This window comes from Alloacidobacterium sp. (assembly GCF_035631355.1).
Lineage (GTDB): Bacteria > Acidobacteriota > Terriglobia > Terriglobales > Acidobacteriaceae > Alloacidobacterium.
Genome location: NZ_DASQIX010000090.1, coordinates 1 through 57,671, shown reverse-complemented (window position 1 = coordinate 57,671; position 57,671 = coordinate 1). Strand labels below are relative to the sequence as shown.

Genomic DNA, 57,671 nt, shown 5'->3' with positions numbered 1-57,671 from the left:
CCAGCGGTCTTTCCTGAATAGCGAGTACGGACTCAAGAGCTGGCTGCTAACGCTCGACCATAAGCGCATCGCCATTCTCTATCTGTTCAGCACAGTCTTCTTTTTCACCATCGGCGGCACAGCGGCGGCGCTGATCCGGCTCAATCTGCTGACACCCGGCGGCGAGCTGGTGGCGGCGGACACTTACAACAAGCTGTTCTCCATCCACGGCATCATCATGGTGTTCTTCTTCCTGGTGCCGATTGCCCCGGCGGTGCTGGGAAACTTCCTCATCCCGCTCATGATCGGCGCAAAGGACGTCGCTTTTCCCAGACTCAATCTTCTTAGCTGGTACCTCTTCATCACCGGCGGCTGCATTGAGCTTTACGCCATCATCTGGGGCGGGATGGACACCGGCTGGACCTTCACCACGCCCCTCAGTACGCACTATGTAAATACCCATGTGATTGGCGCTGCCATGGGCATATTCGTGGCCGGGTTTTCGTCCATCCTCACCGGCCTGAATTTCATTGTGACCATCCATCGACTGCGCACGCCGGGCATGACCTGGTTCCGGCTGCCGCTGTTCATCTGGTCGTACTACGCCACCTCGATCATCTTTGTGCTCGCCACTCCGGTCATCGCCATCGCGCTGGCGCTCATCGTGCTCGAGCGCACCATCGGCATCGGCGTCTTTGACCCGGCCAAGGGCGGCGACCCGCTGCTTTTCCAGCACCTCTTCTGGTTCTATTCGCATCCCGCTGTCTACGTCATGATTCTGCCCGGAATGGGCGTGATCTCCGAGGTTGTCGCCTGTTTCAGCCGCAAGCGAGTCTTCGGCTACACCGCAGTCGCATTCTCCTCGGTGGCCATCGCCGTCTTCAGCTTCTTTGTCTGGGCGCACCACATGTTCATCATGGGCATCTCGAACTACTCCGCGCTTGTCTTTTCCCTGATGACCATGCTGGTGGCGGTGCCTTCGGCAATCAAGATCTTCAACTGGTCAGCGACCATGTACAAAGGGGCGGTCAGCTTTGACACGCCCATGCTCTATACCTTCAGTTTCATCGGCCTCTTCACCATCGGCGGACTGACCGGGGTCATGCTGGCCTCGCTGGGCATGGACATCCACCTAACGGAGACCTACTTCATTGTCGCCCACTTCCACTATGTCATGGTGGGCGGCATGGTCAGCGCGTTCATGGCTGGCCTGCACTTCTGGTGGCCCAAGATTAGCGGGCGCATGTATCCGGAAGCCATGGGGAGGCTGGCAGCGTCGGTGCTCTTCATCGGCTTCAACCTCACCTTCTTCCCGCAATTCATTGTGGGCTACCTGGGCATGCCGCGGCGCTATCACTCGTATCCGCCGGAGTTCCAGGTACTCAACGTGCTTTCTACCGCGGGCGCGTCGATTCTGGCTATCGGATACCTCCTGCCGATGGTCTATCTGACGTGGTCGCTCAAATTCGGCAAAATTGCTGGAGCCAATCCGTGGCGCGCGCCCGGCCTGGAGTGGCAGGTACAGTCGCCTCCATTGACCGAGAACTTCCCTGAAATGCCGGTCGTCGACTTCGAAGCCTACGACTTCGAATGGGTCGATAACCATTTTGAGAACGAGGTACAGACCGTTGGATAGCCAGGCGATCGCAATTCCCGCAACCCACAGCGAGCACGAACATTCGCCGCACCTGCATCATCATTTCGCGACGGAGGACCAGCAGCGCGAAGCCTCGAACTTCGGCATGTGGCTCTTCCTGCTCACCGAAATCATGTTCTTCGGCGGAATGTTCACCGCCTATCTCATCTACCGCAACTGGTATTACCCGGCTTTCGTTGCAGGCAGCCACTGGATGATCATCTGGGCGGGCACGCTCAACACCACCGTGCTGATCTGCTCCAGCTTCACAATGGCCATGGGCGTGCACTCAGCGGAAACGCGCAATCGCAAGGCGCTGCTGCGCTATCTTGGGGCCACGCTGTTCCTCGGGGTCGTCTTTCTAGGCATCAAGGCCTACGAATGGCATGATGAATGGGAGCATCATCACGTTCCCGGCTTGAATTTCAGCATCAACGAGTTTACGCACGTCGATCCGCGCTATCCCCAGGACAAACCGCTTGCCGTCGATATGGCTGAGAAGACCCAGTCGTACTTCTCGCTCTACTTCCTGCTGACTGGCGTGCACGCGCTGCACATGCTCATCGGCTGCTCGATTCTGATTTTCATCATCTTCCATGCGTCGCGGGGCGCCTACACCACCGGCCACATGAATTTTGTCGAGAACTTTGGGCTTTACTGGCACTTCGTCGATATTGTGTGGATATTCCTATTCCCATTGCTATACCTGATCAGTCGCCATCAGTGAGGATTTGAACCCTATGATCGAACCGTCACATCAAGAAGTACTCGATACCGAGCCGACGAAGCACGAAGTGCACATCGTAAGCCCGAAGCTCTACGCCATCATTTTCGGGACGCTGCTGTGCTTTACCGCGCTGACCGTCGCCGCTTCCTATCTGGAACTCGGCGTCTTCAATGCCGTCGTCGCTCTCGCTATCGCCTGCATCAAGGCAGTGTTGGTGATTTTGTTCTTCATGCACGTCAAGTACAGTTCGCGGCTGACGAAACTCACCGTCGCCGCCGGTTTCTTCACCTTCCTCGTCCTCATTACCATGTCGCTGACCGATTACGTCAGCCGTGCCTGGGGCCTCTGGTAGATTTCAATTCTCGCTGACAGAGAACGGCGGCCCAAGGCCGCCGTTTTGCTTGCAATGGCGTGAAACACAATCCTGATACAAGCCTTAACGACAGCATACCGGCATCTACTATCAGCAGAAGCATGAATCATATAGATAATCTGCCTTCTTTGTTGCGGCCATACGCTGACAATCCGCGCATCACCATCCGCCGCGCTGGTGAGCCGTTCAAAGACAGCAAATGCGTCGTCTACTGGATGCAGCGTGCGCAGCGCGGCATCGACAATCCGGCGCTTGATCTCGCCATAGCTCTGGGCAATGAGCTTGGATTACCGGTCGTCACCTTTTTCTCCATCATCGCAACCTACCCGCACGCTAATCTCCGCCACTATGCCTTCCTTAACCAGGGTTTGCCGGACATTGAAGAAGACCTCGCTGAACGCAACGTCTCGTTTATCGTGAGGCGTCCGCCAAACAATCAACTCGAGAAGTTCCTGCAAGAAGTTAGCGCGGCGCTCCTTGTCGGCGACGAAAATCCCTGCCGCGAGCCGGAGCGTTGGCGTCGGGTCCTGTCAAGACGAATGCACCTGCCGTTTCTCACCGTCGATGCAGACGTAGTCATTCCGTCAAAGCTCTTTCCCAAGCACCAATACGCGCTTCACATTTTGAAGCCGAAGCTCTACGCCGAGCTGCCAAAATACCTCGTGCTCCAGCCGAAGACTAAAGCAGACCATGAGTGGAAGCGCCCAGCGCGTTTTGAATCTATTGACCTCCGAACAGATGTAACGAAAGGCTGGAAAGACTTCGACCGCAGTGTCAGCCCAGTTGATACCTTCACCGGAGGCACTCATGCCGCGCTGAAACGCCTGAAGGATTTTGCCGACGACCGCCTGCATGCGTTTGCCACCAAACGTAATCACCCGGAATCCAATGGCACCAGCCGACTATCGCCTTATCTTCATTTCGGACAGATCAGCCCCATCACTATTGCACTTGCCGCGCAGAGAGCTGTCGCAGAAGGCAAAGCCTCTCCTGCCGCATACGAGGCCTACATCAACGAACTGATCGGCTGGCGGGAAATCTCCGTGAACTTTGTAAAGCATGTCCCTGATTACGACACGCTTGAGTGTGCGCCGGAATGGGCGCAGAAAACGCTGCGCGAGCACGCGCGGGATAAGCGCAATCCCGAATACTCCCTCGAAGAATTGGAGCAGGCAAAAACCTACGACGAGTTATGGAATGCCGCTCAGATGCAGATGGTGAAATACGGCTGGATGCACAATTATCTGCGCATGTATTGGGCCAAGAAGATTCTCGAATGGACTCCGTATCCGGCGCGTGCCTTTGAATACGCCGTCATCCTCAACGATAAATATGAACTCGACGGCCGCGATCCCAACGGCTATGCGGGAATTGCCTGGGCTATTGCCGGCGTACACGACCGTCCGTGGTTTGAGCGCCCTATCTTCGGTACGGTTCGCTATATGTCCGGAGCGTCCACCGGAAAGAAATTCAATTCCCGGCGCTACATCGAGAATGTCGCAGCAGGAAACTGGGCGGGCGATTAGCACGGCCTCTACAGAACCAAAGTAACTTTGCGTTGCGCGGGATTTCACGCATAATGAAGCCACTTTCCGCAACCACGCTACACCACTGGAACGCTTCTGCGTCCCGCGTCTATGGCGCAGAAGCGCTTTTTCTGTGTGTGCGCGGCTTAGGGATACATGGCAACGATTCGCTGGTGGAAGCTGGCCCTCTGGGCATCTATCGTCGCACCTGGTTGCGGATTTCTGGCTGCGCAGCAGTCGGTGCTTACGCCTGCGTGGCGCATTGCACCGCCCCAAACGCAGCGGTCTCGACACTTTCTTTCGCAGCGCGGGCTGAATCGCTCGCGGGAAAAAGTGTCCAACCCGGCCGGTCTTATGCTGGATGCGCGTACACAGCATGAGACGCTAAAAGCCATACCGAACAGCAGCGGCACAACACCTCTTACTGCTCCGTGGACGCCAGTTGGCCCATCCGCAGTCGAAACCGCCAGCTACGGCCTTATCACCGGGCGCGTCACAAGCATCGCCGTCGATCCGTCGGATGCTGGCGGCAACACTGTCTACGTCGGCAGCAGCGGCGGTGGCGTCTGGAAATCCACCAACGCAGCCGGTCCCGCAGGCTCTGTCAGCTTCACTCCCCTGACGGATATGCTGCCCATCTCCAGCGGCTGCAGCACATCGCCGGCACTCTCCTCGCTCAGCATCGGAGCGCTAAGCGTCCAGCCGGATAAAACAGGCATCGTTCTCGCCGGCACCGGCGATCCTAACGACTCGCTCGACTCCTACTACGGCAGTGGCATTCTCCGTTCGGCGGACGGAGGCAATACCTGGTGCCTTATCCCATACTCGGTCGATGAGTTTTACGGCGGGCTGCGCGGATACTCATTTATCGGTCTGGGCTTTGCCGGATTTGCCTGGAGCACGGTGAATCCGCAACTCGTGGTTGCAGCCGTGGCGCAGTCTGCGGAGGGAGCCGCTGTCGGCGCCACTACTGCCAACAGTTTTGCTGGGCTGTACTATTCGAGTGACGCGGGCCAAACCTGGCGGCTGGCAACCATCGAAGACAGTCCAACGCAGGTCATTCAATCCGCGCAAGTCACCTCGACCATCGACCCTGGAAACTCCGCGACCTCGGTCACATGGAATCCCGTCAGGCAGCGGTTCTATGCGGCAGTTCGCTACCACGGTTACTATGAATCATCCGACGGCGTCACCTGGACACGGCTTGCGAACCAGCCGGGCGTCAATCTCATCCCGGCACAGTGCCCGACAAATCCAAACTACATCGGATCCAGCGCCTGCCCCATCTTCCGCGGAACCATTACGTCGCAATCCGTCAGCGGCGATCTCTTTGCCGTCACTGTCGACAGTAACAACAACGATCAGGGCCTATGGCAGGATGTGTGTTCAGCCAATTCCAGCGGATGTGTATCCACCACGGTTACATTTGCAAATCAGATCGCCGACAGTGCCGTTGACACGGGTGGAGGCGCAAATATCCCGCAGGGCGATTATGATTTATCGCTTGCCGCCGTTCCTTCGCAGCAGGACACGCTGCTCTTTGTCGGCGCTCGCGACATCTTCCGCTGCAGCCTGGCCAATAGCTGCGCCTGGCGCAATACAACCAATGTGGATAATTGCGCCGCCGCGCAGGTTGCGCCCTCGCAACACGCCTTCGACGCGACCTTTGGCGCAAATGGCCTCATCTATTTCGGCAACGATGGCGGCTTGTGGCGCACTACGGACGATGTAAGCCAGCAGCAGTCTACCTGCTCCGTCGACGACGCTTCGCATTTCCAGAACCTGAACGGCGGCATTGGCTCGCTCGCGGAAGTCGGAGCTTTTTCGCAGGACCCACAGAATCAGAATGTCCTGATGGCGGCAATGGGCGCGTTCGGCACTGCGGCGCCACAAACCGGCTCAAGCGTATGGACCCAGGTCCTCGATGGTGAAGGCGACACGAACGCCATCGATCCCGAAAATCCGCAGAACTGGTACGCCACGTCCGCGTTTCCGCTGTCCATTAACCTGTGTACGCTGGGGGCCTCTTGCGACAAGGCCGCGTTCGGGCTTCCAGTCATTGGCAGCGCGCAGGTGGGTAATGACAGCTATGGTCTTTTCGGGATCGTGCCCTGGATTCTCGACCCGCAGAACACAGCGAACATGATTGTCGGCACCTGTCGCCTATGGCGCGGACCGGCGGCCAATGGAGCCGCATGGGGCGCAAGCAATGCCATCAGCCCCATGCTCGACAACGTCCAGACCCCATTCTGCGATGGCAATGCGCAGTTGCGCTCGCTTGCCGCATCAGGCAGCCCGAGTGACGCTTCTGGCACTCCCGAACAGATCTATGCCGGAATGTCAGGCAGTCTCGACGGCGGCGCAACGGTGGCGGGTCACGTTTACAGCGCTCCCGTAAGCGACGCAGCGGGAGTCATGCCGGCCTGGACAGACCTGTCTGTCTCCCCGGTCAGCAACAGTCCACTGTCCACATTCAACGCTGCAGGCTTCGACATTTCGAGCATTTATGTCGATCCTCATGACATCACGGGCAACACAGTCTATGTCACGGTGCAGGGCTTCATTGGCAGCGGCATAAATAGCTTTCTGGTGTACTGCTCGACCGATGGGGGAGCTCACTGGTACCAGATAGCGGCCAACTTGCCCGACACCCCAGCCAACAGCATCCTTGTCGATCCGAATGACGCGAACACCGTCTATGTGGCGCTCGATACGGGCGTCTACGTCACTCGTAATATCAATCAATGCATAGACAGCTCACAGGAGTGCTGGAGCGTGCTTGGGACAGGGCTCCCCAACGCTCCGGTTACCGAGTTGCAGGCGCTTAATTACGGCAGTACATCATTGCTCCGCGCCTCCACTTATGGACGGGGTATTTGGGAAATTCCACTGCTGACCGCTGGCAGCACGCCGACCACGGCAACTCTAGCTCCCTCTACGCTCACATTCGCAAGCCAGGCCGTAAACACAACCGGAGCCTCGCAGAACGTCACGCTCACCAATACCGGCACGTTTACGCTAACCATCACTAGTATCACCGTCAGCACGAACTTCACCGAGCAGGACAACTGCATGCAGCCGCTCGCTCCCAACGGCACATGCACGATTCAAATCAGCTTTGCTCCAACCGCTACAGGGCCGCTTAATGAAGATTTGACTGTATTCGGCAATCTTCCCGCGGGTCAGATCACAGCTTCTCTTTCAGGAACGGGCCTAGCAGCGGACAACATCGTGTTGTCGCCCACCAGCATGAATTTTGGCAGTTCGTTAATCGGCACAGCCACTGCGGCGCAGAACATCACGATTTCGAATACCGGCGGCGTGGCAGTCAACCTGAAATCGCCCTCTGTCACAGGCGATTTTCAAATAAGCGCAAACACCTGCGGACCATCGCTCCCGCCGAATTTCGGCTGTACCGTCTCCATCATCTTCAACCCGACAGTAGCGGGCGGGCGCGTTGGCGTATTTTCCATCACCGACGATGCGGACACACAGACCGTGCAGCTCTCCGGCAATGGTCAGGCGGCGGCCACAGCCGTGCTTTCCGGCAATAACCTGAATTTCTCCCAGCCCCAGACGGTCGGAACGAAAAGCAGTCCGCAGCAGGTCCTGCTCACCAACAACGGCGATGTTTCACTTGCCAACATCTCCGTTGCCGTAAGCGGCGACTTTGCCGCCCAAAACGATTGCGGCTCTTTCCTTGTTGGACATGCAAGCTGCGCCATCTCAGTTGTCTTCGTGCCAACGGCGGTTGGCCCCGAGATGGGATCGCTCACTATAAACACTCAGCTTGGCGCCCGGGCTGTCACCCTCTCCGGCACCGGCCTCGCTCCGCCCGGCGTCTCCGCACTGCCCGCCATGCTGAACTTCACGGGGCAGGGCGTTGGCACAACCAGCAATCCGCAAAGAGTTGTGCTGACCAACAATGGCGGCTCGGCGCTTACCGGCCTCACTCTTTCAGTCGGCGGCGACTACGCAATCACCGCCACAAACTGCTCAACTACCCAAACGCTGACTTCGGAAAGCGCTTGTTTTATCGATGTAACCTTTACTCCGACACAAACCGGAACGCGCAGAGGCCACGTTACCGTCAATGCCGCAAATCTCGCTTCTCCTCTGAATGTGGCTCTCTCGGGCGTGGGTGAAGACTTTCAGCTCACAGTCATGGGCCAGTCCTCTGCCGTGATCGTGAGCGGACAGATCGCAACCTACTCCATTCAGGTTGTTCCCGTTAGTGGATCGGCAGGTACATTAACGTTGGGATGCACCGGCGTTCCACCGAGCGCGACTTGTACTCTGAATCCGGCCACTCTGGTTCTCGCCGGCGGCGTCACCGGAAGTGCAACCGTCACTATTCAAACTGGCATAGCAAATACAAGCCCCGCAATCAGGTCTTATTGGCAGAGAGCAGGCATCGCGCTAGCTGCGCTCCTGCCGGGCGCCCTTCTGGGATTCAGGAAGCGCCGTGCGCGGATGCCTGCGTACTTCACCGTTCTAATTGCAACTTCGCTTGGACTTGTTCTGCTCCTACCAAGCGCCTGTGGCGCCCAAGCTAGCGGAGGAGGAACGACAACCACGCCTACTTCACCCACGCAGGGGGTCACAACACCGTCCGGTGTCTATACGCTGAACATCACCGCCTCCGTTCCCGGGTTGCAACGAAATGTCCCCCTAACCTTGACTGTCCAGTAGCTACAGCGTGGGTTAGGATGAAAGTACAACGTTCGCGCTTGAAAAAAGAGACTCGCCAATGGCATGAATCTGTTGTGGATGTGGGTTGATAAAGCGACAATACTTCCCCGTAACCCTCTAGGTGCCACATATTTCATCCCATGTCGGAAAGCTCTACACTGCAAATGGCGCTATGCCAAAGCGTGCTGGTAAATCTTTGACTGATTAAGGAGTAGACACGCGGTCGAGAGACTGTATGCATTATGCGTAAGCGACTGGCTCTTTCACTTTTCTTCTCTCTGCTGGCTGCCGTGCCGCATGCGCATTCCCAGATCACGTCCGGCGAACCGACTCAGGACCAGGGTGAAAGCGCTACCGATTGTTCCGATCCGGTAAATGCGATGTCCGCAGCTTGCAGTTCAAATCTGGGCCAGCAGGGCCAGTATGGGCTGGGCAACTACGGACAGCCAGGCTACGGGCAGACAGGAGAAAGAAACGTCCCCGCCGGCGCCCCCCTAAATACAAGGACATACACCGACTTAGGAAACGCCACAAGCGCATATGCAAATGCCAACCGCTACGTGCTGCCAACGACTGTCCCCGGTCCTCCGGAACCTCTGACCGAATTCCAGAAGTTCGTTGCTGGTACTACAGGTGAAGTGCTGCCCATTTTCGGCGCGAGCCTCTTTCGCAACGTACCCTCGACTTTTGCACCGGTTGAGCAGATTCCGGTAACGCCTGACTACATCATCGGGCCCGATGACGAACTGCGTATACGCGTCTGGGGACAGGTAAATTTCAACGCCGATGTGCGCGTCGATCGCTCTGGCTCGGTCTATCTGCCGCAGATTGGCGCGATTCACGTTGCCGGGCTGCCTTTCTCCGCGCTCGGACAGCATCTCCGCTCCGAGATTGGCCGCGTATTTCGCAATTTCGATCTCACTGTCGATGCCGGTCAGCTTCGCTCGATTCAGGTATTTGTGGTGGGTCAGGCGCGTCGACCAGGATCTTATACTGTCAGCTCGCTTAGCAGCCTGGTCAATGCGCTATTCGCCTCCGGCGGCCCATCAACGCAAGGATCGCTCCGTCACATTCTGCTCAAACGCCAGGGCAAGACCATCACCGATTTCGATCTTTATGATCTGCTGATCAACGGCGACAAGTCGAAGGATGCCCAGCTGTTGCCCGGCGACGTTATCTTCATCCCACCGGCCGGCCCACAGGTTGCCCTGACCGGCAGCGTCCGCCATCCTGCCATTTACGAATTGCATGACGATAGCACCACGCTGCAGCAGTTACTTGCCGACGCCGGTGGCGCCTCAACTACAGCATCCGATTCGCGCATTTCGATCGAGCGCATTCAGAATCACAGTGCTCGCGAAGCCATGGAGGTTTCCTTCGATGCGACAGGTCTGGCGACAACATTGCGCGATGGAGATGTGCTGCGAGTGCTTTCTATCGTGCCACGTTACCAAAAGACAGTGACCCTTCGCGGCAATACGGCCAACCCCGGCCACTTCGCCTGGCATGAGGGCATGAAACTCAGCGATTTAATCCCAGACCGAGACTCGCTGGTGACGCGAGACTACTATTGGCGTCGCGCGCAACTGGGCCTGCCCACGCCGGAATTTCAGCCCTACGTTTCCGGCCCTGTAGAGTATCAACCTTCGAGTTCGATTGATCTCCAATCGCGGCAGGCATATCAGCAGTGGCAGTTACAGAATCGAATGCAACGCCTGCCAAACGGCCAGTATGTTTTTGTAAATCCGCAGGGAACTCAAGGACAGCCCGGCCAGACGGTACCCAATCAGCAAAATTCTCCCGTGAACCAGTACCCGTATGCGCAGGGAAATGTCTATTTGCAAGGGGAACCGCAGTACAGCATTCTTCTGCCATCGACTGGTCAACAACAAGCGACAGACTTGGGTGGAACATCAGCGTCTGGAACAACTGCGCAGCAGCCGCAGCAGCAACAACAACAATCCCCCGGCCAGGTTCCCTCTGGTCCTGCCATACTCAATCCTTCACAGATGGCCAGCAGTGGCAGCTTGGCCGGACGACAGACTCAGATCATTACCCAAAATACGGAATCGGCGTTTCGAAAGAATGATGTGAAGTTGTCGGCGCCCGAGATCGACTGGAATTATGCTGTCATAGACCGCACCGACCCAGTTACTCTCAAGACTTCATTGATTCCGTTTAATTTAGGGAAACTGGTCCTAGAGCACGATCCCTCGCAGAATCTCACTCTTGATCCTGGCGACGTGGTGACGATATTTTCCCAAGCCGATATTCGTGTTCCCGTTGCGCAGCAGACAAAATTCGTGCGCCTGGAAGGCGAGTTCGTCAACTCAGGGATTTACAGCGTGCTTCCGGGCGAGACTCTGCGCCAGCTCATCGTGCGCGCTGGCGGCCTGACTCCAGGCGCATATCTTTACGGATCCGAATTCAACCGCGAATCAACGCGCGTGCTGCAGCAGCAGCGCATCGACGAATACGTGCAGAATCTGGAATTGGAGATCCAGCGAGGGGCGATCGCAGGTGTCGCTTCTTCAGTCAACGCTCAGGACGTTGCGGCCGCCAATGCAGCTGCGACGGGTTCGCGTGAACTGCTAAACAGGCTGCATCAGTTGCGGGCTACCGGACGCATCGTGCTGCACCTCAATCCGGACAGCGTCGGCGTGGACAGCCTGCCAGATTTATCTCTCGAAGATGGCGATGTCTTTATGGTGCCCCCTGCCCCCGCCACGGTGAACGTGGTCGGGGCAGTCTATGACCAGAATTCCTTCATGTATCTACCCAACCATCGTGTGGGTGACTACCTCAAAACCGCTGGCGGGCCGGGACGAGATGCCGATAAAAAGCATATGTTCATTATTCGTGCTGATGGCTCTGTGATCAGCAAGACGACAGCGAATGGATTATGGGGAAATACTTTTGAAGCAGCGCGCATGAATCCTGGTGACACTGTCGTAGTACCGGAGAAGACGTTCAGGCCGACGGCACTTCGTGGCCTGCTTGACTGGTCACAACTCTTCTCTCAACTGGCTCTTGGAGTCGCGGCAGTCAGTGTAATCTGATGAAATTTGAGTAGCTTCGCTCGATGGCGACATATGTTCTTCGGGGGTGGGAAGGCAACTTTTGGAAAGAGGAAATGGTCCAAGTCAGAAGGCGACGTTCGGGTAGCCACTCCTTTTAGACAACTGTCAATTATTCCAGTTTTCCCATCGGCCATGGGACTGTACCTTTGCTATATGGTTGTTGCGATATCTCTTTTGATGGGCGTTTGGCGCCCGGCATTTTACGGCTAAATTGAACGGCCAGGTAGATTTGTTCCCCAATGAGTTCAGTAACCTAACAACCCAATGAAGTTATTGGCGGATTGCTTCAAAATGGCTTGAATCGGCGCAAGACTTGTATACACTGTACCTTGCTGTACCAGGACCGACCAAATGAACCCATCCTCCGTTCCTTTGCACTCTCGCCCTGCAAGCAGCATAGAGGGGCGTTCCGATGCCTCGATCGACGCAACAAAGTTGCATGCCTTTTCAGGGACGGTTTATAGTCGTGCCTCTGCCTATCAACCGCTGGAAGCCCAGGCATGGAGCCTCTCGGACGGCAAGCGGCTCTTTGATCTAGTCTGTGCCAGCGTCGGCTTCGTCGTCTTTTTCCCTTTCATGGTAGTCATTGGCTTGGTGGTTGCCGCCACCTCACCCGGCCCCGTTTTCTTCCGACAGAAAAGAACGGGTCGGCTGGGTTCGCTGTTCACGATCTATAAATTCAGAACCATGATCGCTGAGGCCGAAAATGGCCCCTGTATTACCGTGCAGGGCGACTGCCGGATCACTCCTGTAGGTGTCCTTCTGCGCAAATTCAAGCTTGATGAGCTCCCACAATTCGTCAACGTAATCAAAGGAGACATGAGCTTCATCGGGCCGAGACCAAAGCTTCCACACCATGAAAGTCTGCACATGCCATTCCGCCCTGGCATTACAGGCGCGGCCACGCTTGCCTTCCGCTGCGAAGAAGAACTCCTGCGCCATGTCCCGACGCAGGACCTTGATCTGTATTATGCTCGCACGATTAAGCCCCTCAAGGCGAAGCTGGACTGGGAATACATGCAGCGCGCTACCTGGTGGTCTGATCTTGGCCTGCTCTGGTGCACGCTGACGGCGTGCCTCTCCTCCCGCAGCGTGCCTTCGCCGGTGATTGAGTTTCCCGGGCAGGTATAACTCCAGACGCAAAACAGGACCGGCCTTTGCCACTATACTTTAAGTAAGGCGAAGCAATTCCCTTGCATGAGGAAGCGCATTGGTATGAGTGATTCCCCAACTGTATCTGTCGAAGATGTCCGGCGAGTAGCCGGGCTGGCCAATCTTGAGTTGACTGCTGACGAGGAAGTCCGCATGTTACGCGATCTGAACGCGATCCTTGGGCACGTGTCTCAGTTGAACGAGCTCGATACCGCGGAGGTGCTACCCATGGCACAGGTCAGCGAGGTAATAGGGAACAGCCAATTGCAGGAGGTGCTTCGCTCCGATGAAACGCGGCCCTCACTCGACCGCGACCGCGTCATGGCCGGCGCACCCGAAACAAACGGTGCATTCTTCAAGGTTCCTAAAGTTATCGAGCGCTAATGACAGTCGAAACAGCAGCAACCAAGCCGCTTTCCATCAGCAACATTCGCGATTCAATTGCGTCGGGCGCACGCAGCTCAAGCTCCTTCGCCGAAGCATGCTTTTGTCAAATCGACGCTCGCGATGCGCAGATTCACGCCTATCTTTCAATCAACCGCGAGCGAGCGCTTGAACAGGCCATGAGTATGGATGGACTTGCTAAGAAAGGCGAAGTGCTGCCTGTGCTTGCAGGCGTGCCCATAGGCATTAAAGACGTCCTGATGGTCGAGGGCCTGCAGGCCACCGCCGGCTCTAGAATCCTCGAAGGCTACCGGGCGCCCTACACAGCAACGGCAGTGAAAAAACTTGAAGCAGCCGGAGCAATCATTCTGGGCAAACTCAACTGCGACGAGTTCGCGATGGGATCCTCAAATGAAAACTCGGCATATGGCCCTGTGCGCAACCCCCATGCGCTGGACAGGGTTCCTGGTGGATCCAGCGGAGGCTCCGCCGCAGCCGTGGCCGCAGGCATGGCCGTCGCTACCCTGGGCACCGATACTGGAGGCTCCATCCGCCAGCCCGCGTCCTTCTGCGGCGTCGTCGGCATTCTGCCTACCTACGGGCGCGTCTCCCGTTACGGCCTGATTGCTTTTGCCTCATCGCTCGACCGGATCGGCCCATTCACAGCAAATGTGCGCGACGCTGCCACCGTTCTCGGCGTCATCGCCGGTCATGACCCGCTCGACGCAACTTCATCGTCTCAGCTTGTGCCTGACTACACCGCCGAAATGGACAAAGGCGTTGCCGGACTGCGCCTCGGTGTTCCCTCTGAATACTTCGCCGAGGGTCTCGACCCGAAAGTTCGCGCCGCAGTGGAACGCAGCATCGATCAACTTCGTGCCGCCGGCGCTGTCATCAAGCCAATCTCGCTGCCACATACGCACTATGCTATTCCGACGTATTACATCATTGCCACTGCCGAAGCTAGCGCCAACCTCGCTCGTTTTGACGGTGTGCGCTACGGTTTCCGCGCAAAGGATTCCGACACACTGTCGGCCATGTATCGCCGCTCGCGCGATGGCGGATTCGGCCCAGAAGTCAAGCGCCGCATCATGCTCGGCACCTACGCGCTGAGCGCGGGGTATTATGATGCGTATTACAAGAAGGCTCAGCAGGTACGACGTCTCCTCGCCGAAGACTTCCTGAAAGCATTCGCCGAAGTCGATGCCATCCTCACGCCGACTGCACCGACACCGGCATTCAGGCTCGGCGAAAAAGCCGATGATCCGGTCTCGATGTATCTTGCCGATATCTACACCGTCACCGCTAGCCTCGCCGGAATATGCGGCCTCTCAGTTCCGTGCGGAAAGTCGCGGGAGGGCCTGCCCATTGGCCTGCAGATTCTAGGCAAGCACTTTGACGAAGCCATGGTCCTTCGCGTAGCGCAGGCAGTTGAGACGCTGCAACAATAGCGTTTTCCTTCTCTGTGGTGAACGTCTAAACCGCCTCTTCGCCCAGCGTGAACCGCAGTTCCCGCGACTCGCTCCATGCCATGCGCAGGCCGTCGGCCACAGGCCTGCTGCCCATCAGACGCACCGCTTTGATGGCGAGAGCCAGGTATGAAGGCGCTTCCTGGCTGGGCCACAATTCCCGCAGCGGTCGAACCACCCCGTTATGATCCGGGTGGAAGACGCGCTCGTCCCAGTAGCGAGAACCCTGCGGAAACTCCGGGTAATCACGGATGGCGTCGAGCGTCGATTCCAGAATGCGGTGCTTCCACGGCCCCGCGTACTGCGGCATGAATAGGACATGGCTGCGGCCCTCGTAACGAATCTCGTGCACAAATTCCGTAAACGTGGCTGCGTTCGACAGGTTCACATTCGCGTTCGGCTCGATCCCATGGCGGTCGCCGCCCGAGATGAGCAGCTTTCCCCATTGCTTCGCCAGTCTTTTCACCGCGCGATTTTCCTCCCAGTGGCGCAGCCCGTTCAACTCCAGCGCATGGATGAATCTGTGATTGGCCTCCATAAAGTTCTGTACCCGCTGCTGGTGTTTGGCATCGCCGATCAGGTAGAGGTCCCACATCGGGTGGTTGAAGACGATCAGCACGTTCGGCAACGCGTGCAGCGCAGCCAGAATCTCAGTCAGGCTTTCATCATTGGGATTGGCCGTATATTCCTCAAAAGCCTTCATCCATGCCGCGCCACTTTCGCTGGGCAGGTTGTGGATGCCGAGATGAAAGGCCTGATCCCCTCCGAAAGGTGCGCTCCACTCAACGGATACCGGTATGTGCCGCGCTGAAGCCACGGTCCTCAGCAGCATCGGTGCGTTGATGTTGTCGTGGTCGGTAATCGAAACCAGTGGCCGCAGCCCAAGTTTGCTCAGGATTTGCCCGCTCTCAAGATCGAATGCCAGACGCGGCGTCAAAGGCGGCGTCCAATATGCGGCTGCATAGTTAACGGGAATGTTGTAACGCTCGCGCGACCGACGCTCCGCCTCACGGAAGATGGGGCGCAATAGCCGGTACTGTGTGCCCAGATTTGCCAGGAAATCCAGCGTCTCCTTCGATTGGTTCGTGTGGCTGTGCAGGGAAACGCCCGTCGAGTACTCCCGGTTAATGCGTGTTTCTTTCCACAGATACGAGATGCGCCGCAGATCAGTCATTTCATCCCCCTGCCCCGCGCAACATGTTCATGTGGCACGGTTTCCGGTTCTCCGCTCCTGATCCCAGTATTGGGGATGCACCATGAATGCGGCATTACGTGTGCAACAAAGGAAGGTCAAATTGCAGGAGGGAATCTAACTGACAAATAAAAGAGGAAGGTATTGGTTGCTGCCGGCCCCAAGTTTGATTCGCATATTCACTTTGTTTAGAATGACTTATGGCAAACGCAGAGGACGAGGTCGCCTCCTTAAGGGCGCGTGCGTGCAATTTCCGGACGTAGCGCGCTATCGTCGGAATCCGAGGGTTGAGCTTCAGTCGTTAGATGGTTTTTCGTCAGGCCATCCTTGAGAATCGCGAAAGCTTCCTCGGGCGTATCGGCGAACTGGAAGAGTTCGCGATCGCGCGGGGATATGGTGCCCCTGTCCACAAGCACATCGAGGTTCACGACACTTTTCCAATAGGACGACCCATAAACAACTACGGTGATCTTCTTGGCCAGCTTCTGCGTTTGCGCCAGTGTCAGCAACTCAAACATCTCGTCGAGCGTGCCGAAGCCGCCGGGAAAGACAACCAGCGCCTTCGCCAGGTAGGCGAACCAGTACTTGCGCATGAAAAAGTAGTGAAACTCGAAATTAAGCGCGGGAGTGATGTACGGATTCGGCTCCTGCTCGAAGGGCAACTTGATATTTAGACCGATGGTCTTGCCTCCGGCCTCATAGGCGCCGCGGTTGGCGGCCTCCATAATGCCTGGTCCACCGCCAGAGGTCACGACGAAGCGATCGCGCCGCGAGCGCAGAGTTTTCGTCCACTCCGTCAGCATAAAGGCAAGCCGTCGCGCGTCTTCGTAGTACCTAGCCATTTCGACGGCAGCCTCGGCGCGGCGCAGTTGCAGTTCACTGCTTGCGCCATCAGGCTTGGGCCTTCTCGCAGGCTGCTCCTCCGGCGGAGCGGGCTGCTGTGAACCAGTATTTTCCAGCAGCTCAAGTTCGTGGCTGGCTACGTCAAGCGCGCGAAAACGGGCCGAGCCGAAGAAAACAACCGTGTCCTGGATGTGCTCGCGGCGAAACCGCGCCAGCGGCTCAGAATATTCCGAAAGAATGCGGATGACGCGCCCTTCCGGGCCGTTGAGAAATGTCGGATTTTCGTAAGCAAGCGCTGCGCTCGCCAGAGGAGAAAGGTTCTTATCGGACATTAAGGCTCACGGTATTCGATCGCGTCGCTGACCGCAATCCAGATATTCAGCAGCCCCAGCCCGGAGACAATGCCCCGAACTGCGCCGTTCGCGGTAAGCCAGGCGATCTGCGGAACGAGGCTGAAGAGATGGTTTTCGTCCCACAGATGCGTCCACGGCAACGCCACAACCAGCAGGCCCAGATACAGCCGCACAATGACACGGAGAAAAAGATCGATCCGCCTCAGCCAGACCGGCGTGCGGTGTTGATTTTCAATTAGCTGTGGCCCAGGTTTCGGAGCGGGTTCGGTCGAGCCGTGTGGTGCGTTGGACGAAAACAGGTTCGGCTGATGCGACATGCGTTTTGAGTGGGCAGCGAAAGGCAGGCGTGCCCAAACTGCTCTTTCCAAAACAGTAACACATGGACTGGGTGGAGGGTGCAGGTCTCAGGGTACAGAGCTCAACGCTCAGCAGGAAGAGATGGTGCCCTTGCGCCCTGAGTGCTGTGCCCTGTTCTACGCTACCGGCACAGCATGGCGCTTCGGTCGGCGGTTCGCTTGGAGAATCTTCTTACGAAGGCGTAAAGACTTCGGTGTAACCTCGACCAGTTCGTCGTCGGCAATAAATTCAATTGACTGCTCAAGGTTCAGCAGGCGAGGCGGTGCAAGTCGGATCGCGTCATCCGCACTGGAGGCGCGCATGTTGGTCAGTTTCTTTTCGCGAACAGCATTCACGTCGAGATCGTTGTCGCGCGAGTGCTCGCCGACCACCATGCCTTCATAGGCTTCGACGCCGGGTTGCACAAAGAGCACACCGCGGTCCTGGAGTCCATCAAGAGCGTAAGCGGTGATCGTACCGGCGCGATCGGCTATGAGCGCGCCGGTGAGACGCTGCGGAATCTCGCCTTGGTATGGAATATAGCCGTCGAAGAGCGAATTCATCACGATAGTGCCGCGCGTCTCAGTGAGCATTTCGCTGCGCAGTCCGATCAGCCCGCGGCTGGGCACGCGGAACTCAAGCCGCACACGGCCCGAGCCGTGGTTGTGCATCTTGGTCATCTCACCCTTGCGTGGCCCAAGGCGTTCGATAACGACGCCAACAAAGCTTTCGGGAATGTCGATGGTGAGATGTTCGACCGGCTCCATTACTTTGCCATCGATGGTGCGGGTTACGATCTCGGGCCGGCCAACCATCAGCTCATAGCCCTCGCGGCGCATCATCTCGATCAGGATGGCAAGCTGCAATTCGCCGCGGCCCATAACTTTGAAGCTGTCCGGGCTGCCTGTCTCTTCCACACGGATCGAGACGTTCGTGAGCAGCTCTTTTTCAAGACGTTCGCGCAGATTGCGCGAGGTCACAAACTGGCCTTCGCGCCCGGCAAAAGGTGAGTTGTTGACCGAGAACTGAATGGCGATAGTCGGCTCGTCAATTACAATCGCCGGCAGCGGGGCGGGGTTCTCAATGCCGGTAATGGTTTCGCCGATGGTGATGCCTTCTACCCCTGCGATAGCCACGATATCGCCAAGCTCGGTAGCTTCGATGTCAACGCGTTTCAATCCAGCAAAACTGAAGAGCTTGGTAATGCGCGTCTTCTGTAGCGAACCATCGCGCTTGGAGATATTAACCTCGTCGCCAGTACGTAGCGTGCCGTTAAAGACGCGGGCAATGGCGAGACGCCCCAAATAGTCAGAGTAGTCGAGGTTCGTGACCAGAATCTGCAGCGCACCTTCGGCATCGCCGCCTGCGGGTGGAATCGCGTTCAGGATGGTGTCAAAGAGTGGCTGCAGATCTGTTCCCGGAGTGGCGGCCTCCGCGCTTGCAAGGCCAAGCTTGCCGTTCGTATAGAGCACGGGGAAGTCAAGCTGGTCTTCTGTTGCGTCCAGATCGATGAACAGATCATAGACCTCGTTCAGCACTTCCTGCGGACGCGCGTCCGGGCGGTCGATTTTATTGATGACAAGGATCGGCTGCAGTCTCGCCTCAAGCGCCTTTGATAGAACGTAGCGGGTTTGCGGCAGCGGGCCTTCCGAGGCGTCGACCAGCAGGATCACACCGTCAACCATCTTCAGCGCGCGCTCCACTTCGCCGCCGAAATCGGCGTGGCCCGGCGTATCGACAATGTTGATCTTCGAGTCTTTGTAATAAATCGCAGTATTCTTGGCGAGAATCGTGATGCCGCGCTCGCGCTCCAGGTCGTTCGAGTCCATCACGCGCTCGGCAACGGCTTCATTGGCGCGGAAGGTGCCGGCTTGACGCAACATGGCATCCACAAGCGTGGTTTTGCCATGGTCGACGTGGGCGATGATGGCGATGTTGCGAATGGCAGTGCTCATGGGCGCAAGTGTCCTCTTCTCTTCCTAGACCAGTGTAGGTAATTTTGTGGGTGGCTGCCTGGCTGGATAAGGTAGGGCAGCAGGAACTTATTTCCTTTACATAGTTTACCAGCAGCGATTGAATGGAACCTGGAATCGGGCCGAGTATCAACCCTGCCTCGTGATGATTTTTGTCATCGCTTGTGTGAACTGAAAATAAAATGTGGATTCCCGTGATGAATAAAACACATAATCAATTAAACAGAAGATCGCTGATGTTAACTGCGGCCATTGTCCTACTCGTTATAAATCCGGCGTTTATAGTCGCACAGGAGCCTGCAACCGCAGGAAGCGGAACTCTTCAAATGGCCAGTGCGCGCGTTTGGTTGAACAAAAGCCTGGATGCCAAGAAAGCCAGACAAGGTGATGCGGTTACAGTAAAGTTGCTGGATGATGTAAAGATCCCGAACTCCAGCGAACTCCCGAAAAACACCATCCTGCTAGGCCATATCGACACGGTGCAGCCATCAATGAACAAGGGCGACTCCGCAATTCAGGTAACCTTCGATAAGGCACAGATGAAAGATGGTCAGCAGCTTCCCATCAAAGTGACAATTATGCAGATATATCCACCTCCGGGTAACGGGATCCCAGGCGGCGGCTCGTTGCCACCAGACCAGCTTGCGCCAACTCCCACTGGGGCAGCCGCCGCGAGAAATCCCGGTTCTGCAGCCCCGCCGCCAGGCAGTCCTACGACTCAAGGAGGGCGGACGAGCGAGGATGTAAATGGAGTGGTTCTCAAAAGTGATGTTCATGAGAGTGCTTCAGGGACGTTTACGTCAAAGGGAAGGAATGTTTATCTGGGTAGTGGAACTGAAATGCAAATGGCCGTTCTTGTCGTTCCAGCAGGCTCGGAGATCAAATAAAAGGTGCACATGGATAGTGCCCAGCGAGATATGTAAAGGCCATATTCGGCAAGCAACGCAGGGCTGACTGAAGTGTTCCCACTGAATAAGACCGGTCGAAAGGAGTTGCCAATGAAGTTAAGCAAAAAAGCGTGGATCCTCACATCGGTACTGGTCTTTGTGACAGGTCTGATATGCGCGCGTGCGCAAGACAGCGATACTGAAAAATCCATTCAGATGGTCGCCGCGCGTGCATCTCTGAGCAAAGGCATCGATGCGAAAAAGGCAAAGCAGGGCGATGCGGTTACCGCCAGGTTGGACGAAGCTGTGAAGATTCCGGGATCTGTGGAATTGCCGAAGAACACGGTCCTGCTTGGGCATATTGACCAGGTGCAGCCTTCGGAAAACAAAAGCGATTCTTCCGTGCAGCTTACCTTCGATAAAGCGCAGTTGAAAAATGGACAGCAGATGGCCATCAAGGCGACCATCATGCGCATTGAGCCGCCGCCAAGCCTGGCGAGAAATCAGGACAATGTCGTCAACTCTTCGCCTATGTCCGGCCAGACCATGCCACCCACTGCCGGAAGTACAAGTGGAAGTTCAGCAGGAAATCCGGGAGGGAGTTCCGGTGGAGGTATGCGCTCTTCTCCGTCTTCTCCTACCCCAGCCCCAGTTCCCAGCCTGCCGTCCAGCTCCGGCCAGTCACAGCAAACACAGCAGAGTATCCCTGACATTCAACTTCACAGCGATATCCATGAGTCGAATTCTGGTGTATTTACCGCGAGGAAGAAGAACGTTCATCTGGACGGCGGCACTGAGATGCAACTTGCGATTGCCGTCATTCCGCCGGGCACTCAGGTCCAGTAGCGCTTCGAACTACTCGTATTTAAGGGATTCGACCGGATCAAGTTGCGCTGCGCGGTTCGCCGGTAGCGTTCCGAAGACGATGCCCACCAGAGTTGAAGTGGCAAGAGCAATAATCACTGACCAGATCGAAATGGGAATGCGGTAGTCGGTGAAAAGACGCGCCGAGATGGGAAACGCAAGTCCCAGAATTGTGCCCACCACGCCCCCGGCAAGCGATATGAAAACCGCTTCAATAAGAAATTGCAGCTTAATCTCGCGCGCCGTTGCCCCGAGCGCTTTGCGAATGCCGATCTCGCGGATGCGCGAGCGAACGGTCGCCAGCATGATGTTCATGATGCCCACGCCTCCGACTGCAAGCGTGACAGCGGTGATAAGAGAAAGCACGACGGTGAGCGCATTCGCAATCGAGGCGGCCGTTGTCAGCAGCGCCGTAAGCGTACTGGCTTTATAAACAGAATTCTTCTGGTGCCGGCTGCTTACTACCTGGACAATCTGTTTCGCAGCCTCTTCCACATCCGTCTTATCGCGAATCGTGAAGAAGATTTGTTTCACGTTGTCCGTGCCTGTGAAGTAGCGGGCAACAGAATAGGGAATAAGAATCGTCTGGTCGGCTATCTCAGACTGCCCAAAAGTATCCACGCTCTCCTTGAACGTTCCGACAATAGTGAAAGGAATGCCGCTGAGGCTGAAACTCTGGTTGATGGCGGCGTCCTGGCTGCCGAACATTTCCTGGGCAAAAACCTGAGTAACGACAGCCACTTTTTCATGGGTGATCTCGTCCTGATCGTCGAAGAAGCGCCCGGACAATACTTTCAGGTTTCGCACCTGCCGGTATTGCGGACTCACGCCAAGCACCAGCAGTTGTTTTTCCTGCCCATTGATGCTGATGCGGTCGTGCATTTCCAGCATTGGCGAGGAATACATGATCGCGGGGACTTGCTCATCCACGGCACGTTCATCCTCGCGCGTCAGGTAATCATTCTGGAAGTTATTGATCGTGCCGGTGCCGCCACCCGAGTACTCGATGTACACCATGTTGGTGCCGATGCTCTGCAGCAGGTTCAGAATGTACTGTTTGCCGGTAAGCCCGATGGTGACGACAAGAATCAGCGATGCGGAGCCAATCACCATGCCCAGCGCCGTGAGCATGAAGCGGACTTTGCTCGTGCGGAAGCTGTCCACCGCCAGCCGCACGATTTCACTCAGGAGCATGGTGCGCTTGGCGCTGGCCAGCGTCTTCTCAAAGGAGACTCTCGACGCCAGACGTGTCGCGACTGGATTCATAGAAGCATTCTGCCACTGCCCGCGATGGCGGCAGGCCCTTTACTTATCGTACGCGGAATTGCCACTCCAGTTGGATGCTTTCCGCGCCGGGTAGATTCTGAGACTGGTTCTCGCATGTCTCCAAACGTTTCATGTTGTCCCTCCAGTAAACATGTTTGCATTCATTGAAATCGACATACGATGCGCGTAAGTTATTGAAGAATTCGGATAAGGCTCCAAAACATCTCTGAATTTTCTTCATTTCTTCCATCTCTGATCGCATGGTTGCCTCAAAGCAAACAGGCGGCAGAATGTTTCCGGATGCAGAGAATGTGTCCTGATGTTGAATTCTGAAAGGGGAAGGGAATGTTCAATCGTAATGGACTAAGGCACAATCGCCGCGACATGCTGAAATCTTCAGCGATGCTCCTGGCCGGCGGACTTATCGGTCAACCACTCAAGAAAGCAGAGGCGGAAAGCGCCCTTAAGAACGTGAATGTAAACTCCAGCCCGTCGACCCTCAAAATTACGGATATGCGTTATGCCGTGATCGTGAAGCCCGGCCCGAGCCCTTGTGTCGTTATTCGCATCGATACGAACCAGGATGTGTATGGTCTGGGTGAAGTGCGCGACATTGCCAACTATCAATACGCTATGGTGCTGAAGAGCCGCATCGTCGGCGAAAATCCGCTGAACATCGATTACCTCTTCGAGAAGATCGCTCAGTTCGGAGGAGGCGCTAGGCAGGGAGGCGGTGTCAGCGCGGTTGAAATGGCGCTGTGGGACATCGCGGGCAAGGTCTACAACTGCCCCGTCTATCAGATGCTTGGGGGCAAGTGGCGCGACTCCATCCGCATTTACGCGGACACGACGGAATCACAAGACCCGCAGGAATATGGCCGCCGCGCGAAAGAGCGCAAGGAGATGGGTCTCACATGGATGAAGATGGACCTGGGCATTGATGTCCTGAAGGGGATACCTGGCACCGTAATGCAACCGGCAGGCTTAAGCCAGTGGGAAGAACATGCTCAACCGCATCCCTTTATAGCAACTGAAGTCACGGACAAAGGCATTGACCGTTTATGCGAATATGTCGCTGCGGTGAGGGAAAATATCGGCTATGACATGCCGCTCTCGATGGACCATCTGGGGCATGTCGGAGTTAAGTCGGCGATCCGGTTGGGTAAGGCATACGAGAAATTCAATCTCGAGTGGATGGAAGATGTTATTCCCTGGTACTACACCGATCTTTTGAAACAGATCACCGAGGCCAGCCCTACCCCGACGCTTACAGGGGAAGACATTTACGAGTTCACCGATTTTGAGACGCTGTGCAAAAACCATGCCGTCACCAAAATTCATCCTGATCTCGAAACATCGGGCGGCATCCTGCGCACGCACAAAGTCGGGGACATGGCGTTTCGCTATGGCGTTCCCATGGCCATGCACTTTGCCGGTACGCCTGTCGGTTGTATGGCGAACGTCCATTGCGCTGCGGCAACCCGCAATTTCCTTGCGCTTGAGAACCACTCGCTCGACGTTCCATTCTGGCAGGACCTGGTCACGGGGATCGACAAGCCCATCATCAACAAGGGCTTCATCAAAGTTCCTGACACACCCGGCCTGGGAATTACTTTGAACGATGATGAAATGAAGCGTCACCTGAAACCCGGCACCGGATATTTTGAGCCGACGCCCATGTGGGACGAAAAGCAATCGTGGGATGACGCGACGTTCAGTTGATGACGGCTTCCGCAAACGAATAGAGGTTCTGATGCTGAGGGGAGAATTCATGAAAAGAGTTCTATCGACCGTCCTGCTTGTCTTCGCAACAGCTGTGGCGCCTGCTTTTTCTCAGGTGAAGATGACGAAAGAGCAGATGTTGTTCTACACATCAGATTGGAAAGGGGAGCGGTTCCCTGATGGCAGACCGAAACTTCCAGACGATTTGCTGAAGCGTGCACTGGACGTTTCCATCGAGGATGTCTGGGACTATCTGCGCGAAAAGGGTTATAGATGCCAATTCGAGGGCGGCTGGCAGGCTTTGCACATTGACAAGCCTTTCGCTGGCCGCGCCCTGACCGCGCAATATATGCCGCTACGACCCGACATGGCCGAGGCTATCAAAGCTGAGGGCAAGGCAGAAGGGCGGGTAAGCTGGACCAACAGTTGGCCAATCAATGAACTTCAGGAAGGAGACGTTTATGTTGCCGATGGTTTTGGAAAAATCATCGAAGGTACGTTGATCGGCTCTAATCTGGGCAGTGGAATTGCGGCCCACACACATGCCGGATTTATTTTTGATGCCGGAATCCGCGACCAGGAAGAGAACCGGGAAATTCCCAACTTGAATGGCTTTTATCGGGGATATGACCCATCAGCGTGGGCCGACATGATATTGACGGCAATCAATGCTCCGGTGCGGATTGGGCGCGCAATTGTGCTGCCCGGAGACCTGGTGCTAGCCAAAACCGACGGAGTGATCTTCATCCCTGCGATTCTGGCCGAAGACGCGATCAGTTCGGCCGAATTCACGAACCTGCAGGATGACTTTAATTTCGAACTGAATCGCTCCGGCAAAAATGGAGGTGAGTTTGAAGGTGGATGGACGCCTCAAAAATACGACGCGCTGGCAAAGTGGGTCGATGCTCACCCTGAAAAACTGAAAATGTCTCGCGCTGAATTCAATTCGATTCTTGAGAAGAGAAAGTCGCGATAAAGCTTAGTTTCCTAATTCGGAGCAGAGCCAGCAGCAAGGTGCTGGAGGCGTTCATTTACGTTCATTAGCGCTCTGGCCTCGTGATAGGCTCCCTTCCACATCTGTCCCTTTTGGGTTGAGACTGGAGTGCCATCGGGCTTGATGAGCGCATACTCACCGCGGAATTGGTGATCAAGCTGGTATTGTTGGATCCAATGCCACTGGAGTTGGAAGGCTTTCCAATAGACGTCAGTTGTGCGTCCATACCGTTCGTGCAAAAGCAGTAGAGTATTCAGCGACTCCATCTGCACCCACCACTCTTTTAGGAAATCATTCGGGCTTCCAATAAAAGGGCCAGAGTGATAGAGACCTCCATGTGTACTGTCCCAGCCATACGCCAGGGCGTGGTCCATCAACATCCGGCCGACTTTCTCAGTGCGATCGCGGTCAGCGGGAGACACCGATGCGCCTGCATGGGCAAGCACTTCTTCTGCTTCATTAGTCAGATAAGTGACTTCAACATCGTGGCCGTACGAATCATTTTCAGGAACGGCCTGCCATGCATTGGTGAAGTAAAGGTTCATAGCGCCGGGTTCGACTGTGATCACGTCGCGTACGAGATGCTGAAGTTCGGCAACGCGGGATCGGAGCACCGGATCAGGCCAGACGCGCAAAAGCTCCGTGAAAGACTCCAACAGATGGATATGCGTGTTCATTGACTTGTAGCCGACTGGAAAACCTCCCGCAGTGGCAACTGTAGCGGCATAGGGCTCCGCCTGCAGAGGAGTGCCATTCCGTGTCAGCCATTCAAAGTAGCCGCCATTCTTAGCGTCATGGGCATGGTCGTCGGTCCAGCGAAACGCACGCTGTGCAAGTTCAAGATCCCGCGCATCACCAGTAGCTTGGTAAGCGGCGGCAAGACCATAAATGCAAAAGCTGATGCCGTAGAGGTGTTTGTGATCAGTGAAGGCCGGTGAGATGGAACCGTCGTCAGCAAGACCCCAGAAGAACCCGCCGTCTTGCTTGTCCCACATCACATTCGCGAGATAGTCGGCTCCGTGGCGCACATAAGGGAGATATTGTTGTCGCAACGCAGGGCGCCGAAGAACAACCTGCGCAGCAACCCATGTCATGCGACCTTGAAATACAGAGAACTTGCCATTGCTCGGAAGAGGAGTCCAGTCGCGAGCGAAGTCGGCATTGAATCCGCCATGGATATTATCGATGGATCGCGGATACCAGACATCGAGTACGTCTGCATGGAGCATGTTTTCCGTCTCTTCTGCGAAGTGCTGGTAGGCAGATTTACCCGCGGGCAGATAAGTGATTAAGTCCGGCTTCGATGGAGAGGGCATTTGTGGATGTAGTGCAGGAACCACCCAGAGCAGCATAACGGTGATAAAGACGCTGTGTACCGTGATCATTATGGAGGCACTCCTATGTGTCTGACCTGCGATCAGACAATGCCTTTGCCTTCTATGATGTGCACATAACGATTTGGAGCAAACTTGCCGAGCTTCTCGATGTGCTTGCTCGGAGCCGGCCAGTGAATCTCAAGCTCATCGATCTGCGCGGCGTCGCCGATACCAAGAACTTCGCGAAGATCATGTGACGAAAGATAGCTGCCGCCATTATTCTTCAGCCTCTCTCTCGTCTTGCTGCCTGCTTTCCAGATTATGCGCGCGCCGATGGCGTCGCGGTTGCAGGCAACGCCCTCCAGCTTCAATCCCAGCCAGTTGTTGGCCTTGGCTGCATTGTTCTTGAGGAGTACCGGCGGCCCGCCATTGACTCCGATAATCACATCCAGAGCGCCATCATTGTCATAGTCGCCCACGGCCAGGCCTCGCGCCGCGAAATGCTTCTGGAACACTGGGCCGGCGCTCTGGCTCACGTTGTGCAGCTTGCCGTCCGCGCCCTGATGATAGAGCAGCAGTGGCTCTTTGTACTTCACCTGCATGGAATAAGAATCGATCATATCGTCCGGATGGCCGTTCGCGAGGATGAGATCTATGGCCCCATCGTTGTCATAATCGAAGTACTTCAATCCCCATCCGCTCATCAGCCGCGTATCACCAGCCACGCCCTCTTTCTGCGCAGCGTCGTGAAATGTTTCATCCTTGTCATTGATGTAGACCGAATAGTATTCGTGGTCCACATTAGCGACGAAGAGGTCCTGCCATCCATCTCCGTTCAGGTCTGCCGCATCCACGCCCATGCCCGAGCGCGTCCGCCCGCTTTCACTGAAACCAACGCCGGCCTGCAATGCGATCTCCTCCCATTTCCAGCGGCCATTTGCCCCGGGGCCGCGGTTCATAAAGAGGAAATTCTGCACTGTGTCATTGGCGACAAAGAGGTCCATCCGTCCGTCATTATTGATATCGGTGGCGACCACGCCTAGACCTTTGCCTAAAGCGTCGGCGATGGCCGTTCCTTTGCTCACTTCACTAAACGTGCCGTCGCCGTTGTTGTGATAAAGGAAGCTCGCAGTGGGCTTGAAGACGCGAGGAACACAGTAGTAGTTTCTGCCGAGCTGGTTATTGCCGCATTCCAGCTTGCGTACACCTCCATAGTCCACGAAGCTGCAGACGAACAGATCGAGCCTTCCATCATTGTCGTAATCGAACCAGACGGCGCTTGTGGTCCAGCCCGGAGTTGCGACTCCGGCCCTCTCGGTCACATCCGTGAACGTGCCATCATGATTGTTTTTATAGAGAATGCAGCGGCCATAGGCAGTCACGAACATGTCCGGCCAGCCGTCATTATCGTAATCTCCAACCGCGACGCCCATTCCGAAATAAGCTCCGGAGACACCGGCTTTTTCCGTGACATCCGTAAATGTCCCGTCGCGATTGTTTTTATAGAGAGCGTTGCGGACTGGCTTGGTCGGCTTCCAGAAATCGCTGGGGCCGCTGTTCACCAGAAAAATGTCCATCCAGCCGTCGTTGTCATAATCCAGAAACGCGCAGCCTGGTCCAAGCGCCTCGGGCAGATAGCGATTCTCTGACATGGCATTTTCATGGACCCAGTGAATGCCTGAAGCCGAAGGCGGCACTTCGCTGAACAACGGCTTATTTCCGGTGATCTGTGCCTGTAAGGGAAGATGCAGAAACTCTGCGGCTCCGGCGGCCATGCCAAGCTGCAGAAAACCACGCCTGGAAAACATCATTCGCAACATCCTATCATCAGCTTCAACCCGGAAATGGCGCGCCGGGCTTCACAATCCGGATGTAATGGTCGGAAAATTTATAGTGGCCTCCCGGCAGTTCGATCTTCGGCATATGACACGTTATGCACTTGCTCCCCGATATGGGACAAGCCTTCGCGCCCGCTTTTCCGCCTCCATGACATGCGTGGCACTTCGCGTCGTAGTCCACGGGCTGATCACTCGCTTCAGTATGAGGGTTATGGCAGGCAACGCAGCTTATGCGCGCATCGTCAGGGTCGTAGCACTTGCTTTCCGTCAGTCGGTAAGGCTGGAAACGAATGTTCGTGATGCCCGGATTTTTCTGCATCGCAATTTCTGCCCAGGTCCGGTGACACTGGCCGCAGAAGTTGGACATCTGCTCTGTGGACAGCTTCGATAACGCGGGCGGAATGACAACCTTGCTGCTGTTGTGCAACATGGCCGCAAGATGGGCCTCTGTAGCTTCGTGGCAGTGCCCGCACTGCACTCCGGGAACCATCTTGTCGAACGTAAGCTGGGTTCCCTGAACGGCGTTCGTGGCATGGCATCCAAAACAGCTCACCTTGTCATCATGGCTCATAAGCCGCCCGGCAGCCTCGTGTACGTCGGCAGGCATAGAGCCTGCGCTGCCAAGCGTCGGCCCGAGACCGTTCAATTCTCTAAACCAGCTCATGCGGCTCTCATATAACTGGCCATCTTTCTCCAATATGTATGTCTGGCCGATGGCGGAGCTGGCGCCCATCGACCATCGAATCGGCATGGTGACCGTTGTCGTGCCATCGGTGACGGAGTAGAGGCTCTGATTGCCCTTGCGTTCAATTCGGTAAGAATATTTGCCGTTTGTCGCTGTCAGCAGCGGGTGATCAATCAGTACCTTGCTCTGCTCCACCATTTCCAGCGCTCGCGCCATGTGCGTGCTGGGCTGTGACAATGCTTCAGAGTGGCATTTAGCACAGGCATTGGCAGGCTCGCGGTTGGCTTGCGCCATGGCTGGAAGGCCCAGCAAAAGTATTCCGACTGCCAGCAAACACTGTAGATACGTTGTCGCGAATTTAGAAAGAGTCCGCCACATTCACGAGGCCCAAAGTCACTGCACCTTGCCGCCGGATTGATTGACGCCGGGCTGTTTGGCTTGCGCTTCAGCAGTCAGCTTCTGCACAATTTCCCGCTCCCGCTTGCTATCTTCGGTTCGCTTCAGCCGGTAGTACACCAGTGACAACGTAACATGCGCCTCCAGAAACTGCGGCGATTCCTTCACCAGGCCTTCGAGTATCTGCCGCGCTTGATCAAGCTGTCCCTGGTCCACATCAATCAGCGCCAGTTGATAGCGAACACCTGGATCTCCCGGCCTCGTCTCTTCTGCGCGCACAAAGTATTTGCGGGCTTGCTCGTAGTTCTGCTCCTGCCGCGCATTCGCCCCCAGTTGCAGGTTCGCGTCAAAGTTATACGGATCGACGCGCAATTCAGCCTCGAATTGCTTATGTGACAGATCGGAATCGCCCGTAAACATCAATGCCTTGGCATAGAGAACATGGGCGTCAGGCAGGTTTGGATTCAGCGCGACTGCCTTGGCAAATTCGTCCCGCGCGCCGGCAAAATCCTGTATGCCCATCTTCGCTGTGCCCAGCATGAGGTGGGCCTCCGCCGAGTCTCCATTCCGCAGAATCCGGTCCACCAGCACCTGGCCCTCGTCCACGCGCTTCTGCCGGATCAGCGCGGTTCCCAGCAGATAGGCGACGCCCAAGTCGTTCGGATACTTTTTCTCCTCTGGTTCCAGAACCCGGATGACGTCGTTCTCCCGGTCCATGCGCATGTAGCAGTCGCCCAGCAGAAGAGCAGCCTGATGGTTTCCAGGGTCCTCGACGTGCACTTTTTCAAGCTCTGCCGCGGCGTCATTGATTCTCCCCATCTTGTAATAGCAGAGCGCCAGGTTCAGCCTTGCTTGCACGAGAGAAGGGGATTGCTTGAGAGCAATCTTGTATTCGGAAATGGCTTCTTCGAATCGGCCCAGATCGGCCAAAGCCGCGCCCAGGTTCGAGTGAATAGCAGTCGCCTCGGGATACATCTGAAGGAATTGCTTATATTCCGCAACCGCGCCTTCAAGATCACCGGACCGCTGCTTCTGCTGCGCGTCCTGTACTAATTGTTCAGGCGTCTGCGCGTACCCTGCCGCAGGCAGCGCCAAAACAAGAAAAAGGGTGAACTTCAACATACCGTCAACGCATCCAGACTACATGACAAGTAAGTTGAGTTCACCCATTTCCCGTTGGTCTGTAGCAGTCCCTAGAAGTAGAACTTTACCGCGAACTCCATAATGCGAGCGCCCTGCTTCTGGGTGGTTATGCCAAAGTTTGAATTTGCCTGAGTTATCTGCTCAGTCGCCGGGTCCTGCTCGTACTGCAGGGTCAGGTTGCTGCCGCTCGGGAACGAATAAAGCGGGTGATTCAGGAAGTTGTATGCCTGGACGCGGAATTGCAACTTCCTGCTCTCAGACATCGAGAAGTTCTTGAACACCGCCAGATCAGAACCGATATATGACGGGCCATACGAGACCGGCAGGTTCACCGGCCCGTTCTGCCCAACAACCGTCGGCGCCGCGAAGCAGTTCGTGTTGACGTAGGTGTGTGATCCCGAGACGCCGCTTGGGTTGCAGAGGACTAATGGATTCAACTGGATTGCATTTGTTCCCATTATGGATTGGTTATTGATGGGAATACCCTTGGGGTTCGCTGCGCTCTTCGAGCCGGGAATAATCGCGCCATTTTGGTTGTCGCATCCCGTGCCACCTGTTGGGTCCACGCAGCTCAGTGCCATGTTGAAGTTGGTGTTGATGTTGTTCGCATAGTTGCCGCCATAGGTAAGGTTGGCACCGCTTTGCATCTGCGTAATGCCCGAGAACTGCCATCCATTCAGAGTCCCGTTTATGAACGGATTCATATGAACACGGTTCCCGAGATCAATGGAATAGGCGGCGTTGAACAGGTTCCGGCGGTCCGACGGAAGCACACCATAGTTGCTTGCGATGTTGAAGGGGTCCGCAGTAGGATTCACGATCCCCATGGCCTTCTGCCAGGTGTAGTTCGCCTGAATGGTATACAACCCCGCATGGCGTGCCCAGCTGACCTGCAGCGCGTTGTAGTTGCTGTAGAGATTGTTCGTAGCCAGGTTCAGATCGCCGTAGCCCTGCAGCGGGCGATACAGGTTCGAGTTGGCATTTCCAGGATTGGTGGCGGAGAACATGGCCCCGGCGGGTATTAGGTTGATATTGCTGCCGGCCCCTCCCTGCGTATTCTGGAGGTCTCTGCTGCGGTTGCCCACATAGGCCATCTCCAACAGGCCTTGCCAAGGCGTCTGCTGGTCGACAGTGACGCTCCAGCTATCTGTATATGGCTGGTTGTCATCCTTCGAATCGACAGCCGCCGGCGAAGCGGGTGTTGCAGAAAGGTTTAGACAGGATAGATAGACGGTAAACAAAGAAGCCCCGTCAGGAGGATTGGTCGGGCATCCTGGACCACCCACCCATGTAGTGGGGGATAGTCCGGCGGTCGCCACGCCCGCCGATGCGTCAAGACCATTTGTGAACTGCCCGGAGTGGTAGAAGAAACGGCCCCATCCGCCGCGCACAACCGTTCTCCCTGCTCCAGTGACATCGTAAGCGACTCCAAGACGCGGTTGGAAGAACAATGCTCGTGTCGGGAATCCACCCACTGGTACGGAGCTGTCCTTCGCGTGCCATTCAAATCCGCAGAACGTCGGAGAACCCGCGCAACCCGGATTGAATTGCGACTGGTCAAAGATCGAGTAGCCGAAACCCTCGCCATCGATCCATGGAGTAAAGTGGCTGAAGCGCATCCCGTATTCCAGAGTCAGCTTCTTGGTCACTTTCCACGAGTCCTGTCCGAAGAACTCCCATGTGGTGTAGTGGATATCGTTAATTCTGTTCTTGTTTGTTTCCGTGTAATTGGAGAGATTGCCTGTCAGCAGGTCGGCATACTCATTTCCGTAACTGAACGAGTTGCTCGCGGAAACCTGCAGAAGCCCGTTCGTATCATTGTTCGCTGGCTGCGAATTCCGGATCCACTCGTAGAAGCCACCGGCTTTCACCGTATGATTGCCAAACACCTTGGTGAGCGTATCGCCGATGCTCGGCATCCATTTATCGGCATACAAGCCTTGTGAAGGGCCGCCAGCCTCAAAGCCACCCGGATTGAACACGAATGCCGCTTCGCTCGGACCATATTGGCCGAACGAAGGAATCTGTGCGACTCCATTCTGAAACATTCCCTGGTAGCCATAGCCAACTTTTGTGCGATCGACCTTGGAGGGGTCTTTGAACACGTTCGGGAATCCGACAAAGGTGTACGCAATGACGGTCTCGTTCGTCATTGTCGGGTTAAAGACATGCGTAATCGTGCCGGAAATGGAATCCGAGCTGTTCTTGCCTTCAATGGGGGTTGGATACGGTACCTGGTCTCCATTGCGCCACCACAGGCCGACCGGGAACTGCTGAACTTCCCGCTGGTAGTTATAGCGAACGAAAACCTTTGTGTTGTCGCTGATGTTCCAGTCCCCACGAATGGCCCACTGCCGATTGTTCTGGTTGAAGATCTCGGACTGGACGTAGTTATATCCACCCGTGGCATTTGGGTCTGCATTGGGAGCGGGATAAAGCTTGGCCAAGGCGAGCATGTTCGGATCGATGCACTTGCCATTCGGTGTGCCCGTGCACATGGGTATGGTTGTGCTGCCCCCGAAATCTGTCGTCTTGAGCTGCCCAGGTGCCTTTCCGGAAGCAGTTATGTTTCCTTCCTTGGCCACCTCCGCAGGCGAGAAGTCGCCGCCAAGCATCCCGGGTGTGGGCACTGTCGCCCGCAATAACCCTGTGTCCAGCACCTGGTAGAAATACTCGAATCCGGTCCAGAAGAAGAATTTCTTGCGGTCTTTGTTGAAGTTGGTTCCCGGAATAATGATTGGGCCGCCAATCGTGCCGCCCGGATAGTAATAGACGTTTGCCGGCTGCTTGACGCCGCTGAAATTATTCAGCCAGTCATTTGCATTGAGGACGTGGTTGCGCGCGGAGAAGAAAGCATTGCCGTGGAACTGTGAGCCGCCCGCCTTGGTTACAGATGTGATTAGAATCGGGCCTTTTTGTTCTTCGGCGCTGAAATTCGATGTCAGAACCTTGAATTCCTGCACAAAGTCAGAGTTCGGATTCACCGGCGTATCGCAGTTGCAGCCTGGGTCGGAGACGTGCGCGCCGTCCGCCGTAATGTCAAGGGAGTTAGTGGGAAGACCGTTGTAGGAATACGCGGCATTTAGAGGGCTTTGGCTTCCGGAGTCGCCATTGGCATTAATTCCGATTGTCTGGCCGTTATAGTTCGATTTGTTCTGTGTGCCGTTCTGGATGCCGAAGCCCGGTACGATCTTGATATATTCAGCGGCGTTGCTGCCAACCTGCGTGAAGTTCTCAAGCTCCTTGGTCTGCAGTGAGAACGACTTTTCGCCGGAGTCCGTAATGGCCAACGCTGTATTCTCCGCGTTCACCTGGACCGTCTCGGCGGTAGAGCCGACAACGAGCGAGACGTTGATGTTGCGTCTTTCACCCCCGCCCAGGCTGATGGTGCTGGCCTTGTAAAGGCTGAAGCCCTTGGCATCGACCGCCAAGTCATACGTGCCTACAGGCACTGACGCAAACGTATAGTAGCCGTCGCCATTCGTTACTGTATTTCGCGTGGATCCCGAAACCGCATCGGTCAGAGTGATCGTTGCATTCGGAACGACGCCACCCGACGGGTCCGATACCACGCCGGTCAGCGTTGCGAAAATCCCTTGAGCAAATAGTGGGCCGCCGATGAGAAACGAGCAAAGGAATACTGCGGAAGACACCCATCTCCGTATCGTCACAGGAACCTCCTCCAAAAAGCGAAACAGCAGTTCTGTTCTCTACAAAAACGTTTTATGGGAACGTCATCTAACTCTCAGCCATGGGTCTTTGTCAAGCCAAATATGTACGGGGCTATCAACCTTGACATGGGGAGCAATATCAGACCTAAGTATTAGAGGGTAAGCGCCTGTTGCGCTGAGAGTTCTACCTCACGTTCATCTTTCGCACAATAATTCATCGTGTTGCTCTCGATTCGGCTTGCCATCTACAATTTAGGTGGCGTTAATAGCGCCTCATCCCTGCGGAGGGATGTGTGAGTGGTTGAAACAGGCGGTCTTGAAAACCGCTTTACCCGAAAGGGTAACGGGGGTTCGAATCCCTCTCCCTCCGCCATTCCTGGCCGACTACATTCATGAGCTTCCTCCGCCTGCTTTGGGCGCTCTGGGTTTGTCCGGGACCGGTGGACTGACCACTGGCCTTTCTGAATCGATGGTTGGTCTGACGGCATCTCTGGTGTTACGTTGATTTCGGTCTCGGCTTTTTCGCGCACGGGACCGTCTACCGTAAAATGGGGTTGTTCGCGCGTCTGACCTGACAGGCACAGACCTGCCGGAAGAGCAACTATCTGACAATAGAGTGTTTTCGTTCAGCGGGTCTTTGTACATCAGCCGGATTTGTTGAGCGATTGCGGCAGTTTACCGTTCTCCTCCGGCGTTTCGGCATCGAAAGTCGAAACTGGTTCGGCAGGACACCACCCCTTTCCGGCCATGCGCTGGCGTCATTTAGCTTTTGCAGGCCGTAGGAGAGATTGACGAACCATGTGGATAGTCCGCCTTGCGCTGCGCAGGCCGTATACATTTGCTGTATTTGCTCTGCTCCTGATGGTCTTGGGCCCCCTTGCGATCCTGCGCACTCCCACCGACATCTTCCCGAACATCGATATCCCTGTTGTCGCCATGGTTTGGCGATACACCGGCATGTCGCCCGAAGAGATGTCGCAGCGCATTATTTATCAGAGCGAACGGACGCTGACTACAACCGTCAATGACATCGAGCATATAGAATCGCAATCGCTGAATGGCATCGGCATCATCAAGATTTATTTCCAGCCAAAGGTCAATATCGCGATGGCTGTCGCCCAGGTCACTGCCATTGGGCAGACCCAGGTGCGCCAGCTCCCAGATGGGACAACCCCCCCATTCATCATTCAATACAGCGCGTCGAGCGTTCCCATTATCCAGCTCGGACTGTCCGGCGAAGGCCTCTCGGAGCAGCAGCTGAATGACTACGGGCTGAACTTCATCCGCACCCAGTTGGTGACGGTTGATGGTGCGGGTATCCCATATCCATACGGCGGCAAGCAGCGCCAGATACAGGTGGACCTCAATTTACCGGCGCTGCAGGCCAAGGGGCTATCTCCTACTGACGTCGTCAATACCATCTCAGCGCAAAATCTGATCCTGCCTTCCGGCACAGCGAAAATCTCGCAGTTCGAGTACCAGATCACGACCAACAGCGCCCCTGATAAAGTCTCCGAACTGAATGACCTGCCCATCCGCACCGTAAATGGCGCGACGGTCTACATACGCGATGTTGCCCATGTTCGTGATGGCTTTCCGCCGCAGACCAACATTGTGCGCGTTGATGGCCAGCGGGCTTCGCTGATCAGCGTCATCAAGACGGGCGACGCCTCCACGCTGGACATCGTCAAAGGCATCCGCGAAAAAATTCGCACACTCAGGACGCAGCTTCCGCCGGCACTGAAAATCACGCCCCTCGCCGACCAATCGATTTTCGTTCGCGCCTCCATCAATGGCGTTGTGCGCGAAGCAATCATCGCCGCGTGCCTGACCGGCGTGATGATTCTCATCTTCCTCGGAAGCTGGCGCAGCACACTGATTATTGCCGTTTCTATTCCGCTGTCCATCTTGTCGTCTTTGCTGGTGTTGAGCGCGCTTGGCGAGACGATCAACATTATGACCCTTGGCGGGCTCGCGCTCGCGGTCGGGATTCTGGTGGATGACGCCACCGTCGAAATCGAGAACATCAACCGCAACATCGAAATGGGAAAGGCGGTGGAGCAGGCGATCCTCGACGGCGCTGCGCAGATCGCCGTTCCGGCCTTTGTCTCAACGCTTTCCATCTGCATCGTTTTCGTGCCGATGTTCTTCCTGACCGGCGTCGCAAAATATCTCTTCGTGCCGCTGGCGGAAGCCGTTGTCTTCGCCATGCTCGCGTCATATCTGCTGTCACGCACGGTCGTGCCTACCATGGCCAAGTATCTGCTGCAGGAGCATGACGACGAGGAGATTGAACGCAGGCGCAAAAGCTTCAATCCCTTCATCCGCTTTCAGCTTGGGTTTGAACACTACTTCGAAAAATTCCGCAATGGATATCGAGGCCTCTTGCAGATGTGCATCGACCACTCCGCGGGTTTCTTGGTCCTGTTCATGGTTCTCTGTATCGGCTCCGCAGCCTTGCTCTATCCATTTCTTGGAGAAGACTTTTTCCCGTCAGTTGACTCCGGGCAATTCAAAATCCATCTTCGCGCCCGTACCGGCACCCGCATTGAGGAGACGGCGCGGCTATGCGACCAGGTGGACGCAACCATCCGCGCTGTAATTCCGAAAAACGAGCTGATTACCATCATCGACAACATTGGTCAGCCGTACAGCGGCATCAACACCACCTACAGCAACTCGGCCACCATTGGTCCCGCCGACGCCGACATTCAGGTTTCACTGACAGAGAAGCACCATCCCACGGAAGCCTATGTGCAGAAACTGCGCAGCGTCCTCAACCGCAGGTTTCCCGGCGTTATCTTTTATGAGCTTCCGGTGGACATGGTGACGCAGATTCTCAACTTCGGCCTACCCGCCCCCATTGATATTCAGATCGTCGGCCCGGATCTTGACGGCAACCGCGCCTTCGCTGATCGCCTGCTTAACCTCGTGAAGTACGTCCCAGGTACAGCGGACATGCGCATTCAGCAGCCCTTCGACAATCCACATTTTTACGTGGATGTGGACCGCACGCGGGCACAGCAGATTGGACTGCAGCAGAAAGATGTGGCGCAAAGCTTGCTAATTGCCACAAGCGGCAGCTTCCAGACCACGCCGAATTTCTGGCTCAATCCAAAGACGGGGGTAAGCTACAGCATTGCCGTGCAGTCGCCGGAGTACAACCTGGATTCGCTTCAGGACCTGCGCAACATTCCGCTTACCTCCGGCGCGTCTGATCCTGCTCCCGCTACTAGCAACGGCGCCGGAACGCTGACGGCGCCAGCAGACACGCGCATGGGAGGCCAACCCATCCAGATTCTCGGCAACGTGGCATCAGTGACGCCGGGGTCGGAGATGGGCACGGTTTCCCACTACAACATCGCTCCTGTAGTTGATATTTACGGGAACATCGTCGGCAGCGACTTGGCCAGCGTCTCCAAAAAGATCGACAGGATCATCGCTGAATCCAAGGGCCAGTTGCCGCGCGGCTCGCAGATTATCGTACGTGGGCAGATCGAAACCATGCGCACGTCGTTTATAGGTCTGCTGGCCGGCCTGGTGTTCTCGATTGTGCTGGTCTACCTGTTGATCGTGGTCAACTTTCAGTCGTGGCTTGATCCCTTTATTGTGATCTCCGCGCTCCCGGCGGCGCTGTGCGGCATTGTCTGGTTCCTCTTCATCACGCACACCCGCATCAGCGTGCCTGCGCTTACCGGCGCGATCATGTGCATGGGCGTGGCCACGTCGAACTCCATTCTTGTTATAAGCTTCGCGCGCGAACAGCTTGAAGAAAACGTGGGCGATGCGCCCGCAGCCGCGCTTGCCGCAGGTTTTACGCGTTTCCGTCCGGTCCTGATGACTGCGCTGGCAATGATCCTTGGCATGATGCCTATGGCACTCGGTCTCGGGGAAGGCGGCGAGCAGAACGCTCCGCTCGGACGCGCGGTTATCGGCGGCCTGCTGCTTGCCACGGTCTCTACACTGTTCTTTGTGCCCACGTTTTTCAGCGTTCTGCACGGTCGGCGTGAACGCAAGCGCCGCGAGCGGAAAAATCGCGTTGAACATACCCTGCCGGACATAGGGGAAACCGAAAATTCATGAGTCAAACGCCTCCATCACGCCAGTCATCCTCGCGCATCTCGCGAGGTGGCGCTATTGTTTTCGTCATTGTTGTCCTGGTTATTGCCGCGGTTGTCGCAATGGCTGGCATTTTTCCGAGACTGCGCGCGCGGACCAAACTGCAGGACGCGACGAATGCACTTGCCGCGCCCAGCGTGCTGGTAGCCAAACCGCAGCAGGGCAAGCCGACAGAAGAGCTCGTGCTGCCCGGCAACGTTTTTCCTTATGTCGATTCCCCCATCTATGCCCGTACGAACGGCTATCTTCGCAAATGGTATTTCGATATCGGCGCTCGTGTGAAGAAAGGGCAATTGCTCGCCGAGATCGAGAGCCCGGAAGTGGACCAGCAGTTGGCGCAAGCCAAGGCCGATCTCCTGACGGCGCAAACGAATGCGAAGTACGCGCAGACCACGTCGACCCGCTACCATGACCTGCTCAAATCGAATGCTGTCTCACAGCAGGACACGGAAAATTTCAACACGCAGGCTTCAGCCACAAGCACCCAGGTCCAATCGGCGCTCGCTAATGTACAGAGGCTTGAACAACTGGTCTCATTCGAAAAAATCTATGCGCCATTCGACGGCATCCTCACCGCTCGCAACGTTGATACAGGCCAACTCATCGATTCCGGCGCGACGAAAGAGTTGTTCCATCTGTCCGCCGAGCAGACGTTGCGCGTCTACGTGAACGTGCCCCAGGTGTACTCCGTTGCCTGCAAACCGGGCTTGGCGGCTCAGCTCACAGTTCCTGAATATCCGGGACGGAAGTTTCCTGGGAAAATTGTCCGCACCTCCAAGGCCATCGATCCCGCCTCGCGCACGCTGCTGGTGGAAGTGGATGTGGACAATCGCGCAGGCGATCTGGTCACTGGCGCGTATGCTCAAGTGCATTTCAAGCTCAGTAGTCCGCAGCCGTCACTTATCATCCCTGTGCCCGCGTTGATCTTCCGCGCAGAAGGGCTGCAGGTTGCGACCGTGGTGGATGGAAAAGCCAAGCTCGTGCCTATTACCATCGGACGCGATGATGGCAGGGTGGTCGAAGTAACCCAGGGCCTTCAGCCGGACGACGAGGTAATTCAGGACCCGCCGGATTCCGTCATCGATGGCGAAGCTGTGAACGTCGTTCGTCCTCAACAACAGGGCCCCCAGACATCACAGCAGCAAAAGGGAGACGAGTAAGCATGACGGCTTCTCGCATCCGGATTGCTGGTGCTTCTGTTTTCTGTCTGCTGATTGCAGGCTGCACAGTTGGCCCAAACTACAAGCGGCCCACTGCGCCCGCGCCGCCTGCATTTAAAGAGTTGGCGCCCCCTCCGGGTATTCCCAATGGCACATGGAAACAGGCGCAACCCAGTGATCAGGTGCTGCGCGGCAACTGGTGGGAGATTTACAACGATCCGCAGTTGAATGCGTTGGAAGAGAAAGTTGCGATTTCCAACCAGACCTTGAAGGCCGCGACCGAGCAATACTTCACCGCGCGCGCCGCGATCCAGGTCTACCGCGCGAACTACTTTCCAACGCTGACTGCCGGACTGTCAGTTGCGCGGCAGCATCAATCGGAAAATAGGCCAACGGCCGTTCCAGGTGCAATCTCGCAATACAACGATTTCGCGCTGGCAGGTCAGGCCAGTTGGGAGCCTGACCTGTGGGGACAGGTCCGCCGTAGTGTTGAATCCGCCCGCGCCACGGCCCAGGCCAGCGCCGCAGACCTCGCCAATGTTGAGTTGAGCATTCGATCAGAGCTGGCGCAGGACTATTTCGAGCTGCGCGGTCTCGACCTGCAAAAGCAACTGCTCGACAATACCGCCGCTTCGTATGCCGACTATCTCAACTTGACGCAGGCGCGCTTCAAGGGCGGTGTAGCAACGGAGTCAGACGTTGATCTGGCGGAGACGCAGCTTAAAAGCACGCAGGCGCAGGCCATCGACGTGGGCGTAGCCCGTGCGCAATTTGAGCATGCCATCGCAACTCTTACTGGCGAACCTGCATCCAGCTTCAGCCTCGCACAGGCGCCTCTCAGCCTTCCACTGCCGCAGGTCCCACCGGGACTTCCCTCGGAACTGCTGGAGCGCAGGCCGGACATTGCCGGCATGGAACGCCGCGCCGACGCCGCCAACGCGCAGATCGGAGTTGCCATCGCTGCCTACTATCCCAACATCACGCTGACCGGGACTGGAGGCTTTGAAAGCAGGAATCCGGGCGCCTGGATACAGGGCCCCAGTGCGCTGTGGTCTTTGGGCGCGTCCGCTTCGGAACTGCTTTTCGACGCTGGACGCCGCCATGCCGTGACCGAAGAAGCGCGCGACAACTACCAGGTCACCGTCGCCAATTACCGCCAGAGCGTGCTGAACGCCTTCCAGGAGGTAGAGGACAATCTCGCCGCGCTGCGCATTCTCAACCAAGAAGCTACGACGCAGGCCGATGCAGTGGCGGCGGCGCAAAGGTCACTGCAGGTCAGCACCACTCGTTACAAAGAAGGCCTGGTCGATTATCTGGAAGTGCTCACCGCACAGACCGCGTTGCTCACCAACCAGCGCACACAGGCCGACATCACCACGCGCCAGTTTGCCGCCAATGTTTTGCTCATCAAAGCCCTCGGCGGAGGCTGGGACACATCGCAACTGCCGAAGCTTTAGCGTCCCTGACTTCGGGTGCGTGTGCCCCGGGTCTCGACTTTGAGACCTGGGATTCAACTGACAACGAGATCAAGGCTCAGGGCAGCGGTCCCGTGTTGAATGCCTCAAGCACGCGCCCGCCTGAGACGCGATAAATCCCGAACGACCGTCCAGTCTTTCCGCGCAGCTCGAAGATCAGTTCAGCGCGGCCATCCCCATCTGTATCTGCGGCATCAACGAGCCGCATGCGAGGAGAGATATCCAGCCCCTTGTCGCTGGTCAACTGCTTGAACAAAACATGCGGTGTGCCGTAAAAATCTGGCTGGGCAACCAGGGTTACATATTTTGCCTCGCCATTGTCGCCCATTGATTTCGCCGTTAGAACGACAGTTGCGCCGCCATTGTAAGAAAGCTCGAATACGTTGAACTTCTCGTCCTCAAGCTGAGGAACCGGAGCCGGAGCTGCAGCTTTGCGATGCGTCGCGGACGTTTTTGCAGTTGTTCTTGCTACTTTCGCAGGCGGCGCTATGTTGAAGCCTTCAACAATGGCTTTCTGTGTCAGATCCTCCATTGCCGCCTTCATCTTGGCCGCATCTTCCGGATCGTTCCAGCTGTACGCAAACGGATGCGCCTCTCCGGTCTTCACGTCCGAGATGGCGGCCATCTGGTTCATGTCCACTGGCAGCCCTTCAAGTTTCGACGGCAGAACGATTCCTTCCGGAGTTTCCGGCTTGCCGTACCGCAGCGTCGGGCGATTGGAATCTGTATTCGCAGTCGCGGTTACAGGAGCCCCTGAGTATGAGGTGGGGTTGTTCTGGCCTTCATGCAATCTGGGACGGTCTGGATCAACGGTGGGGGTATTCTGTGTACTGTCATCCGAATCCTTCCGATGCAGCGTTGGATGGTCGGAATCATCTGGAGGCGTGCTTTGCGAATTGGTCGAATCGCCACTCGAACCTGACCCGGAACTGGTGTCGCTCGCATCCCGGTGGTGCAGAGTAGGCCGGTCCGGATTACTGCTGCTGGATGACGCGCTGCCGCTTCCGGTCTGACTACTGGTTGAACTGGAACTATTATCGCTTGTATCTTTGCGCTGAAGCGTCGGCCTGTCTGAATCAGCCGTTGATGCAGTGCTGCCCGCATCTCTTATCACCTGTGGCGGATGTTTCGACATGGGCGGTCGCGCCTTCGCTTTCGCCATTTCGGGCTTGACCGACCCAATCGCGATCCATGAACCGCCAAGATTCTCCGCGCCGTTGACGCTGAAAAGCCCCTTTGGCGTTCCCGCCTGTTCCAGCTCGTAAACCGTGCCGGTAAGAACCGTTAGGGGCGCAGGCTGCGCGAGATAGAGACCGCCCGGCTGATATTGCTGTCCGTCCCATACGGCGAGCGGAATCAGTCGCCCGGCTTTGGGCTTATCCAGATCGCCCGTCCATTCAAAGATGCCCGTGGCCCGCAGCGTTGGCGCAGCATTAGCATCTTTATTGACGTGGCCGGGATATTGCGCGAGCGCTGTCGTGCATGCTCCACAGATGAAGAGGCCCAAAACACATCGAATCGTCCTCATGGACAATGACATACACTTAGGGTCTGCGACACAATCAACTTGACCCAAAACGTTATTCTTGCGGAAGGACCCATTCATGGAAGTTCACGACAAAGTTGCAGATTTCACGCTCCAGGACGACCAGGAGAACACCGTCCACCTTTCAGATTACGCCGGAACGCCGGTTGTGCTCTTCTTTTATCCCCGGGCCGACACGCCCGGCTGCACCATCGAGGCATGCGGCTTCCGCGATACCTTCAAAAAAATCCAGAAGGCAGGCGCCATTGTGCTCGGCATCTCGCGTGACACGCCAAAGGCCCAGGCAAAATTCAAGGCAAAGTATGACCTTCCGTATCCGCTCCTTGCTGATGTAGACGAAAAAGTCTGCAAACAGTTTGGGGTACTCAAGCAAAAGAACATGTATGGGAAGAAAGTGATCGGCATAGAACGCACAACCTTTCTCATCGGGCCCGATCAAAAGCTGGTCAAAATCTTTCCCAAAGTAAAGCCGGAAGGTCACGCCGAAGAAGTGCTGGAAGCGATCAAAGCGTGGAAGAAGTAACGGTGGCAAGCGCGGGCGCGCGGGAACGGGTGCCCCAGATCTCGATTTTGAGACCTGGGACCCAACAGGCGGCAGCCTCAATTCTTCAGCGGTCGTTCTATGAACGCCGTCCGGACATCGTCGCGCGCGCATTGCTGGGCAAGCTCCTGGTAAGCGAACGCAAGGGCAAGCTGCTCATCGGGCGCATTGTGGAGGTCGAGGCATATTTCGGCACAGAAGACCCGGCGGCGCATGCTTATATCGGGCGGACAGCGCGCAACGCTGTGCTTTTCGGCCCTCCGGGGTTTGCGTATGTGTACTTCATCTATGGCATGTATTACTGCCTGAACGTCTCCTGCGAGCCTGATGGCCATGCCGGATGCGTCCTCATCCGCGCGCTTGAGCCGGTTGAAGGCCTCTCAACGATGGCGAAGCTCCGCGCCTTGCCTCCGGATCCCAAGCCGAGATTGCTGACTTCCGGCCCCGGAAGGCTGTGTCAGGCGCTGGACATCACACGCGCTGCCCACAACGGTCTTGACGTAACGGATCCCGTATCGTGTCTGCAGATCAAGGACGACGGCTACCAGCCGGAGCACATTCTGGTGACGCCCAGGGTCGGCATCCGCCACGCCGCAGAGCGTCCCGCGCGCTTCATTATTGATAAAAATAAATTTGTTTCCACCAGCCGATGACCTTTTCATAAGCTTGCCCGTATACTTGGCGCACATCTTGCCTCACCGGTCGCAGTCGTCAGAACAAAGGAGCTTAACGGATGAAACGAGTCACTTTTTGTGCCGTGATTGCAGCTTTTCTTGCTTGCGCCAGCCTTCCCTTGATTGCTCAGGACACGCCGCCCCCACAACAACAGCGCCGCCCCATGCCTGCGCCTACCAATCTTCAGGTATTGCCCAAAGACATTTCTACGCAGGATCTGATGAAGATGATGTTCGGCTTTACCGGGGCTCTCGGCGTAAAGTGCAGTTTCTGCCATGAGATTAATGAGCAGACCCACCAGCCGAACTTCGCCGCCGATACCAAGCCGGACAAGAAGATTGCCCGCACCATGATCGCCATGGTGCAGGACATCAATTCAAAGTACATGACGCAGATCAGCGACCCGGACGCAACGCCTGAGATGAAGACTGTGACCTGCGGCACCTGCCATCGCGGCAACACCATGCCCGCTCCGTTCGTCCCCAAGCCGGAAGAGCACCAGGGTGGCGGCGGGCAAAAACCGCAGTAGGTTTTTGTTTCGCGAATAGTGGCACAAAAAAATGCGTGCCCCATCCTATCGCGTTGTTCGCGATAGGGTGGGAAGCCACAAATCTTTGCCCGAAAAAATCAGATCACGGTATTGTCAATCAACCGCGTAGTTCCTACGAATGCGGCGACAGCCACCAACGCGCCATCCTTTATGTCAGGAACATTCTCAAGAGTGTCAGGATTGACCACGGCGATGTAGTCAATCCGAACATCCGGCTCCTCAGCAAAAACTACCCGCGTCGTTTCGATTAACTTCGAGGACGACTTCTCGCCCAAAGCAACTGCCTCTTCGACTTTCTGAAGTGCGCGATGCAGGACAAGGGCCTGTCTGCGTTCCTTCTCTGACAAATATCGATTGCGAGAGCTCAGGGCCAGCCCATCCATCTCGCGCACGATGGGCTGCACAATGAGATGCACGGGACAATTCAGGTCGCGCACCATTTTCCGCAGCACAACAATCTGGGCAGCGTCTTTTTGCCCAAAGAATGCCATGTGCGGCCCGACGATATGAAACAGCTTGCTGACCACCGTCGTAACGCCACGGAAATGGCCCGGACGCGAGGCCCCATCCAGTCGTTCGCTCACGCCTTCGACCAGCACAAATGTGCTCGCCCCGCTCGGATACATCTCCTCAACCGTGGGAGCGAAGATCAGATCAACGCCCTCGCGTTCCAGCAGCGCACAGTCCTCGTCAAAAGTGCGCGGATACTTGCCAAAATCCTCATTCGGGCCAAACTGCGTCGGATTCACGAAGATGGACACAGCCACCACATCGCACTCCGACCGCGCCGCGCGTACCAGCGAGAGGTGGCCCTCATGCAGCGCCCCCATCGTCGGTACGAGGCCGAGTATGCGCTCCTCGCCGCGTATCTGTGCACAGGCAGACTGCGTCTCGGCGATTGTCTTAAGGATGAGCATGGTGGTTATGCTTTGCGGCGAATCGGCGCAGCCGCTTCCAGCGTGCCGCGCGATTCTTTCGGCAAGTGGTAGCTTTCACTTTCGCTTGGGAACTCGCGCCGTTCGACATCGTGGAGATAGCCGTCAATCGCCGATCGGAACAGACTCGCTGCATCGCCATATTGGCGCACAAACTTTGCCGGTTTCGAAAAACTCAGATTCACCAGATCGTGAAAGACCAGAATCTGCCCATCGCAATCCGGACCGGCGCCGATACCGATAGTCGGAATGTTAAGCCTGTGCGTGATGTTCTCCGCCACTTCGCGCGGCATGCCCTCAAGCACAATCGCGACCGCGCCCGTCTCCTCCAGCGCAAGCGCGTCCCTGAGCAAAGCATCCGCAGCCGCAGTCGATTTCCCCTGCACTTTATAGCCGCCCATGCGATGCACCGACTGCGGCGTAAGGCCGAGGTGACCGATGACCGGAATCTCGGCATCCGTCAGCCGCTCGACCAGTTCCACGCGGTTCAATCCGCCTTCAATCTTTACTGCTTCCGCGCCCGCTTCTTTCATAAAGCGCGCAGCGTTGGCGACGCCCACCTCGACGTTTACGTGATACGACCCGTAAGGCATATCAGCTGCGACAATCGCATGTTTCACGGCGCGCCGCACCGCGCGCGTATGGTGAAGCATCTCATCGACGGTAACCGGGAGCGTAGTGTCATAGCCCAGCACAACCTGCGCCAGCGAATCGCCAACCAAAATCAAGTCAATCCCGGCTTCATCCACCAGTCGCGCAGTGGCATAGTCATACGCTGTCAGCGCAGTAATCGGCCTGCTGCTCTGTTTCTTTTCCTGAAGTGTTTGGAAGGTCACCTTGGCGCGAACCGCCGAGGTCGTGGGCGCATCTGCGCTGCAGAAGTTTGTCACGCTCATCATTGTCTCCAGTGCAACTCCCGTTAAGGATGCTGCCCGAACAACTTCTGACTATACGCCTCGCCCTCTGCCGCCGCAAACGCGACGGCAGAAAGAAGTATGTTCTCAGTGATGCGCAGCAGCCGCTTGCGGCTGATAATTGCCTACTTCGGCGCGGAAGGAGATGGCAATGCGGTTCCAGCTGTTGATTTGCGTAATGGCAAAGGTCAGCTTCGCCAAGTCCTCCTCACTGAACTGGAGACGCGTCTGGTTATAGACCTTTTCCGGTGCGTGGCCGTTCTGGATGTTCGTAACGGCTTCCGTCCACCCCAGCGCCGCTCGCTCACGCTCGGTGAAAAACGGAGTTTCGCGCCATGCCGAGAGCGCATAAATCCTCTGCTCGGTTTCGCCCTTTGCACGCGCGTCTTTGGTGTGCATGTCGATGCAGAAAGCGCAGCCGTTCAGCTGCGAGGCGCGAATCTTGACCAGCTCATACAGCGAAGGCTCAAGCCCACTGCGGCGAATGATGGCTTCGAGGTGCAGCATTCCCTGCACACCTTCGGGAAATGCTTTCTGATAATCCAGGCGTGTCTCCATGAAATTCCTCCTCTGATAGAAAAGATGTTTGAAGAGGAATTTCGTTGCGCGTTCTGGAAAAGAAGAGCTACGGCCCGACGTAAAGCTCTATCGGGGAGAATCCAATCTGCTTGGTTTTATCATCGACGCGAAGAAAGAGCGGCGTTTTGCCACCATTGATATCAACTCCCATCACCACGCCGTTCCCGACAGCTTTTGTAATAACGATCTTGTGGCTGCGAATCACGCCGTAATCGCTCGCTGAGCCCCAGTCCTTTTGAAACTGATTGAAGTCATAGACTTTGTACTGGTCCGGGTGTTTCTGCCAGTCGGAGTCGTTGTTCCACAGGCTGTAGGCTCGCGTGAAGTCCTGCGCTTCCACTGCTGCAAGGAACTTGTTCACCCGGTGCTCGGAAGGTATCGTGCTGAAGAACCATCCGTGCCCGCTGACAAAACCCAGAACGCCAGTGAATCCTATAAGGACAATGACCGCGATAACGGCGATGATGATGTTGCGATTTCGTTTGGCGCGGGCTGCATTATATGTAGGCGCATCGAGCAGGGTCATGAGGAGATGCTACTCCTTTCAATCTGGGGACAAGTCTCCTACTATTCTGACACCACAACACGGCGCTAAGTTTCATCTCAACGCGAATAGCTGGTGCGGTCTTTCTCCGCTCGCCGTTCCATCGCAAGCTGAATCAGTCTGTCAATCAGCTCCGAATACTCAACACCCGATGCCGCCCACAGCTTGGGATACATGCTGATCGAAGTAAAGCCGGGCAGCGTATTGATCTCGTTCAGATAGATACGACCCGATTTACCCGGCTCCAACAGGAAGTCAACGCGCGCCAGCCCGGAGCAGTCGCACGACTTGAATGCCGCAATCGCCATCTGTTGCACCTGTTTCGTCTGCTGCCGCGTAAGCTTTGCCGGAATGATGAGGTCCGATCCCTCGCTAAGATATTTGGCCTCGTAGTCGTAAAACTCTTTGATCGGAACAACCTCGCCTACAACCGAAGCCTCCGGAGTGTCATTGCCCAGGACGGCAACTTCAAGTTCCCGCGCCTTGCCGCGCTTGCCGCCAACACCCTGCTCGACGACGATCTTACGGTCGTAGCTTGCTGCCATCTCAATCGCTTGCCCAAGCTCCTTGCGATCATGCGCTTTGCTGATGCCTACCGACGACCCAAGGTTCGCCGGCTTCACAAATACCGGATACTTCAGCGCCGCTTCGACCCTGCTGACAATCTTCTTCGGACCAGCCTCCCATTCGCCCCGCAGAAACGTGACATGCTTGGTTATCGGCAGCTTCGCTGAAGCGAAAAGCCGCTTCATCACGTCTTTATCCATGCCAGTGGCCGACCCCAGCACGCCCGAACCGACATAAGCGATTCCCGCAAGTTCAAACAGCCCCTGGATCGTCCCATCCTCGCCAAACGTTCCATGCAGAACGGGGAAAATCACGTCCACATTCAGCGCCTGATGCGCCGGATGGCCCTGCGTCTCAAACGGAACCAGCGATCCGGTTTTGTTCTTTGAAGGAACCGGCGGAACGATAATCGCCTCGCCTTTGGCCAGCACCGCCGCCGGAGCAGTCGCCTCCGGATCGCCTGCGCGCAGATGCCGTGGAGTCAGCTTTTCGCCCGCAAGCAGCCGCTCAGCATCTGTCGCCATCACCCAGCGACCTTCTTTTGTAATGCCGATGGGAATCACTTCATACTTCTTTGGATCAATGGCCTTCAGGACTGAAGCGGCTGACAGCAGCGACACCTCATGCTCGCCGCTGCGGCCGCCAAACAAAACACCTACTCGAAGTTTAGGCATAGCAAACTAAACCGAGTGTATCGCGACCGCATCGAACTCAAATGTGAACGGCCCATCTACGAAATGACAACTATGGTTCCTTCCCGGAATCGCACAAGCGCCTCGCAGGTCTATCTGCTCATAGCGCTCTTATGTGGTATTGCAGGCGCGGTCGATGCGCTGGCTTATCTTCAGTTGGGCAAACTATTCGTCGCCAACCTCACTGGCAACACCGTGCTCTTCGCCTATCACGCGGCTGAACACCATTGGATACTTGCAGCGGAACGGCTGGCCTTAATTGTCGGCTTTTTCAGCGGAGTCGTCACAGACCGATTGCTGCGGCGCTGGATTGAGTCCGACCGGCTTCTCATGCGCCCATCCATGGCAAGTCTGGCCATTGAGTGCAGCGTCCTCTGCGTGCTCGCATTTCTCAGCGTGCGGGGATATCTGCGAATGACCCTGCTCATTACACTGGCCTGGACGATGGGACTTCAGAACGACGCGTTTCAGAAAATCGGGCCGGTAAGTCTGAATACAACATTCCTGACCGGAGACATCGAGAAACTGGGCAGCATCCTTGCCAGTCCGCCAGCCTATGGGAGTAAGGAGAGACAGCGCCGCGAGAAAATCATCGCATTTGCCACCACATGGATTGCCTATGGATCAGGAGCGGTTATTGGAGCAGTCGGAGGCCACGCGTTTGGAACCCGGGCATTGCTGATTCCTGCAGCCATGACCGCAATCGTGTTCGCAATTCAGTGGCGCATTACCGAATAGTCAGAGAATCTTCTTCCCAAACGCCGAAGAAATCAGCTCAACAGCCAAATCCGCTGTCCGATTATGCTCGTCAATTACCGGGTTCACCTCAACCACTTCCAGACTCAGCATCCGTCCGTGATCGGCGATGATCTCCATCGCCAGATGCGCCTCACGGTATGTGGCCCCGCCGCGCACCGGAGTACCCACGCCTGGCGCATCTTCGGGATCGATCCAATCCATGTCAAGCGAGACGTGATAACCGGCGGTGCCGCGTCCCGCCTCTCGGAGCGCCTCTTCCATCACCGTGCGCATTCCGCGCTCGTCAATGTCGCGCATGGTGTAGACCTCGGTCAGTCCAGCGCGCTTGATGTTTTCTTTCTCTGTCGCATCAATGTCGCGCACGCCGATCAGCACAGTATTCTCCGGCAGCACCTTCGGTGAAAATCCGCATATATTCTTAAGCGGCTCCGGCCCAAGTCCAAGCAGCGCCGCCAGCGGCATGCCGTGCACGTTGCCGCTCGGCGAAGTCTCCGGCGTATTGAAATCCGAGTGTGCGTCGATCCAGATCAGCCCAATCTTCTGCTTCTGGCGACGGTAATATTCGGCAACCCCGGAAACGCTGCCTGCCGCCACCGAATGGTCGCCGCCGAGTATGACTGGAGTCATACCCTCTCCAAGCGTTTCAATGACCTCATCTGCCGCGCGAGCGCAGGTTTCAGTGATCTCCTTCAGATAGCGCGCGTTCTCTTCACCCAGATGCTTCGTCTCGGCAATGGCGACATGGATGTTGCCGCCGTCCGCCACATTGTGGCCCAGAACTTCCAAACGCGCTTCCAGCCCTGCCACACGCACCGCCGAGGGTCCCATGTCGACGCCGCGACGCGACGCCCCAAGATCGAGCGGCACGCCAATGATGCGGATTTTGCGCGGTGGAAGCGACTGCACCCCACCTTTAATCGGCCCGACTACGGAACCGGTAACCGCCGCCTTTTCATTTGCGAGCGTCTCGCTGATCTTCGACATAAGAAATTCCTTGCTACGGGTAGATCCTGTTCAGCGTCCTTGCAAACGGAATCGTTTCGCGCACATGCTCCAGCCCGCAGATCCACGCTACCGCCCGCTCAATCCCCATGCCGAAGCCCGAGTGGGGAACCGAACCATATTGCCGCAAATCGAGATACCACTTGAAAGCATCGAGCGGCAAATTGTGCTCCTCGATCCGCTTCTTGAGCAACTCGTAAGAAGCAATGCGCTGCGATCCGCCAATAATCTCGCCATACCCCTCCGGCGCAAGCACATCGACGCAGAGCGCATACTTCGGATTCTCCGGGTCAGGCTCCATGTAGAACGCCTTCACCGCCGCAGGATAGCGGTGCACCATCACGGGCCGGTCAAACTGCGAGGAAATGTATGTCTCATCCGGCGAGCCGAAATCGTTGCCATACTCAAAAGGCTGCTCCAGCAATCCCTTGGCATGCGCGTCGTTCAGCATCTTCACAGCATCGTCATAGCTGACCCGTGGAAATGGCGCTTTTATTGTTTCGAGCTTGGAGATGTCGCGCCCCAGCACTTTCATATCAGCTGCGCGGCGCGTCAGCACGCGATCCACAATGAAGCTGATGAACTGTTCGGCGAGCCCCATCAGGTCGTCAAGGCCTGCATAAGCCCATTCCGGCTCGACCATCCAGAACTCGGTGAGATGACGTCGCGTCTTCGATTTCTCCGCACGAAACGTTGGCCCAAAGCTGTAAACCTTGCCCAGAGCCAGCGCCGTGCTCTCGATATAAAGCTGTCCGCTCTGCGTCAGGTAAGCTTCGTCGCCAAAATACTCAACCGGAAAAAGCGTACTCGTGCCTTCGCATGCTGCCGGCGTAAGAATCGGCGGATCGGTAAGCACGAATCCGTTGTCATCCAGAAAGTCACGAGCGGCTTTAATGATCTCCGCGCGGATACGCAAAATCGCCGACTGGCGCGGCGTGCGAATCCAGAGATGGCGATGCTCCATCAGGAAGTCAGTGCCATGTTCCTTCAGCGAAATCGGAAACGGGTCGTCTTCCGGAACACGCTGCACTACCTCGACGTTCTCAACATCAAGCTCATAGCCGCCGGGTGCGCGCTTGTCCGCGCGGACCTTGCCGGTAACGACCACACTCGATTCCTGCGTAAGCCCCTTGATAGTCTCAAAAACTTCGGGCGAGACGGCAGCCTTCGGCACGATGCCCTGAATCGTCCCTGAGCCGTCGCGAAAAATAGGAAAGAGCAGCTTGCCGCTCTCGCGCAGGTTATAGAGCCAGCCCTTCAGAGTGACCGACTTGCCTTCATACTCGCCGATGCGGGCGATGGTGGTAACGGGTGCTTCAGTTGTTGTGATTACTGTTTCTTCTGACATACAAATCTCAGCCACTTGCGGCTTGGAACTATTGTAGTTGCTGGTTCTGCCAATTCCATTGATTGCATCGGCACCGATAGGGTCAATAAAAATGAGATGTCATCCTGAGCGAAGCGAAGGATGTGTTTTTCTGCGCCTGCCCTACAACCCAAACTTCTCGAACGCAGCCTGTGCCTTGTTCGTCACGCTCTCCGGCGTCTCTTCCAGTGTGTAGTGAATTTCCAGCACACCCGCGGGCGTCTGTGGCGCAGACTTCAACTCGCCGATCGTCTCCTCCCACGCAATCGTCCCATCGCCAGGCCAGAGATGCTCATCGCGTCCGCCCTTGTTGTCGTGCAGGTGCGAGCTGCGGATGAGCGGGCGCAGTTCGGCAATCGTCGTCGCCACGCCGTCGCCCAGATGAGCATGGCCTGTATCGAGACACACGCCAATGTCCTTGAAGTGCCCGACATTCAGAATCTCCACCAGGTTGCGAGGCTGCGTGACTTCGTTCTGAATGTTTTCCACCAGCAGCTTCACGCCCAGTGGATTGGCAAAAGCCCGTAGATGCTCCAGCGCCGTCAACGAATTCTCCAGCGACCGTGGGCTCCAGCCATCTTCCCTCTCGCCAAGATGCAGAATGAGGTAGCGAATCGGGACCTGCTCGGCAACTTCAAGTGCGCGCTTGATCTCATCCATCGCGTCAATGCGGCGCGACTTCTCCGGATGAATCACGTTCACCGCCGGCGCTCCGCCCCGTCCCATTTCGAGGTCCGGAAACATCGGCGCATGCATCGAAAATGCTTCTACCGCATTCGCCTGGAACCACTCGGCAATTTCGCGGACATGCGCGCGGCTGGTGTAGTCAAAATGCTGACGCGCGGCAAAAAGTTCAACGCCCTGTGCTCCGGCTCTGGCAAAAACATCCAGAAGCCCGGGATGCAGACGGCTGCGCAGAAATACGTGTGTGGAAATGACCTTCAACATAAATGTGGGGAACGAGTCCTGTTCTATCTTCTCATCTGGACTGGCCGTCCAGGCAATCGTGCTTCGCGCTCGCTATATTTGCCTTGCATTCACGCATCAATCCATTTGAAATGAACCCCAACATATGCGTGACGTTCTTGCGAATGTGATTGGCTTCATCGTGCTTGCAGCAGAAGTAATCATATTTCTGGCTCTCCCGCTTTGCCGAGCCATTTCGGGGCCTATTGGACTTGTTGCTTATGTTGTGCTGGCTGGTATGGCGCTCTATGTTTGGCACAGCGACAAAGTTCCTGCAAAAACTCCATCAGCGTGGCTAATCTTTGCGACGGTAACTGTCCTTGTAGGGGCAATTTCGTTTGCAATTGATGTTTTTGTGGGATCATCAGCGATGCACGGTCCAGTGCATTCCTTTCTCGATGCGGCCGAACATGCGGGAAGTCCCTTCGGATTTCCCTTGACTGTCCTAATTTGTTCTTGCTTGACAATGATTGCGATTGCAGGCTCGGTTCGATCGCTCATTCTCTTAGGACAGGAATCGAGTGCTGCCAGCAATTAATACCCCGCAGCCTTGCCAAAATTGTGCCGGTGATCCTGCCCGCCCTCCAGATCGCCCGTTGCAGGATCAACCGCGATGCACTCGCCGTCGCTCCAATGACCTTTGCTCACATTGACGTGATAACCCAGCGCGCGCAGTCCTTCGACGGTCGAATCAGGAAAGCCGGGCTCGAGGTACAGCACATCCGGCAAATACTGGTGATGGAAGCGTGGAGCGTCGACGGCGGCCTGAATGTTCATTCCTTGGTCGGCCACGCTTAAGAAGATATTGGCGACAGTTGTAATGATGCGCCCGCCACCGGGAGAACCGAGCACCATCGCCACCTTGCCATCTTTGAGCACGATGGTCGGCGTCATGCTCGAAAGCGGGCGCTTGCCCGGAGCGATGGAGTTCGCCGGCCCCTGAATCAGCCCAAACATATTCGGAACGCCCTGCTTCGAGGCGAAGTCGTCCATCTCATCATTGAGCAGGAAGCCGAGCTTTCCCGCCGTCACATCCGAGCCGAAGGCGTTGTTCAGCGTTGTGGTCACGGCAACTGCATTGCCATCAGCATCCATCACCGAATAATGCGTCGTCTGCGTCGATTCATGCCGCACATCGGCCATAGTCGGCGGCGCAGGCACAAAGCCAGCCGGACGCTTCAAATCTGCCGAAGGCGTGGCCTGGTCCTCTTGGATGCTAGCCCGCCACGCTGCGGCATATTTTTTGTCGATGAGCTGTTCGACCGGAATCTTCACATAATCGGGATCGCCCAGATAATCCGAACGGTCCATGTAAGCGCGCCGGTAGGCTTCCGTAATTAGGTGCATCTCCGGCGGCGTGCGGTCGCCGAGACGGCCCAGGTTGTAACCCTCAAGAATATTCAGCGACTCAATCAGCGCCACTCCGCCCGACGACGGCGGCGGCGCGCTGATGATGGTGTAGTCCTTGTATGTGCCTGTCACAGGCTCGCGCTCTTTCACTTCATAGGAAGCAAGGTCTTTTTCAGTGATCAGGCCGCCGCCCTTCTGGATATCAGCCGCAAGCTGTTTCGCGATTTCGCCGTGGTAAAATTCGTCCGGATCTTTGGCGATGCGGCGCAGAGTTTGCGCTAATTCAGGCTGCTTAAATGTATCGCTCGGCTGATAGTAATCGCCATCGCGCTGAAAGATGCGCTTCGATTCAGGAAACCGCGCCAGATCGGAATCATGCAGCGTTTTGGCCTCCTCGTCTGTGAGCACAAATCCTTCAGAAGCAAGCCGGATAGCCGGCTCCATGACCTTGGCCAGAGTGAGCTTGCCGTATTTCTTCTCCGCATAGGCCATTCCGGCAACCGATCCGGGAACGCCGACCGCCTTGTATCCAACAATGCTGGCGTTGGGAATGATATTGCCCTTGTCGTCGAGATACATATTCACAGAAGCCGCCAGAGGTGCCTTCTCGCGATAGTCGAGAAATGTAGATTTGCCGCCATGCAGGTGAATCAGCATGAACCCGCCGCCGCCAATGTTTCCTGCTAGCGGATGCACCACCGCCAGTGCAAATCCTGTAGCCACTGCTGCATCGACGGCATTGCCGCCTTCCTTTAAAATTTCTACTCCAGCATCCGTAGCCAGATGGTGAATGCTGACCACCATTGCGTGCCTCGCGCGGACGGGAGTCTCATTTTGTATCGCAAGAGATGGGTTGACTACTTGTTGGGCGAACAGGCTGGAACAAACAGAGAGGCTGACGGCGGCAGAAAGACAGAAGAAGCAGCGATTCATGGCAAGCGGTAGTTTAACGCGATTTTTTCAAAAGGCTACAATCCAGACTGCATGTCCACCCGCGTTCGCTCCTTTTCAAAGATCAACCTCGGCCTGGCCATCGGCCCATCGCGGCCCGACGGCTTCCACGCGCTGACGACCCTCTACCAGACGCTGGCCGCGCATGACTTGCTGACCATCGAAGCGCGTAAACTCACAGCCGGAAAAAGCAGCATCATTCTGACAACAAACGACAACCGTGTTCCCACGGATCAGCGAAACACCGTCTGGAAGATGCTCAACAAAGCCCTGTCCGGCAAACCGCCGGTAGAAGTCCACGTCCACATTGAAAAACGCCTTCCCGTCCAGGGCGGCCTCGGAGCCGGCTCAGCCAACGCCGCAGCCGCCCTTATCGGGTTAGAACATGATTTAAATCAGCAGCTTCCCGGCGCAGAACGCCTGAGGATCGCAGCCGAAGTGGGCTCCGATGTCCCCCTCTTCCTGGTCGGCGGAGCAGTCCTCGGCCTGGGACGCGGCGAAGAAGTCTACCCGATGCCCGACCTGCCTGAAACCCACTGCGTCGTGGCTCTCCCGAGCCTCGGCGTTTCAACCCCGCAGGCCTTCCGCGACTGGGATTCCCGCCACGCGGAGAGTTTGACCCAAGCCCCGTCCTCCGATAGACTGAAGGAGTTGAGTCGAGCTCTCTCGGCGTGTCTTTGCGAGCCGCACTCCTCCGGTGTCTTCTCTTTGGGAGAAGACCGGCCCGGGAATCTACTTCTCGCGCTTGTCCGAACCGGGATCGAAAACGACTTCGAAGAGGTCGTCTTCTGCCAGCATCCCTTACTCGGTGACATCAAGCGCATTTTAGTGTTTTCCGACCATCCGGAACAGTCGGCTCTCTACGCTGCGCTCTCAGGTTCCGGATCGGCCGTTTTCGGCCTCTACGAAACCGAGGCAGCAGCCCAAGCAGCCGAAGAGCGATTGTCGGCCAACGGTATTGCGTCAATGCGGACAAAAACCTTGCCCCGCAAAGCATACTGGCGGACGATGATAAAGGGTTCCACAAAAGGGTAGAAGCACCGGGCTTTAGCCCGGTGAAATACGGCCGGAAATAAGGGGCTTTAGCCCTGGGCCGTTAAAAGTTACTGGGCGATCGACTAATGGTAGGTCAAGTGCCTTTGGAGCACTTTGTCTAGGTTCGAATCCTAGTCGCCCAGCCAGATTTCAAGCTGCGCCATTGCCGGGTAACTTCCTGCAATGACGCGGGCAACGACAACAGAAGCCGCTGGCCATGCAGTCCGGCCAGCATGAGTGACAACCAACGCAAACCAGCTTGGGGGTTTCTTATGAAGACGGAAGTAGCGACAGAAGTATTGACGCCGGAAGCAGCAACCGACGGACGCGCAAAGGTCGCGCCCGAGCGTAAACGGCACCAGAAGCTCGCCGAAGACAGGCGCTTCAAGATCTTCTCCGGCACGGCAAACCGTGCATTGGCCGAAGAGATCTGCAAGCACATCAGCGTGCCGCTCGGTGAAACCAAAACGCAGCGCTTCGCGGATGGCGAAATTTACTTCCAGCTGCTCGAAAATGTTCGCGGAGTCGACGTTTTCGTCGTGCAGCCGACCTGCAATCCGGTGGATCAGCACCTTGTTGAGCTGCTGATCATGATCGATGCTCTGAAGCGCGCATCCGCCGGCAGGATCACCGTCGTGGTTCCGTACTATGGCTATGCGCGGCAGGACAGAAAAGACCGTCCGCGCGTTGCGATTTCGTCCAAGTTGGTCGCCGATTTGCTGACCACCGCGGGCGCCAATCGCGCGTTGTTTATGGATTTGCACGCGGCCCAGATTCAGGGGTTCTTCAACATCCCGGTCGATCACTTGTTCGCAAGCCCGGTGATGGTGAGCTACTTCAAGGAGTTGAACCTCCCGAATCTGACCGTGGTATCACCCGATGCGGGAGGCGTGGAACGCGCGCGCTTCTTCGCGACGAAAATGGGAGTGCCGCTGGCGATTGTCGACAAGCGCCGGATGGACATCAACGTGACGGAAGTGATGCACGTCATCGGTGAGGTGAAGGGAAGCACCTGCCTCATCATCGACGACATCATCGATACTGCCGGCACGCTGGTAAAGACAGTCGATGCGTTACTTGAAAAGGGCGCGACAAAAGTTTACGCGGGAGCATCGCACGCAGTGCTCTCAGGCCCGGCAGTAGAGCGCATTCGCAATTCGAGGCTGGTGGAGCTGATCGTCACGGACTCCATCCCGCTCAGCGAAGAAGCGAAGGCGCTGCCAAAGATAAAGGTGCGGTCGATTGCCGGACTCCTGGGAGCCGCAATCGAAAGCATCCACATGGAGACGAGCGTCAGCACGCTGTTCAGCTGACCGAGTCTGTTTCATCAGTTCGCGATTAAGCCAGCTTGGTCGCCAGGCAAAGGGAGCGGAGCCGATTCCGTGCCCGAAGGAAAAGGACAGAATGATTACTCAGGAAGTGGTAGCAGCAACACCCCGCGAGGGCAA

Annotated in this window: 43 protein-coding genes and 2 tRNA genes (1 of these 45 running past the window's edge); 25 read left to right on the top strand and 20 right to left on the bottom strand. The window is 56.3% G+C overall.

The window, feature by feature from the left end; all coding sequences use genetic code 11:
• The 9 genes from VEV40_RS16535 to gatA form a co-directional block, all read left to right on the top strand.
• On the top strand, positions 1-1,615 hold the 3' portion of the coding sequence (locus VEV40_RS16535; RefSeq protein ID WP_324833914.1) for a cytochrome c oxidase subunit I. It extends 47 nt beyond the left edge of the window; the window shows 1,615 of its 1,662 coding nt (coding positions 48-1,662); its start codon lies off the left edge, out of view; the stop codon is at positions 1,613-1,615.
• Positions 1,608-2,342 carry a cytochrome c oxidase subunit 3 family protein gene (locus VEV40_RS16530; protein WP_324833913.1) on the top strand — a complete coding sequence of 245 codons (735 nt, stop codon included), beginning with the start codon at positions 1,608-1,610 and terminating at the stop codon, positions 2,340-2,342. The genes VEV40_RS16535 and VEV40_RS16530 overlap by 8 nt, the downstream gene beginning before the upstream one ends.
• Positions 2,343-2,355: 13 nt before the next feature.
• Positions 2,356-2,694 carry a cytochrome C oxidase subunit IV family protein gene (locus tag VEV40_RS16525; protein WP_324833911.1) on the top strand — a complete coding sequence of 113 codons (339 nt, stop codon included), beginning with the start codon at positions 2,356-2,358 and terminating at the stop codon, positions 2,692-2,694.
• A gap of 122 nt (positions 2,695-2,816) precedes the next feature.
• Positions 2,817-4,241: a deoxyribodipyrimidine photo-lyase gene (locus VEV40_RS16520; RefSeq protein ID WP_324833910.1), complete on the top strand. Its 1,425-nt coding sequence runs from the start codon at positions 2,817-2,819 to the stop codon at positions 4,239-4,241.
• Between the two features lie 156 nt (positions 4,242-4,397).
• On the top strand, positions 4,398-8,933 hold the full coding sequence (locus tag VEV40_RS16515) for a choice-of-anchor D domain-containing protein (RefSeq protein ID WP_324833907.1): 4,536 nt from the start codon (positions 4,398-4,400) through the stop codon (positions 8,931-8,933).
• Positions 8,934-9,175: 242 nt separating this feature from the next.
• Entirely contained in the window at positions 9,176-11,992 is a 2,817-nt protein-coding gene (locus VEV40_RS16510) for an SLBB domain-containing protein (RefSeq protein ID WP_324833905.1), read from the top strand.
• Between the two features lie 372 nt (positions 11,993-12,364).
• Positions 12,365-13,144, top strand: coding sequence for a sugar transferase (locus VEV40_RS16505; protein ID WP_324833903.1), 780 nt, complete (start codon positions 12,365-12,367; stop codon positions 13,142-13,144).
• An 84-nt stretch (positions 13,145-13,228) separates the two neighbouring features.
• Positions 13,229-13,549, top strand: a complete 321-nt coding sequence (gatC, locus tag VEV40_RS16500; RefSeq protein ID WP_324833901.1) for an Asp-tRNA(Asn)/Glu-tRNA(Gln) amidotransferase subunit GatC — start codon at positions 13,229-13,231, stop codon at positions 13,547-13,549.
• Positions 13,549-15,000, top strand: a complete 1,452-nt coding sequence (gatA, locus tag VEV40_RS16495) for an Asp-tRNA(Asn)/Glu-tRNA(Gln) amidotransferase subunit GatA (RefSeq protein ID WP_324833900.1) — start codon at positions 13,549-13,551, stop codon at positions 14,998-15,000. Before gatC ends, gatA begins: the two co-directional genes overlap by 1 nt.
• Positions 15,001-15,025: 25 nt before the next feature.
• On the opposite strand, the gene VEV40_RS16490 is transcribed toward gatA, so the two are convergent.
• The 4 genes from VEV40_RS16490 to typA form a co-directional block, all read right to left on the bottom strand.
• On the bottom strand, positions 15,026-16,192 hold the full coding sequence (locus VEV40_RS16490) for a hypothetical protein (protein WP_324833899.1): 1,167 nt from the start codon (positions 16,190-16,192) through the stop codon (positions 15,026-15,028).
• Positions 16,193-16,440: 248 nt separating this feature from the next.
• Positions 16,441-17,385 (bottom strand): TIGR00730 family Rossman fold protein, encoded by a 945-nt coding sequence (locus VEV40_RS16485; protein WP_324833898.1) that lies wholly within the window; start codon positions 17,383-17,385, stop codon positions 16,441-16,443.
• Entirely contained in the window at positions 17,385-17,723 is a 339-nt protein-coding gene (locus tag VEV40_RS16480; RefSeq protein WP_324833896.1) for a hypothetical protein, read from the bottom strand. Before VEV40_RS16480 ends, VEV40_RS16485 begins: the two co-directional genes overlap by 1 nt.
• A gap of 156 nt (positions 17,724-17,879) precedes the next feature.
• Positions 17,880-19,697, bottom strand: a complete 1,818-nt coding sequence (gene typA / locus VEV40_RS16475; RefSeq protein ID WP_324833895.1) for a translational GTPase TypA — start codon at positions 19,695-19,697, stop codon at positions 17,880-17,882.
• A gap of 215 nt (positions 19,698-19,912) precedes the next feature.
• Between typA and VEV40_RS16470 the strand changes: the two genes are divergently transcribed.
• Both VEV40_RS16470 and VEV40_RS16465 read left to right on the top strand, forming a co-directional pair.
• Positions 19,913-20,602: a hypothetical protein gene (locus tag VEV40_RS16470; RefSeq protein WP_324833894.1), complete on the top strand. Its 690-nt coding sequence runs from the start codon at positions 19,913-19,915 to the stop codon at positions 20,600-20,602.
• A 111-nt stretch (positions 20,603-20,713) separates the two neighbouring features.
• Entirely contained in the window at positions 20,714-21,448 is a 735-nt protein-coding gene (locus VEV40_RS16465; RefSeq protein ID WP_324833893.1) for a hypothetical protein, read from the top strand.
• Positions 21,449-21,457: 9 nt separating this feature from the next.
• On the opposite strand, the gene VEV40_RS16460 is transcribed toward VEV40_RS16465, so the two are convergent.
• Complete coding sequence (locus VEV40_RS16460) at positions 21,458-22,732, bottom strand: ABC transporter permease (RefSeq protein ID WP_324833892.1); 1,275 nt, start codon at positions 22,730-22,732, stop codon at positions 21,458-21,460.
• A gap of 345 nt (positions 22,733-23,077) precedes the next feature.
• Between VEV40_RS16460 and VEV40_RS16455 the strand changes: the two genes are divergently transcribed.
• Positions 23,078-24,454, top strand: a complete 1,377-nt coding sequence (locus VEV40_RS16455; RefSeq protein WP_324833891.1) for a mandelate racemase/muconate lactonizing enzyme family protein — start codon at positions 23,078-23,080, stop codon at positions 24,452-24,454.
• A 49-nt stretch (positions 24,455-24,503) separates the two neighbouring features.
• The gene (locus tag VEV40_RS16450; RefSeq protein ID WP_324833890.1) at positions 24,504-25,430 is read left to right on the top strand and encodes an RraA family protein; all 927 of its coding nucleotides are present in this window, start codon (positions 24,504-24,506) and stop codon (positions 25,428-25,430) included.
• 11 nt (positions 25,431-25,441) lie between these two features.
• Here VEV40_RS16450 and VEV40_RS16445 read toward each other — a convergent pair whose 3' ends face one another.
• From VEV40_RS16445 to VEV40_RS16425, 5 genes are all read right to left on the bottom strand, one after another.
• Positions 25,442-26,833: an AGE family epimerase/isomerase gene (locus VEV40_RS16445; RefSeq protein ID WP_324833888.1), complete on the bottom strand. Its 1,392-nt coding sequence runs from the start codon at positions 26,831-26,833 to the stop codon at positions 25,442-25,444.
• 32 nt (positions 26,834-26,865) lie between these two features.
• Positions 26,866-28,575 carry a CRTAC1 family protein gene (locus tag VEV40_RS16440; RefSeq protein ID WP_324833886.1) on the bottom strand — a complete coding sequence of 570 codons (1,710 nt, stop codon included), beginning with the start codon at positions 28,573-28,575 and terminating at the stop codon, positions 26,866-26,868.
• Positions 28,576-28,597: 22 nt separating this feature from the next.
• Positions 28,598-29,599, bottom strand: coding sequence for a multiheme c-type cytochrome (locus VEV40_RS16435; protein ID WP_324833884.1), 1,002 nt, complete (start codon positions 29,597-29,599; stop codon positions 28,598-28,600).
• Between the two features lie 81 nt (positions 29,600-29,680).
• Positions 29,681-30,805: a tetratricopeptide repeat protein gene (locus VEV40_RS16430; protein ID WP_324833882.1), complete on the bottom strand. Its 1,125-nt coding sequence runs from the start codon at positions 30,803-30,805 to the stop codon at positions 29,681-29,683.
• 71 nt (positions 30,806-30,876) lie between these two features.
• Positions 30,877-34,497, bottom strand: coding sequence for a carboxypeptidase-like regulatory domain-containing protein (locus VEV40_RS16425; RefSeq protein ID WP_324833881.1), 3,621 nt, complete (start codon positions 34,495-34,497; stop codon positions 30,877-30,879).
• A 283-nt stretch (positions 34,498-34,780) separates the two neighbouring features.
• Here VEV40_RS16425 and VEV40_RS16420 point away from each other — a divergent pair.
• The 4 genes from VEV40_RS16420 to VEV40_RS16405 all read left to right on the top strand — a co-directional run bounded on the left by VEV40_RS16420 (position 34,781) and on the right by VEV40_RS16405 (position 41,233).
• Positions 34,781-34,870 (top strand) — tRNA-Ser (locus VEV40_RS16420).
• Between the two features lie 425 nt (positions 34,871-35,295).
• Positions 35,296-38,580, top strand: coding sequence for an efflux RND transporter permease subunit (locus VEV40_RS16415; RefSeq protein WP_324833880.1), 3,285 nt, complete (start codon positions 35,296-35,298; stop codon positions 38,578-38,580).
• The gene (locus VEV40_RS16410) at positions 38,577-39,776 is read left to right on the top strand and encodes an efflux RND transporter periplasmic adaptor subunit (protein ID WP_324833879.1); all 1,200 of its coding nucleotides are present in this window, start codon (positions 38,577-38,579) and stop codon (positions 39,774-39,776) included. The genes VEV40_RS16415 and VEV40_RS16410 overlap by 4 nt, the downstream gene beginning before the upstream one ends.
• Before the next feature lie 2 nt (positions 39,777-39,778).
• Positions 39,779-41,233, top strand: a complete 1,455-nt coding sequence (locus tag VEV40_RS16405; RefSeq protein WP_324833878.1) for an efflux transporter outer membrane subunit — start codon at positions 39,779-39,781, stop codon at positions 41,231-41,233.
• Between the two features lie 76 nt (positions 41,234-41,309).
• On the opposite strand, the gene VEV40_RS16400 is transcribed toward VEV40_RS16405, so the two are convergent.
• Positions 41,310-42,779, bottom strand: coding sequence for a hypothetical protein (locus tag VEV40_RS16400; protein WP_324833877.1), 1,470 nt, complete (start codon positions 42,777-42,779; stop codon positions 41,310-41,312).
• Positions 42,780-42,855: 76 nt separating this feature from the next.
• Between VEV40_RS16400 and bcp the strand changes: the two genes are divergently transcribed.
• The 3 genes from bcp to VEV40_RS16385 all read left to right on the top strand — a co-directional run bounded on the left by bcp (position 42,856) and on the right by VEV40_RS16385 (position 44,542).
• Positions 42,856-43,320, top strand: a complete 465-nt coding sequence (gene bcp, locus VEV40_RS16395) for a thioredoxin-dependent thiol peroxidase (protein ID WP_324833875.1) — start codon at positions 42,856-42,858, stop codon at positions 43,318-43,320.
• Positions 43,308-43,991 carry a DNA-3-methyladenine glycosylase gene (locus VEV40_RS16390; protein ID WP_324833874.1) on the top strand — a complete coding sequence of 228 codons (684 nt, stop codon included), beginning with the start codon at positions 43,308-43,310 and terminating at the stop codon, positions 43,989-43,991. Before bcp ends, VEV40_RS16390 begins: the two co-directional genes overlap by 13 nt.
• 80 nt (positions 43,992-44,071) lie before the next feature.
• Positions 44,072-44,542 (top strand): c-type cytochrome, encoded by a 471-nt coding sequence (locus tag VEV40_RS16385; RefSeq protein WP_324833873.1) that lies wholly within the window; start codon positions 44,072-44,074, stop codon positions 44,540-44,542.
• A gap of 98 nt (positions 44,543-44,640) precedes the next feature.
• Here VEV40_RS16385 and panC read toward each other — a convergent pair whose 3' ends face one another.
• The 5 genes from panC to VEV40_RS16360 all read right to left on the bottom strand — a co-directional run bounded on the left by panC (position 44,641) and on the right by VEV40_RS16360 (position 48,776).
• On the bottom strand, positions 44,641-45,480 hold the full coding sequence (gene panC / locus VEV40_RS16380; RefSeq protein WP_324833872.1) for a pantoate--beta-alanine ligase: 840 nt from the start codon (positions 45,478-45,480) through the stop codon (positions 44,641-44,643).
• 5 nt (positions 45,481-45,485) lie between these two features.
• On the bottom strand, positions 45,486-46,394 hold the full coding sequence (gene panB / locus VEV40_RS16375) for a 3-methyl-2-oxobutanoate hydroxymethyltransferase (RefSeq protein ID WP_324833924.1): 909 nt from the start codon (positions 46,392-46,394) through the stop codon (positions 45,486-45,488).
• 105 nt (positions 46,395-46,499) lie between these two features.
• A complete protein-coding gene (locus VEV40_RS16370) occupies positions 46,500-46,970 on the bottom strand; it encodes a carboxymuconolactone decarboxylase family protein (protein ID WP_324833871.1) in 471 nt (156 codons plus the stop codon).
• 67 nt (positions 46,971-47,037) lie between these two features.
• Positions 47,038-47,517, bottom strand: coding sequence for a hypothetical protein (locus VEV40_RS16365; protein WP_324833870.1), 480 nt, complete (start codon positions 47,515-47,517; stop codon positions 47,038-47,040).
• 77 nt (positions 47,518-47,594) lie between these two features.
• Positions 47,595-48,776 (bottom strand): D-alanine--D-alanine ligase family protein, encoded by a 1,182-nt coding sequence (locus tag VEV40_RS16360; protein ID WP_324833868.1) that lies wholly within the window; start codon positions 48,774-48,776, stop codon positions 47,595-47,597.
• Between the two features lie 72 nt (positions 48,777-48,848).
• Here VEV40_RS16360 and VEV40_RS16355 point away from each other — a divergent pair, with 72 nt between their 5' ends.
• Positions 48,849-49,532 carry a YoaK family protein gene (locus VEV40_RS16355; protein ID WP_324833867.1) on the top strand — a complete coding sequence of 228 codons (684 nt, stop codon included), beginning with the start codon at positions 48,849-48,851 and terminating at the stop codon, positions 49,530-49,532.
• Here the strand turns inward: VEV40_RS16355 and rocF are convergent, their stop codons facing one another.
• From rocF to VEV40_RS16340, 3 genes are all read right to left on the bottom strand, one after another.
• Positions 49,533-50,537, bottom strand: coding sequence for an arginase (rocF, locus tag VEV40_RS16350; RefSeq protein ID WP_324833866.1), 1,005 nt, complete (start codon positions 50,535-50,537; stop codon positions 49,533-49,535).
• Positions 50,538-50,550: 13 nt separating this feature from the next.
• Complete coding sequence (gene asnS / locus VEV40_RS16345) at positions 50,551-51,903, bottom strand: asparagine--tRNA ligase (RefSeq protein WP_324833864.1); 1,353 nt, start codon at positions 51,901-51,903, stop codon at positions 50,551-50,553.
• 141 nt (positions 51,904-52,044) lie between these two features.
• Entirely contained in the window at positions 52,045-52,869 is an 825-nt protein-coding gene (locus VEV40_RS16340; RefSeq protein WP_324833862.1) for a sugar phosphate isomerase/epimerase family protein, read from the bottom strand.
• 124 nt (positions 52,870-52,993) lie between these two features.
• Here VEV40_RS16340 and VEV40_RS16335 point away from each other — a divergent pair, with 124 nt between their 5' ends.
• Complete coding sequence (locus tag VEV40_RS16335) at positions 52,994-53,425, top strand: hypothetical protein (RefSeq protein ID WP_324833860.1); 432 nt, start codon at positions 52,994-52,996, stop codon at positions 53,423-53,425.
• Here the strand turns inward: VEV40_RS16335 and ggt are convergent.
• Entirely contained in the window at positions 53,422-55,041 is a 1,620-nt protein-coding gene (ggt, locus tag VEV40_RS16330) for a gamma-glutamyltransferase (protein WP_324833859.1), read from the bottom strand. The genes VEV40_RS16335 and ggt overlap by 4 nt on opposite strands.
• 180 nt (positions 55,042-55,221) lie before the next feature.
• Between ggt and VEV40_RS16325 the strand changes: the two genes are divergently transcribed.
• The 3 genes from VEV40_RS16325 to VEV40_RS16315 all read left to right on the top strand — a co-directional run bounded on the left by VEV40_RS16325 (position 55,222) and on the right by VEV40_RS16315 (position 57,536).
• Positions 55,222-56,223 (top strand): 4-(cytidine 5'-diphospho)-2-C-methyl-D-erythritol kinase, encoded by a 1,002-nt coding sequence (locus VEV40_RS16325; RefSeq protein ID WP_324833858.1) that lies wholly within the window; start codon positions 55,222-55,224, stop codon positions 56,221-56,223.
• A 72-nt stretch (positions 56,224-56,295) separates the two neighbouring features.
• Positions 56,296-56,369, top strand: a tRNA-Gln gene (locus VEV40_RS16320).
• 126 nt (positions 56,370-56,495) lie between these two features.
• Positions 56,496-57,536, top strand: a complete 1,041-nt coding sequence (locus tag VEV40_RS16315; protein WP_324833857.1) for a ribose-phosphate pyrophosphokinase — start codon at positions 56,496-56,498, stop codon at positions 57,534-57,536.
• Positions 57,537-57,671: the final 135 nt, after the last annotated feature.

Coding starts and splice junctions, on each gene's coding strand:
- bcp (WP_324833875.1), top strand. CDS start 42,856: ATGGAAGTTCACGACAAAGTTGCAGATTTCACGCTCCAGGACGACCAG.
- VEV40_RS16315 (WP_324833857.1), top strand. CDS start 56,496: ATGAAGACGGAAGTAGCGACAGAAGTATTGACGCCGGAAGCAGCAACC.
- VEV40_RS16340 (WP_324833862.1), bottom strand. CDS start 52,869: ATGTTGAAGGTCATTTCCACACACGTATTTCTGCGCAGCCGTCTGCAT.
- VEV40_RS16385 (WP_324833873.1), top strand. CDS start 44,072: ATGAAACGAGTCACTTTTTGTGCCGTGATTGCAGCTTTTCTTGCTTGC.
- typA (WP_324833895.1), bottom strand. CDS start 19,697: ATGAGCACTGCCATTCGCAACATCGCCATCATCGCCCACGTCGACCAT.
- VEV40_RS16355 (WP_324833867.1), top strand. CDS start 48,849: ATGGTTCCTTCCCGGAATCGCACAAGCGCCTCGCAGGTCTATCTGCTC.
- VEV40_RS16415 (WP_324833880.1), top strand. CDS start 35,296: ATGTGGATAGTCCGCCTTGCGCTGCGCAGGCCGTATACATTTGCTGTA.
- VEV40_RS16400 (WP_324833877.1), bottom strand. CDS start 42,779: ATGAGGACGATTCGATGTGTTTTGGGCCTCTTCATCTGTGGAGCATGC.
- ggt (WP_324833859.1), bottom strand. CDS start 55,041: ATGGTGGTCAGCATTCACCATCTGGCTACGGATGCTGGAGTAGAAATT.
- asnS (WP_324833864.1), bottom strand. CDS start 51,903: ATGTCAGAAGAAACAGTAATCACAACAACTGAAGCACCCGTTACCACC.
- VEV40_RS16490 (WP_324833899.1), bottom strand. CDS start 16,192: ATGACTGATCTGCGGCGCATCTCGTATCTGTGGAAAGAAACACGCATT.
- VEV40_RS16440 (WP_324833886.1), bottom strand. CDS start 28,575: ATGATGTTTTCCAGGCGTGGTTTTCTGCAGCTTGGCATGGCCGCCGGA.
- VEV40_RS16450 (WP_324833890.1), top strand. CDS start 24,504: ATGAAAAGAGTTCTATCGACCGTCCTGCTTGTCTTCGCAACAGCTGTG.
- VEV40_RS16505 (WP_324833903.1), top strand. CDS start 12,365: ATGAACCCATCCTCCGTTCCTTTGCACTCTCGCCCTGCAAGCAGCATA.
- gatC (WP_324833901.1), top strand. CDS start 13,229: ATGAGTGATTCCCCAACTGTATCTGTCGAAGATGTCCGGCGAGTAGCC.
- VEV40_RS16370 (WP_324833871.1), bottom strand. CDS start 46,970: ATGGAGACACGCCTGGATTATCAGAAAGCATTTCCCGAAGGTGTGCAG.
- VEV40_RS16445 (WP_324833888.1), bottom strand. CDS start 26,833: ATGATCACGGTACACAGCGTCTTTATCACCGTTATGCTGCTCTGGGTG.
- VEV40_RS16325 (WP_324833858.1), top strand. CDS start 55,222: ATGTCCACCCGCGTTCGCTCCTTTTCAAAGATCAACCTCGGCCTGGCC.
- VEV40_RS16525 (WP_324833911.1), top strand. CDS start 2,356: ATGATCGAACCGTCACATCAAGAAGTACTCGATACCGAGCCGACGAAG.
- rocF (WP_324833866.1), bottom strand. CDS start 50,537: ATGTCGAAGATCAGCGAGACGCTCGCAAATGAAAAGGCGGCGGTTACC.
- VEV40_RS16460 (WP_324833892.1), bottom strand. CDS start 22,732: ATGAATCCAGTCGCGACACGTCTGGCGTCGAGAGTCTCCTTTGAGAAG.
- VEV40_RS16485 (WP_324833898.1), bottom strand. CDS start 17,385: ATGTCCGATAAGAACCTTTCTCCTCTGGCGAGCGCAGCGCTTGCTTAC.
- gatA (WP_324833900.1), top strand. CDS start 13,549: ATGACAGTCGAAACAGCAGCAACCAAGCCGCTTTCCATCAGCAACATT.
- VEV40_RS16455 (WP_324833891.1), top strand. CDS start 23,078: ATGTTCAATCGTAATGGACTAAGGCACAATCGCCGCGACATGCTGAAA.
- VEV40_RS16465 (WP_324833893.1), top strand. CDS start 20,714: ATGAAGTTAAGCAAAAAAGCGTGGATCCTCACATCGGTACTGGTCTTT.
- VEV40_RS16410 (WP_324833879.1), top strand. CDS start 38,577: ATGAGTCAAACGCCTCCATCACGCCAGTCATCCTCGCGCATCTCGCGA.
- VEV40_RS16480 (WP_324833896.1), bottom strand. CDS start 17,723: ATGTCGCATCAGCCGAACCTGTTTTCGTCCAACGCACCACACGGCTCG.
- VEV40_RS16520 (WP_324833910.1), top strand. CDS start 2,817: ATGAATCATATAGATAATCTGCCTTCTTTGTTGCGGCCATACGCTGAC.
- VEV40_RS16510 (WP_324833905.1), top strand. CDS start 9,176: ATGCGTAAGCGACTGGCTCTTTCACTTTTCTTCTCTCTGCTGGCTGCC.
- panB (WP_324833924.1), bottom strand. CDS start 46,394: ATGAGCGTGACAAACTTCTGCAGCGCAGATGCGCCCACGACCTCGGCG.
- VEV40_RS16430 (WP_324833882.1), bottom strand. CDS start 30,805: ATGTTGAAGTTCACCCTTTTTCTTGTTTTGGCGCTGCCTGCGGCAGGG.
- VEV40_RS16360 (WP_324833868.1), bottom strand. CDS start 48,776: ATGCCTAAACTTCGAGTAGGTGTTTTGTTTGGCGGCCGCAGCGGCGAG.
- VEV40_RS16335 (WP_324833860.1), top strand. CDS start 52,994: ATGCGTGACGTTCTTGCGAATGTGATTGGCTTCATCGTGCTTGCAGCA.
- VEV40_RS16515 (WP_324833907.1), top strand. CDS start 4,398: ATGGCAACGATTCGCTGGTGGAAGCTGGCCCTCTGGGCATCTATCGTC.
- VEV40_RS16405 (WP_324833878.1), top strand. CDS start 39,779: ATGACGGCTTCTCGCATCCGGATTGCTGGTGCTTCTGTTTTCTGTCTG.
- VEV40_RS16470 (WP_324833894.1), top strand. CDS start 19,913: ATGAATAAAACACATAATCAATTAAACAGAAGATCGCTGATGTTAACT.
- panC (WP_324833872.1), bottom strand. CDS start 45,480: ATGCTCATCCTTAAGACAATCGCCGAGACGCAGTCTGCCTGTGCACAG.
- VEV40_RS16365 (WP_324833870.1), bottom strand. CDS start 47,517: ATGACCCTGCTCGATGCGCCTACATATAATGCAGCCCGCGCCAAACGA.